Source organism: Idiomarina aquatica (genome assembly GCF_003987185.1).
Lineage (GTDB): Bacteria > Pseudomonadota > Gammaproteobacteria > Enterobacterales > Alteromonadaceae > Idiomarina > Idiomarina aquatica.
This window is the reverse complement of the sequence record NZ_PIPS01000005.1, coordinates 1-57,671: the sequence shown is the minus strand read 5'-3', so window position 1 is coordinate 57,671 and position 57,671 is coordinate 1. Positions and strand designations below refer to the sequence as shown.

Sequence of the window (57,671 nt, the reverse complement as noted above, 5' to 3'; positions counted from 1 at the left end):
CTTTATACGATCCTCGGTGAGTGCTTCTACTGCCAACACCAAAAACGTCGCTATAATCGCAAATAGCGCTAATAACAGCCCATTTTTTTGCATTGTTTTAGTTGCCATTATGATCTCCCCGCGCATGACCATAGACCGTTGGCCGAGTGTAACGATCGATCAGCGGCACACTCAGGTTCGCCAGCAGGACGGCAAAGGCAACGGCATCAGGATAGCCGCCCCAGCTTCGAATCACCCAGATAAGGAAACCAATCAACAGGCCAAACACCAGGCGTCCTTTCGGTGAGGTAGCCGCTGAGACCGGATCGGTCGCAATAAAAAACGCACCAAGCATGGTGGCGCCACTGAGCGCGTGAAACAGCACTCCGGGCATCACCGATGGGGCCAACAGGTGAGCAACGAAAGCCGGGATTAATAAGCCGGCCAGCAAGCCGACCGGAATATGCCAGCTGATGATCCGCCGTTGCAGCAGGATTGCCCCGCCAAGCAGAAAGGCCAAGTTCACCCATTGCCAGCCGACACCGGCGAGCACACCAAACTGCGGGCGTTGAAAGATTTCGTCCAACGTATAGCTTTGCGAGAGAGCGGTTTTGACGCTGTCGAGCGGGGTTGCCATGGTCACTCCGTCGATGTTGGTGCGCAGTTGCTCGACGCTGTAGCCCGCCGGCGTGTATTCAAACAAGATGGTGTGCAGTGTCTGCCATAAACTTAAGTCGTGGCTGCTGATGGTTGCAGGCGGCAGCCAATTGGTCATTTGTACGGGGAAGGATACCAACAGCAACACATAGCCGGCCATTGCCGGATTAAACAAGTTCTGTCCCATTCCTCCGTATAACTGTTTTACGACGATGATCGCAAAGGCGGTACCGATGACGATGATCCACCAGGGGGCGAGGGAAGGAATGGAGATGGCCAACAGTACGGCGGTGACCAGCGCGGTATTATCGCGCAGCGCTGAGCGTGCATCACGATTGCGTGCCATCATGCACAAGCTTTCAGCAAGATAAGCGGTGACGATGGCAAGGATCAACTGAAACCAAACACCGGCACCGAAAAAATAGCTTTGTACTAAAAGGCCCGGCAGCAGGGCATAGCATACCCAACGCATCATTCCGCTGGTGCTTTGCTGGCTATGCCCGTGCGGGGCGGCGGCAATGCGAAAACTCATGTTCAGGTGTCCTTATCACTGGATTCTTGCTGAGCGGCTTGCTGTGCCGCTTTTTTCGCTTTAGCGCGGGCAATGGCCGCGGCTACCGCGCTGGATTTATCCTGCGCTGGCTTGGTAGCGGCAGGTTGGTCTGCGGCTGGCGCAGATTGTTGTGCCTTTTCCTGTTGCATTTTTTTACGCGCTTCGGCGGCTTTACGGTGGCGTTCAAGACGCTCCTGTTTTTCCCGTTCAAGCCGTTGCTGACGGCGTTCAAAACGTTGCCGGGCCAGTTCTGCTTTGGCTTTTTCACGGGCAATGTTGCGTATCTCCGCTTTCGCTTTGCGGTAGTAATGCACCAGCGGAATTTCGCTGGGACAAACATAGGCACAGGCACCGCATTCGATACAGTCAAACAGATTATGCTGCTCAAGCGCATCGTAATCTTTGGCTTTGGCTAACCATTGCAACTGCTGCGGTTGCAGCGTAGCAGGGCAGACTTCAGCGCAGGCGCCACAGCGAATGCAGGCCATTTCCGCTTGCGCCGGCGGTAATTCCTCCAGCGTTGGTGTCAGAATGCAGTTGGTGGTTTTAATCACCGGAACAGCCGTCACCGGAAGCGTAAAGCCCATCATAGGCCCGCCCATGATAACGCGGGTTTCTTCCTCGGCCTGAAAATTACCCTGTTGCAACAGGTGGTCGATGGGGGTACCTAACAAAGCCCAGACATTACCTGGATTATGCATGCACTCACCGGTTAGGGTCACCACGCGTTCCAGCAAGGGTTCGCCGTCAATGATTGCGCGTTTTACGGCGTAGGCGGTACCGGTGTTCTGCATCAACAGACCGACATCGAGGGGCAGCTGATTGTGCGGCACTTGAGCACCGGTAAGCAGTTCGATCAATTGCTTCTCACCGCCTGAAGGGTATTTTGTCGGCACCACGCGCAAGCTAATATCGTCGATGCCGGTAATGGCATTACGCATGCTCTCGATCGCTTCCGGTTTGTTGTCTTCGATGGCTAACAAAACCTGTTCCGCATTACTGATGTATTGCAGAATCTGAATGCCGCTGACAATCTCGTCGGCCTGTTCACGCATCAGCCGGTCATCAGCGCAAATATAGGGTTCACACTCAACACCGTTAATGATGAGGTATTGGATAGGCTTTTGCGACGCCAGTTTTTGTGCCGTCGGAAAGCCGGCGCCACCGAGGCCGGCAATGCCTGCAGCCTGAATATGTTCTATGAGGGTGGCACGATCCTGTTGCCGAAAGTCCGGCAACGGCTGTTTGGGTCCCCAGCGGTCGTCACCGTCGGGCGTGATCACTATCGCCATTTCCGGTAACCCCGATGCATGGGCCGTCGGACGTTCTTCAATGGCGCTGACGGTGCCGGAGGTCGGTGCGTGCAATGGCAATCCCTGGCTGAGCTTTGCTTCGGTCAGTTGCTGTCCTTTTAAGACGTTGTCGCCCACCTTGACCAAACACTGACCGGAAGGACCGATGTGCTGACGCAGTGGTAACACCAGTTCGGCCGGTAATGGCAGGCGTCGCAGGGGTTGCTGGTTGGCCGGTGATTTGCGTTCCGGCGGGTGAATGCCGCCCGGGAATTGTCCGATCAAGCCGGCTTCGACAAATGACTTTATATCTCGCATACCGTTCCGTTACTCCACCATTTTGACCGGAATGTTATCTGCCATCGATACATTAGCTTTCACTGACTTGAGATCCCATTGCCAGGTTTCCGGCTTCGCTTTTACCGGTACCATGTCAATACAGTCAACCGGGCAGGGTTCAACACAAAGGTCGCAACCTGTGCATTCGTGTTCAATGACGGTGTGCATTTGCTTGGCCGCACCAAGAATGGCGTCGACCGGACAGGCTTGAATGCATTTGGTACAGCCAATGCATTCATCTTCCCGAATCACGGCTACTTTTTTCACGTCCTCGGTACCGTGTGCAGCGTCGAGGGGTTTTGCTTCCACGCCCATGAGATCGGCAAGTTGTTTAATGGTTGCCTCACCACCGGGTGGACACTTGTTGATGTCATCGCCATTGGCAATAGCTTCAGCGTAGGGACGGCAGCCGGGGTAGCCACATTGGCCACACTGTGTCTGCGGCAAAATCTCATCGATCTGATCGACGATGGGGTCGCTTTCGACCTTAAACTTAACCGCCGCAAAGCCTAAAATAATGCCAAAGATCAGTGCCAGAACACCGATCGCTATCAATCCCACGACAATACTCATGAACTAACCACCAAACCACTAAAGCCCATAAATGCCAGTGACATTAATCCCGCTGTTACCATGGCAATGGCAGACCCTTTAAACACCTGAGGCACATCCGCTGCTGCCAAGCGTTCGCGCAATGCAGAAAATAAAACAAGAACTAGTGAAAAACCCAACGCAGCCCCTAAACCGTAAACAATGGACTGGACAAAATTGTGTTGTTCGTTGATGTTCAGGAGAGCGACACCCAGTACCGCACAATTGGTGGTGATGAGTGGAAGAAAAATGCCCAACAGGCGATACAATGTAGGACTGGTTTTATGCACAACCATTTCGGTAAATTGCACCACAACGGCAATGACCAAGATAAAACTCAGTGTTTGCAGCGCCATCAGATCCAATGGCTCCAATAAATATTGGTTGACCAGATAACTGCAGACCGAAGCCAGGGTTAATACGAAGGTCGTGGCGGCCGACATCCCAATAGCGGTGTCGAGTTTATTAGAAACCCCCATAAACGGACACAATCCCAAAAACTTCACCAACACGAAGTTATTGACGAGTACGGTCCCAACCAATAGCAGTAGATAGTCGGTCATGGCTCCTTCCGAATGGTTAAAAAACAGTGCGTATTATCGGTGTTTTAACGCGGATAAACAACAGACAGAACGCCGCGCTACCGGGTTTTTTGTGGATTTGTCACGATTTTGTCAACAAAGTGTCGCCCTAATGCAATATCTGCCTCGCATAGTACCGTTACGAACGTGCAATTCGAGGAATCATCATGTTGATGTTATTGACGTTGCAACGTCGTGTTCATCAGTGGGATCAACGCCTGTTTTTTCGCGTCTCACGCTGGCGAACCCGCCGCTTTGGCGCCGGTGCGTTTCGACTGTTATCAGCAACCGGCGATGGCTACTGGTATGGGATATTGGCACTGGTCATTACGCTGTCGCTGCAATTGAGCTGGCAGTACTTTCTGACGCTGGCCTTAGCGTTCGCGATTGAGCGCCCGTTGTATTGGGTACTGAAAAACAGTTTTAAACGCGACCGTCCCTCAGCCCATGCACTACCGGTAAAGGCATTATTCAATGCCCACGACCGCTTTAGCTTTCCTTCCGGACACACCTGCGCCGCGTTTGTCTTTGTAACGGTCAGTGCGCTCCATTTTCCCGACGCTGCGCCATTGTTATGGATATGGGCGACCGCCATCGGCATTTCAAGGGTCGCTGTTGGCGTACATTACCCGACCGATGTTGTCGCCGGAGCCTGCCTCGGTACGGCAATTGCTGAATTCACCTTGTTCATTATCGCTACCTACCCATTGTTCTAACCAACCGACGGAGTTGCTATGCGCATCCTATTTGGCATCCAGGGAACAGGAAACGGCCATTTGAGCCGCTGCCATCGAATTGCAACCGAGCTACAAGATTTGCCGGTCGACGTTGATTATTTGATTTCCGGACGCAAGCCATCGCGGCTTTTCAGTACCGAAGTTTTTGGTCACTTCAGTCACCGTCGGGGGCTGACCTTTGCAACTGAGCGCGGACGTTTAAGGCCGATGAAAACGCTAATGAGTAATTCATTGCCACAATTCATGAGCGAAGTGCGCCAGTTGGACCTCTCGGCTTATGATCTGGTGGTTTCTGATTTTGAGCCGGTAACGGCTTGGGCAGCAAAGCTGCAGCATAAACGTTGTATTGGTTTGGGTCGGCAGTATGCGTTTCGCGAAGCGGCTCTGTATCGCCAGTTAAAACCCTGGCATCGCAGCATCATTGATTACTTTGCTCCGGCCTCAGAGTGGTTAGGTATGCATTGGCAACCTTTGGGCGATTGTTTACCGCCGGTGGTGCGTCGTCATGAGCAGGCGCCGGTATCAGAAAAGCAGATCTTGGTTTATTTACCGTTCGAGGATCTGTATCAGGTGATTGACGCCTTATTGCCCTATACCGATTACTCGTTTTCGGTATTTCATCCTGCCATTCATCGGGCAAAATATTTCGCCAGTGACCATATTATGGGGTTTCCGGGATCTCGCGAAACCTTCGCAGAGCAACTGGCGCTGGCGTCAGGAGTTATTGCCAATGCGGGCTTTGAAACCACCTGTGAGGCGTTAAATCAAGGGAAGCAATTAGCGGTTAAGCCATTAGCCGGACAATTTGAGCAAGCCTGGAATGCAAGGCTGTTAGCGCAGGATCATCGCGCACAGATTTTAACACGGATAGACGATACGGTGATTGGTGATTGGTTAGCACAAATAAATCATAAAGCTGCGCCTGCGGCATTACAGTGGAGTTATGTCGATAAAGCCGTCGCTGAGTGGCTTGCCGATGGTGCCAAGCAATCTAAACAGGATTTGTGTAATACACTTTGGAGTGGCTCCCCAGGTTGGATTCGAACCAACGACACATGGATTAACAGTCCACCGCTCTAACCAACTGAGCTACTGGGGAATCGCTATTGAGATGATGTCGGGAGTGATTGGCTCCCCAGGTTGGATTCGAACCAACGACACATGGATTAACAGTCCACCGCTCTAACCAACTGAGCTACTGGGGAACAACTCTCAACGGCTGCGAATATTAAAGAGGTTGGGCGGGGGTGTCAACTACTAGCAATGGATTTTTTGCTGCTTTTGGTTTGATTGGCGAATATTTCTCCGTTACTAAAGCCCAGACGTTGTTATGTCTACTTTAAGCTACAAAAAGATGGGTTTTGTATCGTAGCCTCTATTAATCCGATTAATAGACAATGTCAATGTTCTGTCACAAAGCTGACTATGATCATGATCATATAGGCTGTTGGATGTTTATTATCCACAGTTCGCTGAATCCTTTGTCAGCAATAGCCTACAGGATCTTATCCACGGATTCTGTGGATAACCCTGTGTTTAACTCTGTGAAAGAGTATGTTTGATGCGGGATGCAGCGATAATTTTGGTCTGGTTAGATTTTGGCTTAATTAAAATATATGCTTGTAAAACAATTAGTTAGATTATTTTTCTGGAATTCGCTATTGACAACTCGCGGACTCCGGCTAGATAGCATGAAGTTTCAGCAACTTGTGTATTTCTTATAAAAACTGTTGTTTTTCTAACCGCTGATTATGCCATTAGGAGCGTCGTATAAATGCGATGGGCGGGTGCTGAAGGAAGCGTTAACGAAAACGAAACGATGAAAATAAATTGTTAAATTGTAATAAAAATGTCGCAAGAAAACGGCGGATAAAATGCTTCTTTTCGTCTGCGAAGCTTAAATTAAACACAAAAAAATAGGCAGTTAATCGTCTTAACTGCCTATCATGAGTATTTTATCTTGTTTTCTCAGACTTAACCGGCCTGTGCAGCGGCAAACTGACTGATCCGCTTAACCGCTTCCTGTAGCACGCTCAGGCTGGTCGCAAACGATAAACGACAGTAGCCGTCGGCACCAAAAGCTGAACCCGGTACTAATGCCACTTTCGCTTCCGTTAATAGCTTTTCACAAAGAGCAACATCGGTACTGACACCGGCTTTTGCCATCAGTTCTTCAATGTGGGCAAAGGCATAAAACGTTCCGTCACCGGCGACACAGCGAATGCCGTCAATGTCATTGAGGGCATTGACCAGATAGTCATGGCGCTTTTTAAACTCAGTGATCATGGTGTCAATACAGGATTGGTCACCGTTGAGAGCTGCTGCCGCAGCGTATTGGCTGATGCTGGTTGGGTTTGAGGTGCTCTGCGACTGAATTTTTTTCATTGCCGCAATAATGGTTTTAGGACCTGCTGCGTAGCCAATTCGCCATCCGGTCATGGCATAAGCTTTGGAAACACCCGACAAAATAACGATACGGTCTTTTAAGTCGGGCGCAACCATGGCCAGATTCGCAAAGGTGTTTTCCGGCCATAAAATGTGTTCATACATGTCGTCAGTGGCGATAAGAACGTGCGGGAAATCACGCAAGACGTCAGCTAACGCGCTTAACTCTTCTGCCGTGTAAGCTGTACCGCTCGGGTTTGAAGGGCTATTGATGAACATTAACCGTGTTTTAGGGGTAATGGCGTCGCGCAACTGCTGTGGGCTAATTTTAAAACGTTGCTCAATACCGGCACTGACAATGATTGGGTTGGCACCGACCAGTTTGGTCATGTCCGGATAAGAAACCCAGTAAGGTGCCGGGATCACGACATCATCGCCCGGGTTAAGCCAGGCGCTGAGCAAATTAAAAATGCTGTGTTTGCCGCCGGCCGAAACAATGATTTCATCAGCCTGATAAGTCAGTTGGTTGTCACGCTTAAATTTATCAATGATGGCTTGTTTCAGTTCACTGATGCCATCAACAGCAGTGTACTTAGTGTGGCCATCCTGAATCGCTTTGATGGCGGCATCTTTGATAAACTGAGGGGTATCAAAGTCCGGTTCACCCACACCAAGCCCAATCACATCATGACCCTGTTGCTTCAGTTCATTGGCTTTTTGAGTGACAGCGAGGGTCGGCGAAGGTTGGATCGAATTGACGCGATCCGACAGTTGATAATCCACGGCACATCCTTTTATCAAAGTAGGTTCGTATGAGCTCTCTATAATACGTACGCGGTCAACGAAAGTCTATCGGCATAGCCAAGAGACGGGCAGATAAGGTAGACTATAACGCTCATTTTTAGAGGAGGTATTCATGTCATCAGCCGACGCTTCACGTAGCTTAATTCATGCGCCGGTTGGAAAAACCCTATGGGAAATGACATGGCCCGTCATTTTTGGCGTGGCAACATTAATCAGCTTTAATGTTGTCGATACCTTCTTCATCAGTTTACTCGGCACCGACCCACTGGCAGCGGTCAGTTTCACCTTTCCCGTCACCTTCACGGTGGTCAGTTTAACCATTGGTTTGGGCATTGGTACCTCAGCGGTTATCGCCCGTAAATATGGCAGTGACCGACCCGCGGAGGCTCACTTTGATGCCTTCGGGGCGTTGTCCGTGTCGGCATTATTGGTGCTGATACTGGCATTCATTGGCTACCTGTTAATGGAACCGATATTCAGTTTGTTACAGGCTCATGAGCGATTGATGCCGTTGATCCGTGACTACATGTCGTTGTGGTATGCCGGCTGCGTGATGCTGGTGACACCGATGGTAGGCAACGCGGTATTGCGAGCCTCAGGAGATACCCGTACGCCCTCGATCATTATGGCTACGGGAGGACTGGCCAACGCCATTTTTGACCCCATCTTGATTTTCGGCTGGGGGCCTATCCCGGCCATGGGGGTACAGGGAGCGGCGCTTGCCAGTGTGATTTCATGGGCGAGTGGACTGCTGCTGATTTTCTGGCTGCTGAAACGTAAACAGCTGGTCGCGTTTCGTCCCGCTAATGGCCTCAGCTTTGCTGCCGCCTGGCTAAAATCAGCCCGCGAAATTTTAAAAATCGGCATGCCGGCAGCGGGTGCGAATATGCTGACGCCGCTGGCAATGTCAGTGATGACGGCAATCATTGCCGCCTATGGTGCTCCGGCGGTCGCCGCATTCGGTGTGGGGACCCGGTTAGAGTCATTGGCCAGCATCATCATTTTGGCACTTTCGATGTCGCTGCCACCACTGATCAGTCAAAACTTTGGTGCCGATAAAATTACCCGGGTTCGTTACGCCTACAACACCGCGCTAAAAGCAGTGCTGTTAATTCAGGCGGGCATTTACCTGTTGCTGGTGTTAACGGCACCCTGGATCGCCGCGGCGTTTGCTGAGGAGCAGGAAGTTGCGGAAATCGTCGAGCTGTTTATTTACATCATGCCTCTGGGGTATGGTCTGCAGGGCTGGATTATTCTAACCAACTCCAGCTTCAATGCCATTCACAAACCGATGCGGGCATTATGGCTGAGTATCATCCGCTTGTTTGTGTTTTTCGTACCACTATCGTACTTGGGCAGTCTGTTGGCCGACTTAACAGGGTTGTTCATGGGCGGCGTGCTCGCCAACCTGATCACGGCCAGCATTGCGTACTTTTGGTTCTCGCGTGAATTGAGGAGGTTTGGTGAGTAAATCATTCGAACTGGTTTCTAAATACCAACCGGCGGGTGATCAGCCCGCGGCGATCGAAAAAATTCTCGATAATCTGGACGCCGGCCTGGCTCATCAAACCTTGCTTGGGGTTACCGGTTCCGGGAAAACCTTTACCATGGCCAATGTGATCGCAAAGTCACAGCGACCCACCTTAATTCTGGCGCATAATAAAACCCTGGCGGCGCAGTTGTACGGCGAGATGAAAGAGTACTTTCCGAATAATTCGGTGGAGTACTTTGTGTCTTACTACGATTACTATCAGCCAGAAGCCTATGTACCGACAACCGATACGTTCATCGAAAAAGATGCATCGATAAATGACCATATCGAGCAAATGCGATTATCCGCCACCAAAGCCCTTATGGAGCGACGAGACGTGGTGCTGGTGGCGTCGGTTTCCGCCATTTATGGTTTGGGTGACCCTGAGTCTTATATGAAAATGATGCTGCACCTGCGACGCGGTGACATCATTGATCAACGAGATATTCTGCGGCGTCTGGCGCAACTGCAATACAAACGAAACGATGCTGCGTTCGAGCGCGCTACTTATCGGGTGCGTGGGGAAGTGATTGATATTTTCCCGGCAGAATCAGAAGCCATGGCAGTGCGGGTTGAACTGTTTGACAACGAAATCGACCGTATCAGTTATTTTGAACCATTAACCGGCAAAGTCACCGATGCCGATGTTGCGCGAACCACGATTTATCCTAAGACGCACTATGTAACACCGCGCGAAGTATTGGTGGATGCCATTGAGCACATAAAGGAAGAGCTGAAGGGACGGCGCGAGTTTTTGATCAAACAAAATAAATTGATTGAGGAACAGCGAATTGCTCAGCGCACACAGTTTGATATCGAGATGATGCTCGAACTCGGCTACTGTTCGGGAATTGAGAACTACTCTCGCTATCTGTCACGGCGTGCGCCCGGTGAGCCGCCGCCGACGCTGATGGATTACCTACCCGATGATGCCTTGTTGATCATCGACGAGTCGCACGTCACCGTTTCCCAGGTGGGGGCCATGTATAAGGGCGACCGTTCGCGCAAGGAGAATTTGGTAGAATACGGTTTCCGGCTACCTTCGGCGCTGGACAACCGGCCGCTAAAGTTTGATGAATTTGAAGCCATTGCACCGCAAACGCTGTATGTCTCGGCAACACCGGGTAAATACGAGCTTGAACGCAGTAGCGGTGAGGTGGTTGAGCAGGTGGTGCGTCCGACCGGACTGGTCGATCCGATTATCGAAGTACGCCCGGTAGCGACTCAGGTCGATGATTTAATGTCCGAAGTACGGATTCGGGTCGAGAAAGGCGAGCGGGTGCTGGCCACCACGCTAACCAAGAAAATGGCGGAAGATTTGAGTGATTACCTCGATGAGCACGGCATTAAGGTACGCTACCTGCATTCCGACATCGATACCGTGGAACGGATGGAAATCATTCGTGACTTGCGGTTAGGGGAGTTTGATGTGCTGGTTGGTATTAACTTGCTACGGGAAGGTCTGGATATGCCGGAGGTATCACTGGTGGCAATCCTTGATGCCGATAAGGAAGGCTTCCTGCGTTCTGATCGTTCGTTAATTCAGACCATTGGCCGGGCGGCCCGTAACGTGAACGGCCGTGCCATTTTGTACGCAGATCGGATTACCGGCTCGATGCAACGGGCCATCGAAGAAACCGATCGGCGCCGTACTAAGCAAATCGAATTTAACCAACAACACGGCATTACGCCAAAAGGACTGAATAAATCCATTACTGACGTTATGGATCTCGGTCAGGGGCCGGCGCGCCAGAAGAAATCGAAATCCTCGAGCGCCATTGCGGAAGTGGCGGCGGGCTATGATCCGCGGGTGACGGTGGTTAAAGACACCAAGGCATTGATGAAAGAGCTCGAGGCGAAAGAGAAGGCGATGTACGAAGCGGCCCAAAACCTTGAGTTTGAGAAGGCCGCGCAGCTACGCGACGAGGTCGCCAAAATGCGTGAACAACTTAAACGTGCTGTGTAAGCGTGGTAAAGCGAATAGGTTAATCGATATTTACAATTAGATATCGCTGTAATAATCGATAATATTATCTCTTAGACAGGAAGCATTAAGGGATAAGGTTATGAAAAAGACATGTTCGTTCGCAGTAATGCACTTTACCATTGCCTTTGGCGTGGTTTGGATAATGACGGGTGATGTTGTGCTTGGAGGCGCAGTAGCGCTGATTGAACCCTTAGTAAATACGGTAGGTTATTACTTCCATGAAAAGATCTGGCAACGCGACAGCGTTCGTGGAGAAGGTGCGCTATCTGGATAAAGAAGGGCGGGCAAGTATACCGCTGGTGTTGATGCTGGTGATTTTGTACCAAATGCGCGGTTACGTTGCCGGTATCATTTCACTTACCTTCTCGGAAGACCGTACGCGGTTGTTAAACTTGTTTTACAGCAATGCCGAGCAGTTTGGCCTGATGCTACTGGTCGGTTTGCCGTCGCTACTGGTGTTGCTGGCCAGTGCTTTTGCCGCGGAAGACGACCGTAACTGGGGCAACCGGGTTATGGCAATCGCACAGCCTTTGCTGTTATTTTCGCTGTTCCTGGATGCCTTTTTGATCGCTTGGCTGTTCATTGAGCATCAAGGCCATTTCTCGTTTGGGCGCGCGGGTATCATCATGGGTTGGTTTATTTCGCTCTGGTATTTGCTCAAATCGAGACACTGGCGTTTCTACCGTAACCATTTGGCAACGCGTGAAAAAATGGTGTGATCATTTAACAAAATTGATCATTGTTTGAACACTCAAAACTGTCTATTATTCCGCCAGTTTTGTAAAGAGAGTCCCCCCTACGATGTCGATTAGAAGTAAACTGCTATTGGTCGGCGGCGCTACCAGCCTCGCCTTTATTGCTCTGTTGTTATTAATGATGTTATTTCAGTCCCGGGTTGGTGAATTGCATCAGGCTAATGCGTTACGGCAGGAAGTGAATACCAACCTGCTTGAGTTACGCAGTGCGGAAAAAAACTTTTTGATGCGCAAAGATCGCTCAGAACAAGAGCGCTTGAATAACGTCGCAGCGAAGGTTGAACAGCAGCTTGAGCAGTTGCAACTGCTGCTGGGTTCAGCCAGTGGGGCTACCCTTATTAATAGTCTGAAGCGTGATATTGACGGGTATCAGCGAGCCTTTAATCAGCTGATAACAGCCTTTGAACAGCGCGGCCTGGATGAAAACCAAGGTGCTTATGGCGCGTTACGCAAGGCAACTCATGAGTTGGAACGGGAAGTCGCCGCAAACGGTCAGGACAACGCGTTGATTACGCTGTTGCAAATCCGCCGTAGTGAGAAAGATTTTATGTTGCGGTTTGATAACAAGTACCCGCTCAAGGTGGAAGCGTTACTGCAACAGTTAAGCCAGCAATTGGGTTCTGACAGAAGCTTGCAGAAACGCGTTAACGATTATCGTACGGAATTTAATCGTTATGTGGATTTGAGTAAAAGCATCGGACTAACCGAGAACGAGGGTGCGAAAGCTAAGTTGCGTCAGGCCGCTGCAAATATTGAGCACGATCTGATTGAACTGGATAAAGAAGTCGATGACCGTCTGGCCAAGCGTCGGGCACAGATGAATTGGGTACCCGCAACCTTGTTTATTGTTGTTGGCTGTATGGTGATGGGCTTGTTGATCTGGGTTATCCGTTCGATTAACAAGCCACTTCAGCAACTGAGAACTGACATGAGAAAGGTAAGAAGTAAACACGACCTTACCTTGCGTTCAAGTAAATACCGGGACGATGAATTCGGTGAGCTGGTAGATAGCTTTAACGAGTTGTTGGGGTATTTTCAGGGAGTGATACAGCACATTAATCGTTCAGTGGATCGAGTGAATGAATTGACCGCGAGCGTAAATGATACCGTGGCACACACCTCTTCCAGTCTGGAAAACCAGTCGCTGGAAGTCGACCAGGTGGCGACGGCTATGAACGAAATGGGCACCACCGCGCATGGTATAGCAAATGATGCGGAAGAAACGGCCAATCAAGTCAATGAACTTTCGACTCGCGCGCAAAGTGGCCGGACATCCGTGCAAATTGGTGTCGAAAAAGTCCGCTCCTTATCAGAGCGGTTGAGAGGCAGTGTTAATGAAGCCAACATTTTGGCGGAGCGAAGTGGCGCAATCGGACAAATTGTTACGGTTATCAATGCCATCGCAGAGCAAACCAATCTGCTGGCGCTGAATGCTGCGATTGAAGCGGCTCGTGCCGGTGAACAAGGACGCGGTTTTGCGGTGGTCGCCGATGAAGTAAGAACGCTGGCATCGAAAACGCAGCAGTCGATTGCCGAGATTGAATCCATCACCAAACAGCTGGATCAACAGACGGATATCATTGTTTCGACCTTAAAAGACTGCAACGAGCTTGGCGAAGAAAGCGCACAGCACTCTGATGAATCCGATCAATTGTTCAAATTAATCCATCAGGAACTGATGAACATTAATGATCGATCGGCCTCGATTGCTACGGCGGTCGAAGAACAATCGGCCGTGGTCGATGAAACCGCAGAAAACGTCACCCGTGTTCGAGATGCGGGTATAGAGGCTGCTAATGATGCCAAGCTAAATGCCGAAGCCATGCAGCAAGTCACGGCACAAACGCAGAAGTTACACGAGGCGGTGATGAAATTCCGGATTTGAGTGATGGCGGCAAAGCGCCATCACTCTGGTAAACACACCACTAAAGATACTGCGCATGGAAGCGCAACTGCGCTTCAATAAAGCTCGAGATAAAATAGTAGCTGTGGTCATAGCCTTCGTGTAAATGAATTTCAGCGTCGCCATTGACCTCAGCGATAGCCGCCTGTAGCGCCTGTGGTTTTAGCTGTTCATCAAGAAAACCGTCCGCCAGCCCTTGGTCGACGCGGATAGGTAAGGGTTGGCCATGGGCTTTAATCAGTTCCACGGCATCGTATTGCGCCCATTCTTGGCGATCGTCACCCAAATAGTTGCTGAAGGCTTTCTCACCCCAGGGACAATCCGTCGGGTGGGTGATCGGAGAAAAGGCCGAAATACTGCGATACCGCTGTGGGTTTCGTAATCCAATCACCAATGCGCCGTGGCCGCCCATAGAGTGCCCGGCAATGGCACGGCGGTCAGTTATCGGCAGCTCCCGCTCGACCAGTTCAGGTAGCTCACTGACGATATAGTCATACATTTGATAATGTTGTGACCAGGGCGTTTGTGTTGCGTTGACATAAAAGCCGGCACCTTTGCCAAAGTCATAGGCGGCTTCCGGATCATCCGGGACGTCATCCCCACGGGGGCTGGTGTCCGGCATTATCAATGCGATGCCGAGCTCATTGGCGACGCGCTGAGCGCCGGCTTTGGTGGCAAAGTTTTCATCGGTGCAGGTTAGTCCCGACAGAAAATAAACGGCTGGTACGGGCTGCTGTGTTGCCGCTTCAGGCAGATAAACACTGAACTGCATAACGCAGTTCAGTGTTTTAGCATCGTGCTCAAAGCGGATCTGGCGACCGCCGAAGCAGCGCACATCACTCACTTTTTTCATGCTCGACTCCATTAGTAATGAATCACCGAACGAATGGATTTTCCTTCATGCATCAACTCGAACGCTTTGTTGATGTCTTCCAGCGGCATGGTATGGGTGATAAAAGTATCCAAGTCAAATTTACCGTCCATATACTGCTGTACATAATCAGGTAACTCGCTGCGGCCTTTCACGCCACCAAAGGCACTCCCACGCCAAACGCGTCCGGTAACCAGTTGGAAGGGGCGAGTGCTGATTTCTTCGCCGGCACCGGCCACACCAATAATGACCGATTCCCCCCAGCCTTTATGACAGCACTCCAGTGCCGCTCGCATCACGTCGACGTTGCCGATACATTCAAAGGAGAAGTCGACACCGCCATCGGTCATCTCGACAATCACTTCCTGGATCGGCTTATCGTATTGGCTTGGATTGACAAAGTCAGTCGCTCCGAGCTGTTTGGCAATCTCGAACTTATCTTCGTTAACATCAACGGCAATAATGCGAGAGGCACCAGCTTGTACGGCACCAATGATGACCGCCAGACCAATGCCGCCGAGACCAAATACCGCAACAGTATCGCCTTGTTGTACTTTAGCGGTGTTTTTGACGGCGCCTAGGCCGGTTGTTACCCCACAGCCGAGCAAGCAAACTTTTTCCAGCGGTGCTTGCTTAGGAATTTTCGCCAACGAAATTTCCGGTAACACGGTATACTCAGAAAACGTTGAGGTACCCATGTAGTGATAAATGGTTTCGCCGTCCTTAGAAAAACGTGACGTCCCATCGGGCATCAGGCCTTTACCCTGAGTCGCACGGACAGCCTGGCAAAGGTTGGTCTTACCGGACGTACAGAACTTACACTCACCGCACTCGGCGGTATAAAGAGGAATAACATGGTCACCTACCTGTAACGAGGTTACTCCCTCACCTACGGCTTCAACAATACCGCCACCTTCATGACCCAGCACCGCCGGAAAAATACCTTCTGGATCCTTCCCTGACAGAGTATAGGCATCGGTATGGCAAACGCCGGTGGCGACAATTCGAACCCGCACTTCACCTTTTTCGGGAGGCGCAACGTCAATAATTTCTTCTTTTAGCGGTTCGCCCGGTCCCCAGGCGACCATTGCTCTTGATTTGATGGTTTCCATAACTTACTCCCGTGTCAATGAGGCTTGTTAGCCTTGTGTCGTTTATACGCATAACAATAGCGAAAGTTTAACTTTTTCTGATTTAAAGGTAATCTTGGTTTTATACAAATAACTTTTGCATTAATGAAAAAGGATTGGCGCGTGAAAGAATGGCAAGGGATCAGTGAATTTGTGGCCACGGCCGAAACTAACAGCTTTTCCGCGGCGTCGCAGCGTCTGGGTCTGTCGGTGGCGCAAGTCAGTCGCAACATTGCCGCCCTCGAAAGTCGGCTCAAAATGCAGTTGTTGTATCGTTCCACCCGCAGTGTCAGTTTAACCGAAGAGGGCAAGTTGTACCTGCCGCACTGTCAGCACTTGGTTGCGGCTCTGCGCGAAGCAAACCAGTTAATTCAGCAACGCAATGAGCAACCGCAGGGGCTGATAAGAGTCACCGCACCGGTTTACTTTGGTGAACAAATTATTGCACCGTTGCTCAACGATTTTATGCAGCAATACGATGACTTGCGGCTGGATTTGAATTTAACCAATGACACGGTCGATTTGGTGGAAGGCAGTTATGACCTGGCGATTCGGCTGGGCCATTTAGGCAACCCCAGGTTACGCGCCCGGCGACTGGGTAGCCGGCGTCATTTTGTGGTCGGTGCTGACAGCTATTTTCAGCGCTTTGGGATGCCGTTACAACTGGAAGACTTGTCACAACACCGTTGTTTTACCGGTACGGTAAGACAGTGGCGTTTTATGGTTAATGGCAAAGCACAAGCGCTGACCCCGGTCAGTCATATTCATTGTAATAACGGTATTGCCTTGCGAGACGCGGCGCTCAAAGGATTAGGTCTGGCCATGTTACCCGATTACTATGTCCAGGATGCATTGGCAACTGGTCAGTTACAGGAAGTGCTGGCCGATTATCGACAGCCCGACGACGGCATTTGGGCGCTGTACCCGGAAAGCCGGCAACAGATACCTAAAGTTAGGGTGCTGATTGACTATCTCGTTGATAACTTGCAAAGGTAAAAAAGAAATGGTGGTTGCTACTGGGCTCGAACCAGTGACCCTCGCCTTGTAAGGGCGATGCTCTCCCAACTGAGCTAAGCAACCACTCTAAAGGGTTACAACGAATGGGGATGAAGTGAGTGGTGGTTGCTACTGGGCTCGAACCAGTGACCCTCGCCTTGTAAGGGCGATGCTCTCCCAACTGAGCTAAGCAACCATCTTCACTGTGACACTTCTGCGTCGTTGCGAGGTGGCATTATAGGGAGCTGAACAAAACTGTCAAACAAAATTTTGAAAGTTTTGTTTAAGTGCTGATAATTTAATCGTTTTTGCGATTGTCTGCTGTTCGGCAGATGCTTTAGCCGCCAGTTCTTGCTAAACTTCGCGGCAATTATTGTCTTTTCTGAACGAATCAATTCAAAGGAAGTTAGCATGAGTGTGGTAACGCGTTTCGCGCCCAGCCCGACTGGGTATTTACACGTTGGTGGTGCTCGTACCGCCTTGTATTCTTGGTTAGTCGCCAAGGCACAAGGAGGTGAATTTGTATTACGCATTGAAGACACCGACCGTGAGCGTTCAACGCAGCCGGCTATTGATGCCATTTTAGAAGGAATGCAGTGGCTGGGTCTGAATTGGGACAAAGGTCCTTACTATCAGACTCAACGTTTCGATCGTTATAAAGAATTGATCGATCAGTTGCTTGCCGAAGATAAAGCCTATAAATGTTATTGCTCCACAGAACGTCTGGAAAAAATGCGCGAAGAGCAAATGGCCGCCGGACAAAAACCGCGTTACGACGGCCATTGCCGTGATAATCCGAATGTCAGTGGTGACAAATACGTGGTGCGTTTTCGTAATCCGCAACAAGGCAGCGTAGTATTTGATGATCACATTCGCGGTCGCATCGAGTTTTCTAACCAAGAGCTGGATGACTTGATTATTGCCCGTTCTGACGGTACGCCAACCTACAACTTCTGCGTTGTTGTGGACGACTGGGATATGGGCATTACCCATGTTGTTCGCGGCGAAGATCACATTAACAACACACCGCGTCAGATTAATATCCTGAAAGCGCTCGGTGCACCGGTACCCGAATATGCACACGTGTCGATGATCTTAGGCGACGACGGCAAGAAATTGTCCAAACGCCACGGTGCCGTCAGCGTCATGCAGTATCGTGATGATGGCTATCTGCCGGAGGCGGTGATCAATTATCTGGCGCGCTTGGGTTGGTCACATGGCGACCAGGAAATTTTCAGTGTTGAAGAACTGATCCAATATTTTAAGTTGGACGACGTTAATAAAGCGGCGTCAGCGTTCAACACCGAAAAACTAAACTGGCTGAATCAGCATTACATGAAAACCCTGCCAGCAGAGCAGATTGCGCCGCAGTTGCAATGGCAGTTTGATCAACTCGGCATTGATACTCGCAATGGTCCAGCGCTGGAAAAAGTGATTGGCCTGCAGGCTGACCGTGTTAAGACGTTAAAAGAGATGGCGGATATCAGCCGTTATTTCTACCAGGCCGTGACCGAGTTTGAAGAAAAGGCCGCGAAAAAACATCTACGCCCGGTTGCTAAAGAGCCGTTGCAAAAAGCCAGAGAACTGCTGGCCGCTGTCAGCGACTGGAATGCCGCCAATATCCAGGCCGCGATTAACCAGACCGCAGAAGTGCTTGAAGTGGGTATGGGCAAAGTGGGTATGCCATTACGGGTAGCCGCAACCGGAGGAGGTAACTCTCCGTCGTTAGATGTGACCCTGGAACTTATACCCCAACAGAGTGTATTGCAGCGTATCGACCTTGCTTTACAATTTATCTCTGAACGTGAAGCAAACAGCTAAGCTGTAGCGGCTAACCGAGGTCACATGCCAACCATAAAACATTTAATTGACAACAACCGTGAATGGGCTCGACAGCAAGTCGAGCGCGATCCCGAGTTTTTCCAGCGACTGGTGGGTCAACAGTCGCCGGAATACCTTTGGATCGGATGTTCTGACAGCCGCGTGCCGGCGAATCAAATCGTTGGTATGGATCCCGGTGAGTTGTTTGTGCACCGTAATGTTGCGAATCAGGTGATACAAACCGACTTTAACTGCTTGTCGGTTATTCAGTTTGCGATCGAAGCGTTAAAAGTGAAGCACGTACTGGTCGTCGGTCATTACGGCTGCGGCGGGGTAAAAGCAGCAATCGAATCCAAACCTCACGGTTTAGTCGACCACTGGCTTTATCCTATCCGTGATATTTACCGTGAACATGCGGTGGAGCTCGAAGCGCTGGATGAACAGGCTCAGATTGATCGTCTGTGCGAATTGAACGTGATTGAACAGGTCAAAAACCTGGCCAAAACAAATATGGTGCAGGAAGCCTGGGACCGCGGTCAGGAACTGAATATCCACGGCTGGGTATATCGCCTTGATAATGGATTAGTGAATGACATGAACGTTTCTGTTGCAAGCCGCGAAGGTTTGGAACAGGTCTATCATGTTTACCATAAAAACCTGCCAAAGGGCGTTCGTTAAGCAATTTGAACGTTAATTGTGCAGATTGCGATATTTTTCATCAAACAGATGGTTTTTTTCAAAAAACAGTTGACACATTAACGCCCCTCGCAATAGAATGCGCCCCGCTGTCAGGGCAGTTTTGCTGCCAAGGTAGAGGGGCTATAGCTCAGCTGGGAGAGCGCTTGCATGGCATGCAAGAGGTCAGCGGTTCGATCCCGCTTAGCTCCACCAAACCTACTGCGACAGTATTGTGAATGAACTGCGTCCCCTTCGTCTAGAGGCCTAGGACACCGCCCTTTCACGGCGGTAACAGGGGTTCGAATCCCCTAGGGGACGCCACTTCATCCACAGCAGATGCAATACGAGATTGCGTCCCCTTCGTCTAGAGGCCTAGGACACCGCCCTTTCACGGCGGTAACAGGGGTTCGAATCCCCTAGGGGACGCCACTTCGTAACGCATCAAACCACAGTCCGGGTCCCCTTCGTCTAGAGGCCTAGGACACCGCCCTTTCACGGCGGTAACAGGGGTTCGAATCCCCTAGGGGACGCCACTAATTCTGCAAGTAAAAATCCTTACCCAAGCTCGCATGCCGTGAGGCGTTGTCCAAAGGACACCGCGCTCCTATTTGGCACGGCGGCAACAGGGGTTAGAATCCCCTAGGGGACGCCATACTGCACAAACCGCCATCCGGCGGTTTTTTTGTGCCCAAAATCCGTAGCTCGCGCCTTGGCGCGAGGGGGCCTGGCAGGGGATTAAATGGCTGCTCTCACAAAGTTGAGCTGAAGCAATGGTATGGGCTAATTGCTTTTGGCAGGCACCGAGGGGGCTTTAGCCAGAAACCGCTCCAAGCACATCCGTGTGGCTTGTTTCCGGCCATCCATGGCCTCCAACATTTCTGGCTAAAGCCCCCTCGATACCTACCACGCAATTAGCCCATACCATTGCATCGCTGCAATTTTTTTACCAACGCCATTTAATCCTCTGCCAAGCCTTTGTAATACGGAAACGCTCTGATAGCTTAACGAATAAAATCCATAATAGCGGTCCTTTGGTATGGGCTAGCGTCAGGATTTGCGTCCTCGTTTTCAAAGGGTGTTGGAGGCCATGGATGGCCGGAAACAAGCGTACATGGATGTACTTGCAGCGTCCCTTTGAAAACGAGGACGTAAAGCCTGATAAAGCTCGTCCGTTCCAAAGGGCCGCTATGCTGCTATGTTTGTTAAGCTATACCCAACCCTCGCGCCGAAGGCGCGAGCTACTTCGCGCGTTGCAGTAGCTCGAGTAGGTGGGGCTCGAGGAAGTCGGCTATTTTGGGTTGTGCTTCGGCGGTGGGGTGGATGCCATCGTTTTGTACGTAGTCGCTACTTTCTTCGATTAAGGGCTGCATGAAGAATGGGATCAGTGGTACGTTTTTTTCTTTTGCGATGTCCTCATACAAACCCGTGAACTGTTGTGCAAATCGTTGGCCATAGTTAGGTGGTACCATCACTTGGCTTAAGGCCACTTTAACGCCTTCTGCACGAGCTTGGTCGATAATTTGTTCCAGATTGGCGCGTACTGTGCTGAGGTTAAAGCCACGAAGTCCGTCATTGCCTCCGAGTTCGATAAATAATGCATCGGGCTTATGACGTTCGAGAATGCCTTCTAGCCGACGCAGGCCGCCGGTGGTGGTTTCGCCGCTGATGCTGGCGTTGATAATGGCATAGTCGGGGTGGCTTTGTTGCCAGCGACGTTGTAATTCAGCGACCCAGGTTTGTTGGCTGGAGAGGCCATAGCCGGCACTCAGGCTATCTCCTAATACAACCAGTGACACATTTGCTGAAACCGTACGTATAGACAGTAACAGAACGACTACAAGACTTAATTTAAAAAGGAAGTTTTTCATCATATGCTCATTCAAGCCCAACAACTGGAAAAAATCGTCGATACCTCAGAAGGTAAGCTACAGATTCTGCAGCCAATTAACGTATCAATCAACGCTGGCGAGACCGTTGCCATCGTTGGTGCGTCCGGCTCTGGTAAATCCACCTTATTGTCATTACTTGCAGGGTTGGACCTCGCAACGGCCGGAGACGTTCTCATAGAGAACGAAAAACTCAGCGAATTGGATGAAGAGCAGCGTGCAAAAGTGCGTGCGGATAAAATTGGCTTTATCTTTCAGCAGTTTTTGTTAGTCCCCAGCCTGACTGCTTTAGAAAATGTCATGTTGCCGGCGGAGCTGGCCGGGCATAAAGGTGCCGAGAAGGAGGCGCGGGAGCTGTTAGCAAAAGTGGGGCTGGCGGATCGTTGGCATCATTATCCGAATCAGCTTTCTGGTGGTGAACAGCAACGTGTGGCGATTGCCCGTGCGTTTGTTGGTCAGCCAAAAATTTTATTTGCCGATGAGCCGACCGGTAATTTGGATACCCACACGGGTGAAAAAGTCGAGCAATTGCTGTTTGACTTAAATAAAGATTATGGCACGACTCTGATCATGGTCACCCATGACAATCAACTGGCTGAGAAATGCCAGCGCGTGTTGCGTATGGACGCCGGTAAATTAACGGAGGCGACTCAGGATGTGGCATAAAATTTCGTTTCGGTTGTTAAAGCAGGAGCTGAAACGAGGTGAACTGACCATTATGGCGCTGGCCATTATTTTGTCAGTTACCGCGGTACTGTCGTTATCGTTGTTCAGTGAGCGCCTGCAGTCGGGGTTGCTTGAACGCAGCAGTGAGTTTTTGGCGGCGGATCGGGTGCTCAGTTCACGCCGTGACATTCCGCAGGAATGGTTGGATGAAGCGCAAGGTCGTGACATCCAAACGGCCTGGCGGGTGGTGTTTAATTCCATGGCGTTTGCCAATGACTCATTGCAACTGATTGATGTTAAAGCGGTTTCCGACGGTTATCCGTTGCGCGGAGAACTGCGCGTGGCGGAGCAACCGTTTGTTGAAGGGGAGGTTGCACGAGGCTTGCCTGAACCGGGTGAAGCTTGGGTCGCGTCGTCATTATTCCAGGCGCTACAGATTGAGTTGGGCGATTCCATCGAAGTGGGGAACAGCGAGTTTAAAGTTACCAAGGTGGTGACTTACGAACCCGATGTGGGCTTTTCGGTGTTTACCGACAGTCCTAATGTCATCATCCGTTACTCTCAACTGGAACAAACGGGTTTGATTCAGCCGGGTAGTCGTGTTCGTTATAACGTGCTGATGGCGGGATCGCAGCAGGCTTTGGCAGACTATGAACGTTGGCTGTTGCCGCGGCTGAATGATGATACCCACAGTTGGCGTAGTATTGAAGACGGCGATAGTCCACTGGCGCGCTCGTTAAACCGGGCGGAGCGTTTTATGATGCTGGCCAGTTTGCTCGGTGTGGTGCTGGCAGCAACGGCGGTTGCGGTTGCTGCACAGCGCTATTGTCAGCGCAATTATGATGTGGTGGCGATATTCAAAACCTTAGGTGCTAGCCGCCAGCAAATTCGCCGTATTTTTATTCTTCACTTACTGCTGCTGACCGCGCTCAGTGTCGGCATCGGAATGATCTTAGGCTGGTTGGTGCAGTCGTTTGTAATAGACTGGGTTGCCCAGCAGTTGGACGCTGAATTGCCCGGGGCAAGTTGGAAGCCTTATGCGTTAGCGGCGGCAACCGGTGTTATCAGTGCGGTGATGTTTACGCTCTATCCGTTGTTCCGGTTGGTGGAAATTCCTCCTTTACGGGTACTGCACCGGCAACTGGTGGGGGCGCAGGCGGTGCGCTGGCTGCAATGGTTGCTCAGCGGTGGCACCATCTATGCGTTATTGGTGCTCTATTCTCAACAGTGGTGGTTGTCCACTGCCTTATTTGCCGGTGGTGCTTTTGCGGCGCTGCTGCTGTTAGGGATTGGTCGTCTGTTAATCCGGGCCAGTCGTCAAGCCGGTATGCAGGCGGGCAGTGCGTGGCGTCTGGCGATGGCCGGACTGCAACGGCGCGCGGCCGCAAACAGTGTGCAGATGCTGGCGTTTTCCACGGCGATCATGTTGTTGTTGCTGGTCATTGTGCTGCGTAACGACTTGTTGGCTGACTGGCAGCGGCAATTGCCGGAGGATGCGCCGAATTACTTTGCGCTCAATATTGCCGAAGAAAAAGTGCCGGAATTGCAGGCGATGTTTGAACGGGAAAATATACGTTCAACCGACCAATACCCAATTGTGCCTGGACGAGTCACCTATCACAACGGTGAACGACTGCTGGCAGAAGTCACTAAAGAAGATCGTGAAGCGCAGCAGGAGCAAGAGCAGGGCAGGGAAGGTTTTGGCCGGGAATTGTCGATGACCTGGCGTGATACGCTGCCACCCAATAATGATATTGTGGCTGGATCCTGGTGGGGCGAGGACGCTGAACCGCAGGTGTCGGTCGAGTTGAACGCTGCTGAGCGTCTCGATATTCAGGTCGGTGACGAGCTGACGTTCAATATTGGTGGTGAGGAGTTTACGGTACCGGTTACCAGTCTCCGTGAAGCTGACTGGAGCACGTTACAGCCGAACTTTTACATGATATTCAACACAGCGACCCTGAAAGACTTTCCGGCCACTTATATCACCAGTTTCCATCTCGATGAAGAGCGCAAGGACGAGTTGTATCAGTTATTCCGGCCCTTTCCGGAAGCCTCGCTGATCGACCTGGATGCGATCATTGATCAAATCCGTGAGGTGATTGCACAGGTCAGTCTGGCGATTTTATTTGTGCTGGTGCTGGTGATTATTGCCGGCTCCTTGGTGTTGATTGCTCAAGTTCAGGCGAGTATGGATGAGCGCCAGAAAGAGTTGGTGATTCTGAGAACACTGGGAGCGCCGGGTAAATTACTGAGTCGCAGTATCACTTATGAGTTCCTGGTCTTAGGGGCCATCAGTGGCTTTATCGCCACCATTGCGATGGACATTGCGCTGTTGATTTTACAAACCCAGGCATTTGGAATGGACGCTACCTGGCACTGGCGGTTATGGCTTGTTGGACCGCTGAGCGGTGCTATTATTGTAGGTGTGTTGGGACGTTTGTCGTGCGCTCGGTTAATTCGCAGAAATACCGCGCAACTGATCCGCAAATTGGCCTAACCCGCAGTCCGCCGGCCTGGTTGTAAGGTTGGCGGCTGCAACAAGGAGATATTATGAACATCTTGATGACCGGTGGTACAGGCTTAATTGGTTCGTATTTCATTAAAAAATATGGCAACAAACATGAGCTTACCGTGACCTCGCGAACGCCTGCTAAAGCGCGACAGCAATTAGGTGACAAGGTTAAGGTCATTGCGTCGCTGGATGAGGTTGAGGATATCGGCCGCTACGATGCCGTCATTAATTTACAGGGTGCCGGTATTGCTGATAAGCGCTGGAGTGCTCACCGAAAACAGGTGTTGCAGAACAGCCGCTGGCAAATAACCGAACAGCTCGCCGAGAGGATTAACCGGGCGCAAACCAAGCCGACGGTGTTTATCAGTGGCTCTGCCATTGGTGTTTACGGTCCGCGTGATGCGGCTCCGGTGAATGAGGACGGCACCGCCAATAGCGTCGACTTTGCGGTCGAGTTGTGCCGGCAGTGGGAGCAGAAGGCATTAGCTGCCAAGGACAGTACTCGGGTGGTGTTACTACGAACCGGCGTAGTGCTGGCGCCGCACGGTGGAGCCTTGGCGAAAATGATGCTGCCTTATAAGCTGGGACTTGGTGGTCCGCTTGGCAGCGGCGAGCAGATGATGTCCTGGATTCATATTGACGATATGGTGCGGGGTATTGACTATTTGTTGGCCGAACCGGAATTGTCCGGACCGGTTAATATGACCGCACCAGGTCCTGTCAGCAATAAAGCCTTCAGTCGCACGCTGGCGTCGGTGCTGAAACGACCTCATGTGTTTAAAGTGCCAGCCTTTGTGTTGAATATGGCAATGGGCGAGATGGCGTCGATGCTATTGGAAGGTCAGGCGGTGGTGCCTGACAAACTGCGGCAGCATGGCTTTGAGTTTTATTATCCCACCCTTCGTGAGGCGTTGACGGACATCAGTGAGCGGCAGTGACCGCCGCTTACTGAGGTCACCCTTTACCAGCCCTGGATCCGTTGCCATTGACTGTGAGAACCGTCCGCCATAACGATATGATAGACGTTGTGCATGGCGGCGGTGGCGCAGGCGTGGTTCGGCAATATGCGCAATGTTGTACCGACCGGGAAGTCGCTGATTGAGTGATTCCCGCTCAGCTCGATGACGCCATGCTCCTGTGAGGTACTATTGACACAAAGCCCGTCGAGTACCTCGCCCTCGATGCTGCAAACTTGTCCGTAGCCATAGTCCTGAGCCTGACCAGCAGTGCCGCGATCGCGCGACAATGCCATCCAACCGCTGTCCGTTAGCAGCCAGTTCTTTTCTTTGTTATAGCCGATGACGCTGGTAACAACCGACATGGCAAGATCCTCAATGTTGCACACGCCAATGTTTTTCATCACCAAATCAAAGGTGGTATAAACACCGGCGCGGACTTCGGATATGTCGCTAAAGTCCTCTCCAAAATGAGCCGTTGGTGTTGAACCTACACTGCTTATGCGGCACTCAATACCCGCTTGCAATAGTCGCTCGCGGGCGCGTCGCACGGCATCGCATTCCTGTTTTGCAAAGTCTTTCAAAGCCTCAGGTGTTGAGCAACCGTAGGAGCCGCCAGCGTGTGTCATTAAACCGCTGAAATGACTGCCCAGTTGTGCAGCGATCGCCGTTAATTCAGGCGCGTCAGGTTTAATACCGCCCCGGTGATCGTCACTGTCAATTTCAATAAATACCGAAAACGACTGTTGTGTTTTACTGGCGTAATCGACCACGGCTGTTGCCTGTTCGGGCGTATCCAGCAGGATGTGTAAGTTAACGCCATGCTGGCGTATTGCGGCGACCCTTGGCAGTTTAGCCGGAGCCATTCCAACGGCATAGAGCAGATCGGTATAACCCGCTTGTGCATAGGCTTCTGCCTCCGCCAGGGTCGATACTGTGGCGGGTGCGTTTTTATCGGGCAACAAATAAGCGGCGGCTTCTAATGTGCGTAGCGTTTTCAGGTGCGGCCGTAACTGACAGCCCAAAGCGCTGATACGCTCCCTGAGACGATCAATGTTGCGCTGTAACTTAGCCTCATCGATGAGTAAATAGGGGGTATCCAGGTTTTTTACCCAAGCAGGATTAGCGGTCATTGAGTGAGCTCCTTGCTGAGTGGGATGAGAGCAGTTGGGCGTAGCGGTTGATGTCGACATTACCACCGCTGACGATAATACCCACGCGTTTTCCCTGCAGTTCTGACTGCATGGCACGGGCTGCGGCAAAGCTCAGGCAGCCGGTCGGTTCAACCACCATTTTCATGCGCTCTGCGAAAAAATGCATGGCGTCGATCAGTTGGTCGTCCGTGGCGGTTAAAATATCATCGACATTGTCACGTATGATCGGAAAGGTGTACTCCCCTAAAAACTGCGTCTGGGCGCCATCAGCGATGGTTTTTGGTGTTTCGATACGGACAATTTCACCGCGCCGGAACGACTGCTGACCATCATTACCTGCGGCGGGCTCAACCCCATAAACTTTGCAGGCAGGATCAAAATGCCGTGCTGCCAGCGCCGAACCAGAGAGTAAACCACCACCACCGAGGCAGACAAACAGAACATCCAGTGAACCGGCTTGTTCGAACAGCTCTTTTGCGGCGGTTCCCTGACCAGCCAGAATGTGAGGATGGTCGTAAGGTGGAATGAGGGTATAGCCGTGTTGCTCGGCCAGTTGACGACCAATTTGTTCACGGTCTTCGGTGTAGCGGTTGTAGCTGATAACCGTAGCACCGTAGCCCCGGGTGGCTGCAACTTTTGCTGTCGGTGCGTCCTCGGGCATAATAATGGTTGCTTTGATACTCAGTCGTTGTGCTGCCAGTGCAATAGCCTGGGCATGGTTGCCTGAGGAAAAGGCGATGACGCCGGCCGCTTTCTGCTCTTCGGTAAACTGCAAAAGCGCGTTCATGGCGCCACGAAACTTAAAAGCGCCCATGCGCTGAAAGTTCTCGCACTTGAAAAATAATTCAGCACCACACAGTTCATTTGCGGTGCGCGAGGTCATCACCGGTGTCCGGTGGGTATAACCCTCGATACGCGCGGCGGCAGCTTCAACGTCTTTATACGTAGGTAACTTCAGGCTCATCGGTTTCTCAACTACGGGATAACTTGTTGTTAATGGTATTGGGATTCTAACAGCCAATACCTGCGTCTAGCTACTGTTGGTCTGGCTTAACCGACACTGAGCAAATAACCCAGGGTTGGTTTTTCAAGACTTCTTACATTTTAGCAGTGGATCGAGTGCCGATTTGTTCTATGCTGGTTATGGGATAGACAGTATAAGGAAATAGCCATGTATTTTTTTAATATCGAGGCGCTAAAACAGCAATTGCGCGACAAACAATTGACTCAAGCTCATGCGCTCAGCTATCTGGTTGCGCTACTGGTGTTGTGGTATCTGCCCATCGGACAGTTGGGTGATGGTACTACCGCGTGGGATCAGGCCTCACTCTGGGCGTTACTGGTGATTATGGTTAGTGGTACTGTAATGGCTTATCGTGCTAACGGAGGTTCGCAGGGTGATCAGTTTCTGGAACGCTTTATCTCATTGTCATGGGTCGTTTTTTGGCGGATATTACCGATGTTGTTCCTGCTTGCTTGGCTCGCCGTCATTTTGCACACAATGACCTACGGCGATAGCCACTATCAATTGACGGTGTATGGGTTTGGCTTTTCGGTAGTCGCTGAGTTGCTTTATTACCAGCGTCTTTGTTCGCATTTACGGCAGCTTAATGGCACTGAAACGGAGGGACATTATGTCCACAGTTAAGCTTAAGCGGTGGCTACCATTAACGGTTTGTTTAATCGTCGCATTGCTCTTTTATGGTGCCGGGATGGCAAGCGGGGCGCTCAGTTTTGCGCTTGCGGGCGCGCTGTTTGAACTATTATTTTGGTTCGGGCTATTCAGAAGGTCTTCGCAAACCTAGGGCTGTGTTACCTTCATTTGTTGCGTAACTGTTAATTTTAGTTTAACGTTAGCTTAAGTGACGATGAGGTAGCCGACGCCATGAATAAACGTGCGAAAATTGCAGTGCTTAGCGTATCGTGCGTTTATGTTGTGGTGTGGTTTTTGGTCACCAATTATGCCGCCAATGCTTATGTCTCATCGCGATTTTCTGCGCAGCAGGAGCAGGCTCGACAACAGGTTTCGCTGGCGAAATCGACCCTTGAAGCCATCCTGTTCAAAGACGTTTATCTTGCAGACAGTCTTGCCACCGTCGTCAATATTGAGCCTCAGTTTGCCATCGATAACTGGCAGTCCATTTCCAAAAAGCTGATGGCCGATTCCTCACATGTTCGCAATGTAGCCATGGCGCCTGACAATACCATTCAATACATTTATCCGTTAGCCGGGAATGAGCAAACACTCGGCTTTCGTTATCAGGATCGTCCCGACCAGTTTGAATATGTGCAGCGCGCGCAGCGCAGCGGTAAAGTGGTTATTGATGGCCCTCGCGAATTGATTCAGGGCGGTATTGGTTTGATCGTCCGCTTTCCGATTTTCAGTGACTATCCGATTTCGCTGGAATACTGGGGCGTCGTCAGTGTGGTGATTGATTATGATGCCATCATGAAAGAAGCCGGCTTTAACGATTTTGAGCGCGTTGAAGTGGCACTGCGACATGATCAAGACCAACAACAGCAGAGTGTCTTTTTTGGTCGTCCTGAAACCTTTGAGACGGCAGACTTTACGCTGCCCGTCACGCTTCCCTCGGGTCGTTGGCAAATGGCGGCAAAATATAACCTGGCGCTCGATAGCAACGAACAAACACTGCTCTATGGTTTGTGGGTAGCCAGCGCGGCGTTAGCGCTGTTAATTTACCTCGCTATCCTAACCCTGTTTCGGTCTTTCCATGCGGCTCGCCAACATGCGCTTCATGATGAACTGACTAAGCTTCCCAATCGTCGGTTCCTCATGAATTACATCGAGGGCTTAATTTCGCGCCGGGGAGCACCACCACAGTTTGCCATCATTAATGTCGATTTAAACCACTTCAAAAAAGTGAACGATGAGTTAGGACATGATGCCGGTGATGCGTTACTCAGACACATCGCAAAACTCATGCTGATGCAGGTTCGGGCGACGGATCTGGTGGCACGTATTGGTGGTGATGAGTTCATTATTGTGTTGAATCGAATAACCGAAGAAGCCTCGGTTAGGCAGTTTGTAGACACATTAAAAGCGAATATCGAGCGCAGTCCGTTGCCGTATAAAGACCAGCTTATTTACCCCTCCTTGAGTGTTGGCTTCGCGCTTTCCGATGGTAAAAAATCGCGTGAGGCATTACTGTCGGAAGCGGATGCCGCCATGTATAAGATGAAGATCGCGCACCGAACAGGGCACTAGGCTTTGACGGTAATTAATGCGTTAGCGTAATATACGCCAATGCAATGCACTCTTTGTTCATCAACGGCCGTGGAATACTGCCGGGATCGCAAGCGCCGTTATTTTCGCTGTGGCAGCTGCGACCTGGTGTTTGCTGATCCTCAATCGCGCTTAACCGCCGCCGATGAAAAAGTTATCTATGACTTTCATGAGAACGACCCCAACGATCCCGGCTATCGTCGCTTTTTAGCGCAGCTATCGACACCATTAATCGAGCGTTTATCGCCGGGTATGCGAGGGTTGGATTTTGGTTGCGGCCCTGGACCTACGCTGAATCTGCTGTTGGAAGAGCAGGGCATGTCGATGGATTTATACGATCTGTACTATTTTCCGGACAAGTCAACACTTCAGCCGCAATATGATTTTGTGACGGCGACTGAAGTGGTTGAGCATTTTCGCCAGCCTGCTGAAAGTTGGCGCGAACTCGTTGAGCTGGTCAAGCCGGATGGTTGGCTGGGGGTGATGACCGCCTTGATGAACAAGGCTAGCATCGCAGAATTTAAGAATTGGCATTATAAAAATGACCTAACACACGTCAGTTTTTACTCCCCCCAAACCATCGCGTGGTTAGCGCATGCATTTAAGTTAGACTGCCATGTTCTCAGTGAACGCGTGGTTTTGTTTAAACGCAGGCGTTTCGAGTAAAAACGCAAAGCTCACGCCAGAGGCGCGAGCCATTCGTCGATTAGCGTAGAATCAGCAACGGCGTTTTACTGGCTTCAATCATTGCCGTGGTGGTACTGCCTACCAAAAACTGACGGATTTTTGAGTGGCCGTAGGCGCCCATCACCATCATGCCGATTTGGTGTTGGTCCTGATACTGATGCAATGCTGGTTCAACGTCGCCGGCAACAATAGCGGTCTCGACCTGATGACCACCTTGCTGCAACGCTTCACGCGCCCAGTCAAGGGCTGCGTTGTTGCTATCGGAATCGGCACCGACCATCACGACATGCACCGGCATGCCGGCAAATAACGGACTTTTAGCGAGCAGTTCGATGGCTTTTTTGGTTGATGCGCTGCCATCATAGGCGAGCATGACCGAATTCGGTGCGGTAAACTTATCCGGCGTCAATAAGATGGGTTTATGTACCCGCCGCAACACGGTTTCCAACTGACTGCCGATGTGTGAGCCAGCGCCATGATCTTCGCCATGAACGCCCATCACCAACAGCCGTGTTTCAGCTGCTAATGCCAGTAATGATTCGACCAACGCACCATGACGCTGGCGCATGGCAACATCAGTGACCTTACTGTTAGCGAGCACCTGACGTTTGGCTTCATCCAACAGTTGGTGACCGTGCTCAAGCAGGAGTTTACCTTTTTGCGCATCCAGCTCCGCCAGTTCTTCGAGCAACCGTTCACGGCTACCGAGGCCAATATGGCCGGTCATATCCTGACGTGCTGCGGCATGACCTTCTTCGATAACATGCAACAGTGTTAACGGCGCGGTTAACTGTGCTGACGCCCAGGCGGCCGATTCAACGACCGCTGACATCGCACTCGAGCCGTCGATACAAGCGATTACGTTACTCATGTTGTTCTCCTTATGACTGAGTGCTTAATGGCCGCTTAAAATGTCTTCGGCGTCAGCTTTATCATGCACGCCAAAACGGTCGACGATGGTTGCGCTGGCTTCGTTAAGACCAATGACTTCGACCTCGGCGCCTTCGCGACGAAACTTAATGACCACCCGATCTAGCGCATTAACCGCGGTAATGTCCCAGAAATGCGCATGAGACAGGTCGATAATGACCTTATCAACGGCTTCTTTCAAATCAAATGAGGCAATGAACTTTTCAGAAGAACTGAAAAAGACCTGACCAATGACGTCGTAACGACGAGTCTTGCCGTCGTTATCAATGCTTGAACGCACGTGCATGTAATGACCGACTTTGTTGGCGAAAAACAGTGCGGCCAGTAACACACCAACTGCAACACCAATCGCCAGGTTATGGGTGGCGACAACGATGGCAACGGTGGTCACCATGACGATGTTGGTGGAAAGCGGATGCTTTTTCAGATCGCGAATGGAGCCCCAGCTAAAGGTTCCAATCGAAACCATGATCATCACGGCAACCAGCGCTGCCATTGGAATGATCTTGAGCCATTCGTCTAAAACCAAAATCATGATCAGCAAAAACACACCTGCGGTGAGTGTTGATAAGCGACCTCGGCCACCGGATTTGACGTTGATAATGGATTGACCAATCATCGCACAACCGGCCATGCCGCCGAATAAGCCGGCACCAATGTTGGCGATGCCTTGACCGCGACACTCTTTGTTGCGGTCGCTGGAGGTATCGGTCAGGTCGTCAACAATGGTTGCGGTCATCATCGATTCCAGCAAACCAACCACGGTCAGACCAATTGAGTACGGCAAAATGATCCACAGTGTTTCCAAGGTTAATGGAACGTCCGGCCACAAAAATACCGGTAGCGTATCCGGAAGTTGACCCATATCACCCACGGTACGGATATCGAGTCCCAGCGCTACGGCGACGATGGTCAGGGTAACGATGCAAACTAAGGGGGATGGGATGGCTTTCCCAATCACCGGCAGATACGGGAAACCATAAATGATCGCCAGTCCGGCAGCGGTCATTGCGTAAACGTGCCAGGTCACGTCGGTTAATTCCGGTAACTGCGCCATAAAAATCAAAATGGCGAGAGCGTTCACGAAACCAGTCACAACTGAGCGTGACACAAAGCGCATCAATTCACCCAGTTTCAAATAACCGGCGACGATTTGTAGTACGCCGGTTAACAGTGTTGCTGCCAGCAGGTATTCGAGCCCGTGTTCCTTGACCAGGGTAACCATGAGCAGCGCCATAGCGCCAGTCGCGGCACTGATCATGCCCGGTCGGCCACCGACAAAGGCAATAATTACTGCGATACAGAACGAAGCGTACAAACCCACTTTCGGGTCAACGCCGGCAATGATAGAAAAGGCGATGGCCTCAGGAATAAGGGCAAGTGCGACAACAATACCCGAGAGCAGATCATTTTTGGTGTTAAAGAACCAGTGTTCTTTTAAATACTTAAACATAGACAGACGTGTTCCAGCTAACGTTAAAAGTTACTTTGAGAAGTCGTGAATACAGCGAAATTTTTTACAGACAGGCGCACAGGGGCGCCGAGCGCTACAGGGGGTCAGCAGCTAGGGTGGCGTAAGCAAATTGTTATTAGCAATTCGGGCGCTCATAAAAAATGGGAAAGTGACTAAAATCAAAATTTGCGCGGATAATACACGGATAAGCCCTGAAAGTAAAACTTTGTATGATAATTACTCACCGGTAAGTGATCGGTAAAATGATCTTGCTGGTGTTAAATATATGGAATACCATATATATGGTAATTCGAATGTATTGGAGTCTGAGGTGTCTCGCTCAAACTGTCGTGTGTTATTTTTGTGCACTGCTAATTCGGCGCGTTCGTTGATGGCAGAGGCCATATTTCGCCACCTGGCGGATGACCGTTTTCAGGTGGCGTCCGCCGGAACTCATCCTTCACAGCCGGAACCACGCGCGCTAAAAGCCCTGGAGGCGATCGGAATAGACTGTACTGGATTGCACTCGACAGCGTTGGCTGATGTTGACGTCAATGACTTTGATTACGTCATCAGTTTGTGTGATCGAGCCCGCACCGAGTGTCAGACGTTAGCCGGTGAGCACCGCTTTATTGCCTGGGATTTTGCCGACCCGGTTGCCAGTAAAAAGCAGGATGCATTCCGGAAAACGGCGCACGAACTGACCGAGCGCATCAAAATGTTTTTACTGATCATGCGTAAGCAAAGCACTCGTCCGCAACTGTTCGATGAGCCGCATGAGTTTTTTAAAGTGCTGGCCGATCCGTTACGTTTGCAAATGATTTTGATGTTGCACCACTACGGTGAACTCTGTGTCTGTCAGTTTGTCGAGGCGACCGCTATGTCACAGCCAAAAGTCTCACGGCATCTGGCCCAGCTACGTGAATACGGCCTGCTGACCGATAGGAAAGATCAGCGTTGGGTCTACTATCGAATCAATCCGGCGTTACCGGACTGGATGGCCAAAGTGATTGCCACCAGTGCTGCGTATCATGTGCAAAAAATACCACAACAGATCAAGGACGTAACAAATGGGTGTATTTGAACGCTGGCTGTCGTTATGGGTCGCCATTGCGATTCTCGCCGGTACCGTATTAGGAAATATTATCCCCGGCGTGTTTGAATGGTTATCGGGGCTCGAGTTTGCGCAGGTTAACTTTGTCATTGCCGTATTGATCTGGTTGATGATTTATCCGGTGATGGTGCAGGTCAACTTTGAATCCATCAGCCAAATCGCTAAGGAACCCAAAGGCTTGATACTGACTGTGATCATTAACTGGTTGGTTAAGCCGTTCACGATGGCATTGGTTGGTTGGCTATTTTTTAACGGTGTTTTCGCCGATTACATTCAACCGTCAACCGCTAACGAATACTTGGCCGGGGTCATTCTGCTCGGTGTGGCGCCTTGTACCGCAATGGTGTTTATCTGGAGCCAACTGACCCGAGGTGATGCCAACTATACGCTGGTGCAAGTGTCAGTAAATGATTTGATCATGATTTTTGCTTTCGCACCGATTGCCGCACTGTTGTTGGGGGTAACCGATATTGTGGTGCCATGGCAAACGCTGTTGTTAAGTGTGGTTTTGTATGTGGTGGCGCCACTGCTGGCCGGTTTAATGACCCGGCGTAGGTTATTACAACGCGGTGAAACGGCACTGGAAGGTTTTGAACGAGGCATGAAGCCCTGGTCTATCGTCGGGTTGTTGATGACAGTGGTGTTGCTGTTTGGTTTTCAGGCGGAGATCCTGCTGACGCGACCTCTGGATATTGCCATGATTGCGACCCCATTGCTGGTACAAACCTATGGCATTTTTGCATTGGCATTTGTCATTGCTCTGTTGATTAAACTGCCGTATCGGATTGCCGCACCAGCTTGTCTTATTGGTACCTCAAACTTCTTTGAATTAGCCGTAGCGGTCGCCGTTTCGCTGTTTGGGTTGCAGTCCGGCGCAGCGTTAGCGACGGTTGTAGGGGTGTTGGTTGAAGTTCCGGTGATGTTGTCGTTGGTGTGGTTTGCTAACCGCACTCAGCATTGGTTTAGCACAAAATAAAGAGGCTATTATGGCGATAAAAGTAGGTATTAACGGATTAGGGCGTATCGGGCGTTTGGCACTGCGCGCGGCATGGGACAATCCCGAATTGCAAATTGTGCAGGTGAACGATCCCGGTGCCGATGCGGAAACCTTCGCGCATCTGCTTAATTTCGACTCGGTGCACGGGCGTTGGAGCTATGAGGCTCGGGGCGAAGACGGAACACTCATGATCGGATCCGAGCGTATTCGTTTCAGTCAGCATAAGTGCATTGCTGATAACGACTGGAGCGGTTGCGATGTCGTGTTAGAGGCCTCGGGTAAAATGAAACAAGTTAAGGTACTGAATGACTACCTCAGCCAGGGAGTTAAGCGAGTGGTGGTCTCGGCGCCGGTGAAAGAGCCGGGCGCGTTAAACATTGTGGTGGGTGTGAATGATCACTTGTTCGACCCGCAACAGCACCGGATCGTAACCGCGGCGTCCTGCACCACCAACTGCTTAGCGCCGGTGGTTAAAGTGTTGCAGCAAAACATTGGTATCAAACACGCATCGATAACCACCATCCATGATCTGACCAATACGCAGAGTATTCTGGATGCACCGCATAAGGATCTGCGCCGTGCCCGTGCTTGTGGCATGAGTTTGATTCCGACCTCAACCGGTTCAGCCACCGCGATTGTAGAGATTTTCCCAGAGCTGAAGGACAAGATCGACGGCCATGCCGTGCGAGTGCCGTTGGCCAACGCATCACTGACCGACTGTGTGTTTGAGGTGGAAAAGCCAACCTCTGCTGAACAAATCAATGGCTGGCTGAAAGAAGCCGCTGAAGGCGAGCTAAAAGGGATTCTGGGCTATGAAGAGCGGCCGCTGGTCTCTATCGACTATAAAACCGATCCTCGCTCCAGCATTGTTGATGCACTATCAACGAAAGTCATTAATGGCACTCACGTGAAGATTTATGCCTGGTATGACAATGAGTGGGGCTATGCCAATCGTGCTGTTGAACTGGTCGAAAAGGTGGGCTGATGCTGGCTAAACTGTCTCCGGCAATCCGCCAATACTTAATGGTTACCGGTAATTACTGGGCGTTTACTCTGACCGATGGCGCACTGCGCATGCTGGTGGTGCTGCACTTTCACCAGCTTGGCTACAGTGCGCTGGAAGTGGCCATGCTGTTCCTGTTTTACGAGTTTTTTGGGGTGGTTACTAACTTGTTCGGCGGTTGGTTGGGCGCGCGCTGGGGACTTAACCGTACCATGAACATCGGTTTGGGGTTGCAGATCGTGGCGTTAGCGATGTTGCTGGTGCCGGCTGCCTGGTTAACGGTGGTCTGGGTGATGGCGGCTCAGGCGCTGTCCGGTATTGCCAAAGATCTGAATAAAATGAGTGCGAAAAGCACCATTAAATTGTTGGTGCCGGATGACCAGCAAAGCCAGCTCTATAAGTGGGTAGCCATTCTGACTGGTTCGAAGAACACGCTCAAAGGCGTTGGCTTCTTCCTCGGCGGGTTGTTGTTAACTGTGATTGGCTTTCAGGGCGCGGTGCTGGCCATGGCGATCATGTTGAGCCTGGTCTGGATCGGCAGTTTAGTGTTTTTACGCAAAGAGTCCGGTAAGGCGAAGTTTAAGCCCAAGTTTAAGGACTTACTGTCAAAAAGCCGTCCCATCAACATTTTATCGGGCGCACGCTTTTTACTGTTTGGTGCACGTGACGTCTGGTTTGTGGTGGCGTTACCGGTGTTTCTTGCCAGCCAGCTAAACTGGACGCACTGGCAGGTTGGCAGCTTTCTGGCGCTGTGGGTAATTGGTTACGGTGTTGTCCAAAGTGTCGCACCAAGGTTTACTCAGTCACAGCGTGTCGCGCCCCATCGTCAAGCGGTTGTCTGGGGGGCTTTGCTGACACTCAGCCCATTGTTGCTGTCGATAGCGTTGTGGCAGTCGGCACCGGTTGCCGCCAGCATCATTATTGGACTGGGTCTGTTTGGAGCACTGTTTGCGGTTAACTCATCGTTGCACAGTTATCTGATCGTATCCTACTCACGCAGCGACGGTGTTTCGTTGGACGTTGGTTTCTATTACATGGCCAACGCCGCCGGGCGGTTGCTGGGCACGATACTGTCCGGCTGGATTTATCAACAGTGGGGGCTGGTTGCCTGCCTCGGGGTATCGGTTCTATTACTCTTGGGCTCCACCATTGCCGTGAGCGCATTACCCGCGCGCAAATCGCTTGCTGAGGCAGCAAGCGATTAGTTGTCGAGGGTTTGCAACCAGTCGGGGATCGGGCTGGGCTTGTGAAAGTGGAAGCCTTGTAACAAGTCGACGCCGCTGTCACGTAGATAATCGGCCTGTAACTGCGTTTCGACGCCCTCAGCAACGATCGACAGACGCATGTGGCGGGCCATCAAAATCATTGAATCGAGGAGGTTGCGGTCGCGGTGACTTTCAAAGGCGTTTTGTACGAATTCGCGATCAATCTTCAGCTCACTGACGGGTAACAACTGTAACCGGCGAAGGTTCGAATAACCGGTGCCAAAATCATCCAGAGAAAAATTCACACCTTTACTGTTAAGCTGGTGCATGATGGCGCGCACTTTGTCATGATCGTGGAGTAATAAATTTTCAGTAATTTCGATAAATAACAATGACAGCGGTGCATTGTATTCACGCATCACCGTTAACACGGTGTCGGCAAACTGTTCATGCAAGAACTGTTTGGGACTGACGTTCCATGCAATCGGTAATCCGGTCGCCTTGATCACCGGGGCTACCTGCCGCAGCATCCACTCACCGATAGGAATAATAAGTCCGAGCCGCTCCGCCACCGGAATGAAGTGATCGGGTCTGATCAACTCATTGTCATGCCGCCAGCGGATCAGGGCCTCGGCTCCGGCGATGCGATACCTGTCGTCGACTTTGGACTGTAGCCAGCACTCAAAACCGCTGGCTTTACCGGTTTTTATGTTTGCCAGTTCCCGTCGCAGGGCGTTCTCCAGGCGATAATCCTGCTGGATCGAAGAAATCATTTTATCCCGGTACTGCTGCACCTGGTCACGCCCTGATTGGCGCGCGTTTTCCAGCGCCGACTCCGCATTCAGCAAAGCGTCATTAGCTTTGGTGTAACGACTGACGAAGGCAACACCGACACTGATGGTTAAATGGATATCGGTACCACAACTCAGGGTAATGGGTTCGCGTATTGTCGCTAACAGCTCATGAATCCGTGCCACAGTACTTTCAGGCTCGCAGTAGGGGGCGCGGCAGGCAACGATAAAACGGTCACCGAGATCTTTGGCAACGATAGCTTCTTTTAGGGCGATTTCGCGGATAGTACGGGCAACATATTGTAGCGCTTCATCGCCGGCGCGTTCGCCCAATACGGTATTGATGCGGCGGAAGTAGTCGATGTTAATGCAACCAACGGCTACATCCGCCTCGGCCAGCCATTGTTCAAGTTGTTCCAACAGCCGCACGCGATTGGGTAAGCCGGTCAGGCGATCGAAATAAGAAAGAAATTCGATTCGCTCGGCGGTGTTTTTTTGTTGGGTGATATCGCGGACGGTACCGATAAAGCGTTTACCCTCATGAGTTTCGGTTTCTGAGACCGCCAAATCAATAGGGAATATGGTACCGTCTTTATGCCGAGCATTGACTTCACGACCGGTGCCGATGATCTTTCGTTTACCGGTTGAGAGGTAGTTGGCCAGATACTGGTCATGCTCGCGGGCGTAAGGGTTTGGCATCAACAGCTTAATATTTTTTCCCAGCACCTCATCGGCCCGGTAACCAAAAATGCGTTCGGCCGGACGGCTGAAGCCTTGAATAATGCCATAACTGTCGATGGTGATGACGCCATCGAGAATATTATCAAGAACGGTGTTCAGTGATGCTGAGCTTTGTTTAAGCTGGTTAAGGGTATCGTTGGTGACCGAAATATCCTGCACGGAACCGAATAAATAGGGACTTCCCGCTTCTGTTCGATACAGAGCGCCGTTATTTTTTACCCACTTAACCTGGCCCTTGGCGGTTATGATTTTACTCTCAAACTGCCATGACTCTTTACCGGTTAACGCTTCATCGATTGCCTGCAGTACCTGTGCGCGAAAGGGGTCGGGGTAATAGCCGAGTGCGTCATCGAGGTTGATGGGATTATCAAGCGGGCGCTCGAATAATTGATAAGTCTGTTCGCTCCAAAGCAATTGATTCGTCGCGAGGTTTAAACACCACGAGCCACTGCCGGTAAGGACTTCGGTCTGTTGTAACAGCTGTTCAGCCGATACCGGCCAGCTACTGCGTTTCATCATGGTTTAGTGTTTACTGCTAAATCGTTGAATCAATTGGTGTAATTCATCCGTTGTTTGCTGCAGACGTTCACTTGAGCGTGACGTTTCGTTCGCGTTATCGCGCGCTGTACGAGAGCTGTCGGCAATATCCGTTACTTGTTGGTTAATGTGTTCGGCCACGTTACTTTGTTGCTCAACGGCTGATGACATCTGGATGGTCATTTCATTGATTGATTGTACCGCGCGGCGAATTTCTTCCAGTGCGGTTTCCGTTTTGCCAACCATTTCGACGCCTTCTTTGGCTGCGTCCTCGCCCTGCTGCGAAACGCGTACCGCATTTTGAGCTTTTTGCATCAGGTTTTCAATAATCTTATGAATGCTTTCGGTTGAATTGCGGGTTTTTGTGGCCAGTGTACGTACCTCATCGGCTACCACACTAAAACCGCGGCCATGTTCACCGGCCCGAGCCGCTTCAATGGCAGCGTTTAGGGCAAGCAGATTGGTCTGTTCGGCAATGGTGGTGATGAGATCCGCTGCTTTACCGATTTCGTTGGTGGAACCCGACAGTTCTTCTACGGTCTTGGCGATGGTAGCGACCGAGTCGCTTAAGCGGTTAATGGCTTGCAACGCCTGTCCCGCAACGGCGACGCCCGTGTCAACGTTACGGGCTGCGGTTTCTGATTTTTCCGCATTATTCTCGACACTGTCGGCCACTTCCTGGATGGACGTGGACATCTGGTTAATCGCCGATGCAACGTCCTGGGTTTTACTGGTCTGTTCTTCAATTAGTGCATTACTGGCAGCGGCTTGCTCGCGGGTGGCGCGGACAATGCTGCCCAGTTTCTCAACCGAGTCTTCAACGCGGGTAATGGCGGTGCGTGAGCGCGCGGCCTCGCTGCGTATCATCATTTCCAGCTGTGCCTTGGCGCCACCGTCTTTCGAGTAGGTGTATGCCACAATTCTGTTGGTGAAGGCGTCAGGGCGCAACGCTATGAGTTGTTTGAAGGCGCTTTCGTGATGCCAGCAGGTGGTTATGCAGGTTACAATCGCCGTCACCAATAGGATGGCCGCCGCACTCCAGCCAATCAGCAACAGGCTGATTATGATAGCGACTAGGGCGGGTAACCAAACCGGTGCTAATTGACGGGTGTAGTAACGGATAAAGTCAAACAACGAGAACGGCTTTTTGCCCTGGCGCATGCGCGCGTAAACCCGTGCCGCCCGCTGCTTTTGCTCCTCGCTCGGTAACACGCGTACCGATTCATAGCCGGTGATGGTGTTGCCTTCGAAAATGGGGGTGACATAAGCACTGACCCAATAATAATCACCATTCTTGCGGCGATTTTTAACCAGCCCCATCCAGGGTTTGCCCTGACTGATGGTCTGCCACATATTTTCATAAACCGCCGGTGGCATATCGGGATGACGGACAATATTGTGAGGCGCGCCAATCAGTTCTTTGTGACTAAAACCACTGACTTCCAAAAAGGCATCATTCACGTATTCGATATTGCCGCGTCGGTCGGTGGAAGAGATTAAGCGTTGGTTTTCAGGGAAGCGATATTCCGTTTGGGTAACCGGTTGATTGTTGCGCATATGTTACAAGTCGCCTTTGATGTATGTCATATCACTGTTGCACTATAGTATTCATTTCGGCTGAATCAATCTTTTATTGAGCTTTTATTGAAATAATTTTTAATAAATTTTGAAGTAGCTGTCGATTAGGACAATCTGTTTTTCCAATGAATTTTGCACTCTCATTTTTCCACCGGTCGTCTATAGTATTTGCGTGGCTGTAACGTTGTTGTAATTAAACCAATAACCGAAAGGACTTCAATCATGAACGCAAAAAAAATACCGGTACTGTCGGCGGTCGCGCTGGCGGTGACAATGGCGATGTCAGCAGGTTCTGCGCACGCTCAGGACAAACCCTCATACCATCACAATGGCGCGATGCAGGAAGCGAAAGAAAACAGCTTCTGGTGGCCGAACCGATTAAACCTCGAACCCTTGCGTCAGCATAGCCCGGAATCGAACCCCATGGGGGAAGACTTCGACTACGCGGAAGCCTTCTCGCAGGTGGATTTGGAGCAACTGAAGAAGGATATTGAAACGCTGATGACCACCGAACAGGATTGGTGGCCGGCGGACTGGGGTCACTATGGCCCGTTCTTCATTCGTATGGCGTGGCACGGTGTTGGTACCTACCGGGTACAGGACGGCCGTGGTGGCGGCTCCGGTGGTCAACAGCGTTTCGAACCGCTGAACAGTTGGCCGGATAACGTCAGCCTGGATAAAGCCCGTCGCTTGTTATGGCCAATCAAGCAAAAATATGGCCGTTCGATTTCCTGGGGTGACTTGATGACCCTGACCGGTAACGTTGCGTTGGAAAGCATGGGCTTTAAAACCCTTGGCTTCGCCGGTGGCCGCGTTGATGCGTGGGAGCCGGATATTGTTTACTGGGGACCAGAGTCAGAGTGGTTAGGCGATAAACGCTATAAAGGCGATCGCGAGCTCGAAAACCCACTGGCAGCGGTGCAGATGGGCTTGATTTATGTGAATCCGGAAGGTCCTAATGGTAACCCGGATCCGCTGTTGGCAGCGAAAGACATTCGTGACACCTTCGCGCGCATGGCAATGAATGATGAAGAGACGGTTGCCTTGATTGCCGGCGGCCATACTTTTGGTAAAGCACACGGCGCTCACAGTCCTGAGGAATGTCTGGAAGCAGAACCCGCGGCGGCACCGGTCGAGCAACAAGGTCTTGGCTGGAAAAACAACTGTGGTAAAGGAAATGCGGAAGACACCATCACCAGTGGCCTGGAAGGGGCATGGTCGGCCGCACCGACCCAGTGGACGATGCAATACCTGAATAACTTGTTTAATTTTGAGTGGGAACAGACTCGTAGCCCGGCCGGAGCGATTCAGTGGATTCCGAAAGATGGTCAGGCATCCAACTTAGTGCCTGACGCTCATGTCGAAGGTAAACGCTCAGCGCCGATCATGTTTACCACCGATTTGTCGCTAAAATTCGATCCTGAATACCGCAAGATTGCAAAACGCTTCCAGGAAAACCCGGAAGAGTTCGAGCAGGCCTTTGCCCGCGCATGGTTTAAACTGACTCACCGTGACTTGGGTCCAAAAGCGGTTTACTTAGGTGATGATGCGCCGCAGCAGGACTTCCTGTGGCAGGATCCGATTCCTGAAATCGACTATACCCTCATCGATGACAATGACGTAGCCGAATTGAAGGCGCGTATTCTGGACTCTGGTTTAACGGTTTCAGAATTGGTGCGTACTGCCTGGGCAGCGGCGTCAAGCTTCCGTGCTACGGATTTGCGCGGTGGTGCCAACGGTGCTCGCATTGCGCTGGAGCCACAACTTAACTGGGAAGCCAATAACCCGGAAGAGTTAAAGCGGGTACTGGCCACACTGAAAGAGGTGCGCGCCGACTTCAATGATGATTTGTCCGGTGATAAACAAGTTTCACTGGCCGACACCATTGTGCTGGCTGGTGCCGCAGCGATTGAAAAGGCCGCTGCAGATGGCGGTTATGAGGTGAGTGTGCCCTTCGTTCCGGGTCGCAATGACACCACTCAAGAGCTCACCGACGTGCATTCGTTCTCATTCCTGGAGCCAACTGCGGATGCCTTCCGTAACTACTACAGTGATGAGAGCCGCCTGAACCCCGCACAGATGATGGTCGATAAAGCGGATACCCTTGATCTGACGGTGCCTGAAATGACCGTTTTGATTGGTGGTTTACGCGCTCTGGACGCCAACTATAAAGGGTTGGATCATGGTGTGTTCACCGATCAACCGGGTACGCTGAGCAACGACTTCTTCGTCAACCTGCTGAGCATGGACACCGAATGGTCGAAATCAGCGAATGACGAGTCGATTTTTGTCGGCCGCGATCGCAACACCGGTGAGCAAAAATACACCGCAACCACCGTTGATCTGATCTTTGGTTCGAACTCGGAGCTTCGTGCTGTGGCTGAAGTTTACGCGTTAGACGACAGTAAAGAGAAGTTTGTTAATGACTTCGTGCAAGCTTGGACCAAAGTGATGCAATTGGACCGTTTCGATTTGAACAAATCGTAGCAAAGCAACGGGTAAAACATAACGGCGGCCTGCTTTCGCAGGCCGCTTTTTTATACCACGCGCGCCAGTAAGACTTCTTGGTTAGCGCGGCTGCGCAACCAGCTTTGGGCGCACAGCAACTCGAACTCACCATTACAGTGTTCAACCACGGCAGAGCAGGAATCCTGCCAGTCGCCGGTATTCAAATAATGAGTGTCGTTAAGCTGTTTATCGGCCGGAACGTGAATGTGGCCGCAGATGATGCCATCGTAACCTTTGCGTTTGGCAAATTCGCTGGCTGCGAGTTCGTAGTCGTTAATATAGTTTAATGCACGCGCCGAGCGTGACTTAACCGCGGATGCCAGGCTCCAGTAGCCATGCCCTTTATGGGTACGGGCTTTATTCCACCAACGATTAATTCGTAATAAGGCGCTGTAAATTGAGTCTCCCAGCCAACTGAGCCAAGGGTGACAGTGCACGTCCTTGTCAAACTGATCACCATGAATAACCAGGTAACGCGCGCCGCAACGGCTGACGTAGTCGTGACGATTGCACAGCTTAATATTGGTTAAGCCGTAATCAAATGGGTAGGCCTTAAGAACATGGCGAAAGCCTTCGTCATGATTACCGGTAATGTAGATAACTTCAGTGCCGTCACGGGCTAGCGATAAAATCTTTTTTATTACCTGCAGGTGAGCTTCGGGCAGTCCAAGGCTGCGGCGTTTGATCACCCAAAGGTCGAGTATATCGCCAACCAAGTACAGTTGCCGGCAATCGATGCTATTCAGTAATTCCATCGCCGATTCGGCGTGACAGGATGAAGTACCAAGGTGCAAATCGGATAAAAACAGTGCGTTGACGCGGTATTTTGGCGCTGAATAAGGCATGCTCATTCCTCGTTGCTGTGCTCGCTGTATTACTTTCACTGACTAAGGTGACAGTCGCATGACAGTTAAATGATGCTGTGATGAAATCCGCGCGGAAATAAAAAAGCCCCTTACAAAAAGGTAAGGGGCGAAAAGGTCTAATCCAGGGAGTGGATTGTCTTTAACGAGCAACAGTCTGCCAGAGTTATGTGACAGAAATACGACAATCCATTCACTAAATTATTACTGTTTACAGGGTAAGTTGGATCAATGCTGTGATCACTCCCGGTGTGATGCCCAGTAACATCAACAAGGCGTAGCGAAGGTGTTGTCGGAAGCCAGCAATGGCCGCGAAGACAAAGCCTTTCAACAGTGTATTGCTGGCGCAGGCCAGGACAATGGCCAGCGCTGCCACTCGATCAGCCAGATCGTTCTGTGCTGATTTTGACAGCGACAACGTGATCGCATCGACGTCCATGAGTCCGGACACAACCGCCAGCGTGTAAACACCGGCATCGCCAAACCAGGTTTTCATGGCTTCGGCCAATAACATGATGAGTGCCAGGAATATGCCAAACTTTAATGCCGTCGATAGCTGCAGAGGGTTGTTCAGCTCCAGCTCCGGCGACTCAGGTTGACCGTTGCGTTGGTGTAAACGATATAACCAGAGTAATACCAGAATCAGTCCGGCCAGCATCAGGGCAATCGGTAACCACAGTGATGCAAGCAGTTGACGGTTGACCACAAACACTTCAATCAGGACACGTGGAAACATAATACTGGACGCCAGTAGCATGGCGATAACATAAAGCACGTTGCCCTGTTGCTTTTGCGCAAAGCGAGCCATGGTCAGCGTAACCGCGGTGGACGAGGCTAAGCCGCCGGCAATAGCGGTTAACAGTGTGCCGCGTCGTTGCCCCAGCAACTGTGTCAGCAAATAACCGACAAACGACAGACCCGAGATAAGCACCACCATCCACCAGGTCCAGTAGGGATTGAGCGTCTGCCAGGGACCGTAGCCTTTATCGGGAAGGAGTGGCAGCAACACCACCGAAATCAGTAACAGAGTAATACCGGAATAAAATGCCTGAGGGGTGATTTTTTTTAACAATAAATGCAAACGTTGCTTATGGCCGAGCAACGCCACGACGACCGCGCTGACACTCAGCGCCGGTAACGGATTTCCCGACGCAGCCCAAACTGCCAGGGCAAAGGTGATGAGCATCGAGAATTCGGTGGTGATACCAGAGTCATCGGACTGTCGTGTGTGACCAATGTAAGAGGCAGCGATCAGCAGGCTGGTGACGATAAAACCGGTGACAATCAGTGCGTTGCCGAACAGTTGACCCAGTATTGCGAAAATACCCCCCGAAAGACCAATCAGGCTAAAGGTACGAACCCCGGCGAGACGTTCACCGTCACCACTGTCACGCCCACTCCAGCCCCGCTCGATACCGATCATCAAGCCAATCGCCAGTGCCGCCAGAAGGGATAGTGCAAGTTCGAGCTGGTAGTGCATACTCACTCTTCACATTGTAAAAATCATCGTCAGAATGATGACTTTAGTCGAGGCGCAAGGCCGGAAGCAAGTGATTTTGCCAAAGACTGTGCTTAAATTCGGAGCGAAACAGATTAAAGTGTCCGATCCCTTCGTGCGGGGTCATCGACGGCGTTAAGTCATTGAGTGTTGAGGGTGCATTGGGGTAATGCGCCAGTAAGTTCTCGATGTTATCACGCTTTAACAGCTCATCGTCACTGATATGAAAGGCGGTTATGGGACGGTCAAAAGCCGCATAACGTTGCTGTTGTTGTGCATCGAGGTGGTCAAATAAATAGTCTTTACTGCGGCACCAACGGCTCCATTGACGCATGGCATTGGCCGGCATATCACCCACCATGCGAAGTTTTTTGCCGGGAAAGTAGCCGGCTATCGGGGTGGAGATAGGTACCGCAAAATACCAGAGTAACCAAGAGGTTCGGCGCACTTGTTGGCTGGCGTTACGCCAATAACCGGTGCCGCTGGCGACGGTGACCATTTTATCGATGGCGGCGGCATTATCTGCCAACGCCACGATTTGACCGCCGAGGCTGTGAGCCAGATAAAGCAACGGTTCATCGTCCTGACAGTCGATGGCGTACGCAAGTACGCGGTTAATATCCTGTTCTGCCCACTGGATGATGTCGGTATCGATGCGCTGAATGGGTTTGTCGAGCGACTGACCAATGCCGTAATAGTCAAATGTGATGACCCGGTAGCCTTGTTCACACAACCATTTTGCCAGCGGCTGGTAAAAGCGCTGCTTAACCCCGAGCGCTGCGGCAATCACCAGCGTTGCACACGGCGGCTGTTGCGGCTCAAAGCGAACGCAATGTAGATAGCGTTGATCAGCCGTTAGCTCAATGCTTTGCATAGAAGATGCTGGTCAGTCGGGTAACACGGCGTTAAAGGGTTTTACGGTTGCTTTTTTGTAGACACCAGCCGCCCAGTAAGGGTCATCATTGGCCCATTGTTGGGCTTGCTCAAGCGAATCAAACTCGGCAATGACGACGGAGCCGGTAAAGCCCAGCGCGCCGGGATCTTTTTCAGCGATGGCAGGGCATGGCCCCGCGACCAACAGACGTCCGTCGGCTTGCAATGCTTTTAAACGTTCCAAATGAGCCGGCCGCGCCTGTTTTCTGGCGGCCAGTGAATCTTCATGGTCTTCCGCAAAAATGACAAACCACATCATTGCCGTGCTTCCTCTTGTTCTGCATGGCGGTACATATACACACCAGTGCCAATGGTAAACACCAGTGTGATACCGAGAATGCCGAACACTTTAAAGTTGACCCAGGCTTCCTGGCTCCAGAATTCGGCAATGTAGAGATTGAGTGCCGCCAGTGCGGCACAAAAGATAACCCAGGCGTAAGTAAGGCGCTTCCATGCTTGCGCCGGCAGTTGAATGTCTTTACCGAGCATGGCCTGCAGCGGGCTGCGTTTTTTCCACAGTAAGCCGCCCAATAACATCACTGCGATAGCCAGATAAACGATAGAGACTTTCAGCTTGATGAACCAGTCATCACGGAGCAGCAGAGTAACACCACCAAACACCATCACCACCGCCAAAATGATCCAGTGTCGGGTTGTCAGCGGGTGTTTTAGCAGTTTTAGCCCGACCAACTGTAGCACCGTACCTGCCATAAGCACTCCGGTTGCGACATAAATATCTGCCAGTTTGTAAAACACGAAAAACGCAATAATTGGCAAATACTCTAAGATCAGGGCCATCGACTTCTCCTACTACGTGAATAACGAATCTAGGTTGCCGCTTTCATCTCGGCAACAAATTGTTGCAACTGCTGCAACTGTGCGGGCTCATTGTCGAGGTTTTTCTCGATGATCGCAACTACCGCAGAGCCACTGATAGCGCCCTGTGCGCCGGCGCTGATGGTTTTGCTGACATGGGCGGGCTGAGAAATGCCAAAGCCGAGCAACACCGGAGGAGCGCCATAGGTCTTTAATTTCTCGACCAGTTCAGCGGCCGGTGCCTGCATTTGCGTTTCCGCTCCGGTTACACCGGCACGGCTGAGCAGATAGACATAACCGGAGCAATGCTGCGCAACCTTTTGCAACAAGGCGTCACTGGCGTCCGGCGGGCAGATAAACACGGCATCGATGTCGTGCTGCTTGGCCAAATCGGCAAAACGAGCGGCTTCTTTGGTGGGAACGTCAGCGATTAGCACCGAATCGACACCAACTTCGCTCATTTTTGCATAAAAGTTGTCAGCGCCCTTAGCATAAATAAGGTTTGCATAGACCAGCAAGCCAATTGGGATATTAGGCGCATAAGCCCGTACTTCACGCAAAATGTCGACAATATCCTGAAATTTAGTGTTGGCCGTTAATGCCCGTAAGTTGGCGCGTTGAATAACTGGACCATCAGCCACCGGATCAGAAAAGGGCAAGCCCAACTCCAGTGCGTCTGCACCGCCATCGATCAAAGCTTTGATGATCTTCAGACTTTGCTGAGGGTTGGGGTCACCGATGGTAACGAACGGCACAAAGGCACCTTGCTGACGTTCCTTTAAAGCTGAGAACATAGCGTCATAACGGCTCATTACGGGGTCTCCTGTTGTGCTTGTTGTTCTGCAAATATGCGACGTACGTGGTCAATGTCTTTATCGCCTCGGCCGGACAAGTTGATCAGCAGGATCTCCGGCGCATCCGCTTCGGCTGCTCGTTTTAACGCATAGGCCAGGGCATGGGCCGATTCTAACGCTGGGATGATGCCTTCGTGACGGGATAACAACTGAAAGGCCTCTAATGCTTCGTCATCCGTCACGGATTCATAACGGGCGCGACCAATGGCCTTTAAATGCGCATGTTGCGGCCCGACACCCGGATAATCAAGACCGGCCGAAACGGAATACGACTCTTCGATCTGGCCCTCGTCCGTTTGCATCAGGTACGAGATGCAACCGTGCAGAATGCCTGGTTTGCCGGCGGTCAGGGTGGCGCCGTGATGTGGCGTATCGACGCCTTTGCCGGCTGGTTCCACGCCCACCAGTGCAACGTCTTCGTCATCGATGAAATCGGCAAACATACCAATCGCATTGGAACCGCCGCCCACACAGGCGATAACTTCATCCGGCAGACGGCCGGCCTGCTCAATGATTTGCGCTTTGGCTTCTTCGCCGATCATGCGGTGAAATTCGCGCACAATGGTTGGAAACGGGTGAGCGCCGGCGGCAGTACCTAACAGGTAGTGGGTATTAGGATAACTGGCCGTCCAGTCGCGTAAGGCTTCGTTAACGGCGTCCTTTAAGGTACCGCTACCGGTATCAACAGGCACCACTTTAGCGCCCATGAGTTCCATCCGGAACACGTTCGGCTGTTGCCGTTCAGCGTCCTTTTTACCCATATAAATAATGCATTCTAAATCCAGCAGGGCACAGGCCAACGCGGTGGCTGTGCCATGTTGGCCAGCGCCGGTTTCGGCGATAATCCGAGTTTTTCCCATACGTTTGGCCAGTAACGCCTGACCCAGAACCTGATTGGTTTTGTGGGCACCACCGTGCAGCAGATCTTCACGTTTAAGGTAAATTTTCGTGTTATTCGGTGATGTTAACGGCAAATTACGACATAAACTCAAGGGTGTCGGGCGCCCGAGATAGTTTTTTAGTAGACCACGGAATTCGGCCTGGAAGTCTTCATCCTGCTGAGCGTCGATAAAGGCCTGTTCTAGCTGGTCCAATGCCGGTAACAAAATTTCAGGTACGAACTGTCCGCCAAAATCGCCAAAATAGGCTGAGAGAGAGCGACTCATACTGCCTCCTGATAACTGTCTGAAGATGATTGTGCAGAGGTCTGTCCGGCAAAGCGACCATAACCCCGAATCGTAGTAAATAGCTGTTGTATTCTGGCGGCATCCTTGATGCCTGGTGCGGCTTCCAATCTGGAGCTACTGTCGACGCCGGCGATGCCGTGTTGAACCGCTTCGGCAACATTTTCCGGACTGATACCGCCGGCCAGCAGGCAGCGTTGACGTGCGCTCACCGGCAACCTATCCAACGCGTTCCAGTCAAAGGTTTTGCCGGTGCCGCCGGCACCATTGTCGAGCACCAGTCGATCAATACGGTCAGCGCCGGGTAAATGTTCAAGATCCATCGCATCATCGACGCGAATAGCCTGCCATAACTGAATGTGCTCGGCGCCCGCCAATTTCAGTTTGTGCCGCAATTGACTGAGGTAGTCGAGATCCTCATGTCCGTGTAATTGAATGGCGTGCAGTTGCAGTTCTAATGCGGTTTGTGCCACTTCATTGAGCGGCTGATCGGCGAATACGCCGACAAACCGAAGGGTGTCCGTTGCACGGATGATGTCACGTGCTTGGGACAGTGACACACAACGCGGTGAACGTTTGGCAAAAATCAGCCCACCGTAGCGTGCACCGGCCGCTGCTGCATTCAGAGCGTCTTCGGCGCGGGTGAGGCCACAGACTTTATTGTCGCCAAAAATGAGCGTGCGGCAGGCCGCATCAACATCATTGTGGGCGCTTAATGCGCTGCCAACCAAAAAGCCATTAACATAAGGTGCAACCCGACGAATATCCTGATGTGTGGAAAAACCGGACTCGGCAATCAGCAAAGCGTCGGCAGGCGCCAGCGGAGCCAATTCGGCGCTGCGGTCAGGGTTGATGGTTAAATTGGTCAGATCACGGTGATTAATACCGATAATACGCGCGCCCAGCGCGCTGGCGCGCTGCATTTCGTCAGCGTTGGCCACTTCTGTCAGGACATCCATCCGCAGTGATTCGGCGACGGCAGCCAACTGTTGGTACTGGTCGTCGTCCAGCACCGACAACATCAGCAAAACGGCATCAGCACCAAAGTAGCGCGCCCGGTACACTTGTTCTTCATCGATAAAGAAGTCTTTACACAGTACCGGCTGATGAACACTGGCGCGGACGGCGGATAAATAATCCAGGCTACCCTGAAAATGGGCTGGTTCGGTTAACACGGAAATGGCCGCCGCGTATGGCTGATAAGCTCGTGCCAAGGTCACTGGGTTGAAATCCGGACGAATCAGGCCTTTTGACGGAGACGCTTTTTTGCACTCGAGAATAAAGCCGGCCTGAGGTTGTGATAATGCCGCGTAAAGACTGCGATCACTCGGTTGTAACCGCTCGCGGTAGCTCGCCAACGGATAACGCTGTGCCTGCTGTTGGTTTTGCTCAACTTTGTCGGCGACAATGCCTGCCAGGATGTTCTCAGACATGATAGGTCTCCTGCGCTTGTTGGATTTGTTCTAAGTGGGTTAATGCCTGACCGCTTTGAATGTGTTCAAGAGTGGCGGCGGCCGCTTGTTTCCGATCGTCAAACTGTTCGGTCAGACACAATAACGCGGCCACGTTCATAGCCACCGACTGTTGCTGGGCAACACTGCCGGCGCCGGCCAATACCTGCTTTAAGATGCGCGCATTACAGTCAGCGTCGCCTCCTTTTAGCTCACTCAGGTCGGCCTGCTGTAAACCAAAATCAGCAGGGCTCAACGGGTACTCGTGCAATTCGCCATCCTTTAATTCAACCACCTGGCTGGGGCCATGCAATGCCAGTTCGTCAAGGCCGCTGCCGTGCACCACCATGGCTCGTTTAACACCAAGCCGTTGCAAGGTTTCAGCCATTGGCCGCACCCACTCGGGGCTGTAGACCCCCAGCAACTGAGCGTCCGGACGCGCCGGATTGACCAATGGTCCTATCAGGTTGAACAGTGTACGTGTTTTTAGTGTCTGGCGCACCGGCATGGCGTATTTAATACCGGGATGATAGTGCGGAGCGAACAGAAAGCAGAAACGGTTATCGTCGAGTTGACGTGCGGCATCACGCGGATCCAGGTTGGTACGCAGTTGCAGAGTTTCCAGCACGTCGGCAGAGCCGGAGCGGGAGGAAACGCTGCGATTACCGTGTTTGGCCACACAAACGCCCATTGAGGCTGCCACCAACGCGGCAGTGGTGGAGATGTTCATGGTATTGCTGCCGTCACCACCGGTACCGCAACTGTCGACAACGGTTTGTTGCGGACGTTGGAACGGTTTGCACACTTCCAGCACCGCCTCCGCAGCGCCGGCTAGTTCGGCCGGTGTTTCACCGCGCATTTTCATGGCGACCAGCGCGGCACTGATCTGCGTGTCATTCAGTTCGCCTTTTACCAGGCGCTGGAAAAACGCTTTGCTGTCCTGTTGCGACAAGGTTTGTCCATTAAGAAGTTGATCTAAACTTTTCATACTGTCTTTCCTACACCTGTTGTGACAATAAATAGGTCATGCTGTTGGCCAGTAACTGCTTGCCTTTGGGCGTTAACAGAGATTCCGGATGAAACTGAAAACCAAGCGCCTGACAGGCGCTGAATTCGGCCGCCATCGGGATGCCATTAACATCGCCGATAACGTTAACGGTGGCCGGCAGGTCATAGCCGCTGAGGGAGTGATAGCGCGCGACAACACAGCGGTTATTGCTGCTGACACCGGTAAAGATCGGATGTTCGCGGGTGGTCATGTCGGCGGTTTTGCCGTGTACCACTTCACCGCAGCGGGCGACCCGACCGCCGCTGAACTCAATCAGTGCCTGAAAGCCCAGACAAATGCCCAGTAGCGGGTAACGCCCGGCGCAAAATTCAAGCAGCGTCATCAGGTTGCCGGCACTGCGCGGGTGGCCCGGGCCGGGTGACAGGCAGACCACTTGTGGACCGTTGAATTGTTGCAGGTCAGCGATGACAGTTTCAGCCGGTACGGTATTTCGATACACCACCAGTTGATAATTCAGCTGCGACAGCTCATCGACTAAGTTGTATGAAAACGAGTCAATATTGTCGATAAGTACGATGCGCGCGTTAACGGTGGCGGATGAGTTAACGTTATTCATAAGGCTCCCTCCTCAGCGTATGTTTGCTGAATCGCCATCAGCACCGCTTTGGCTTTGTTTTCAGTTTCTGCGACCTCGGCATCGGCATCAGAGTCATAGACCACACCGGCGCCGGCCTGCACGATGGCCTGCTGATCCTTGACAAACGCTGACCGAATAACGATGCAGGTATCCATGTCACCGTTTCCGGCCAGATAACCTACCGCTCCGCCGTAGCTACCGCGTCCCTGTTGTTCAACCTCACGGATCAGGCGTGCAGCACTGACTTTCGGTGCTCCGGTCAGGGTTCCCATGTTCATACAGGCGCGGTAAGCGTGTAACGCATCGCAATCCTGTCGCAATTGGCCGACCACGCGTGATACCAGGTGCATCACTTGTGAATAACGGTCGACTTTCAATAGATCGGCGACATAACGACTGCCGGGTTGGCAAATTCGCGCCAGGTCATTACGGGCTAAATCAACCAGCATCAGGTGTTCGGAGAGCTCTTTCTCATCGAGCCGTAATTCCAGCTCCATTCTGCCGTCAATATCCAGGTTAATTGAGCCATCCGCATTGCGTCCGCGAGGACGAGTACCGGCAATAGGGTAGAGCTCAACCTGATTACTCTGCTGTTGATATTTAAGCGCGGATTCGGGCGAGGCGCCGAACAAACAGAAATCCGGGTGGCTAAGAAAAAACATATAGGGAGACGGGTTGTTCTGCTTCAGTCGCTGATAGGCCGCTAATGGATTATTGCAGGGCAGTTTAAAACGACGCGATGGCACCACCTGAAAGATGTCACCGTCAAGAATGTTTTCCTTAAGCTGCATCACTATCTGCCGGAAACGGTCAGCCGATGGACTCACTTCAGTGATCGCCGGTGTGGCTGGCGGTTGTGCCGTCGTAGACATTGGCGGCGACGGTAACTGGCATTGAGCAGCCAGTTGACCGATCCGCTGTGTCAGTTGATGGTAGCGCTGTTGGTCGCTGTCGTTGCGAGCACCACCCTGGCTGAAGAAGCTGGCAATTAACTCGCTGCGTTGTTGCTCATGATCAACGACTAAGAGGGTTTCCGCCAGATAAAAAACATAGTCGGGACAGTTGTTTTCGCCCTCGGCTACCGGCGGCAGTTGCTCATAGCTGGCAACGTAGTCGTAGCCAAACACACCTCCCAGGAAGATAGAAAAAGGGTTGTTGCGAGCTTCGTCATTAGCTTTTGTCAGGCGTTGCTGTAATAGCCGCAGCGGTTCCATATTGGATAACGCTTTTAAACGTTGTTCTTCGGTTTGATCGAAGGTCGGCTGCGGAAACTCAAGTTCCAGCGTGGTGGCTGTTTGTTCACGCTGTATCGACGGTGTCAGTGTGGCGGCCAGAAACGGCAGGAGTTGTGCACCATTATCACTGTTGGCCTCGATCATGACCCGTTGGCCGCGGCACGTTAAGGTCAGCGCGGTATCAATAAGCAACAGGCTTTTGAGTGCACGTTTAGTGCCAATATCGGCGGAGTCGAGCAATAAGTGGCGGCCTGTGCCGGCGCCATCATCATTGCTGCACAGTGCCTGATAGACCCTGTCGGTATCGGCCTGATAGGGGAGATCAACCCGTAAGCTGTCAACCTGTCCTTCGATTTGTTCGTTATTCACCCTACATACTCCAAGCTGAAATTTTTGTCGGTTGCTCCATCGAAGGACATAAAAAAACCCGCTCGATGGAGCGGGTTTTTGTTGACTACGATGAGTAAATTATACGCACGACGTCACGACCCGCTCTTGCGAGAAGTGCCACCACCAATGTTGTACAGTCGTTTGGATTTGCGTATTCAGCATTGCTCTCATCTAACTTGTATAGTTACTTATTGACTGACAAACTAACCAGTTGTGGTCAGCTTGTCAACCCCCAGTTCGGGCTATTTATATTCCGCTGGTACACCCGCAGCCGGTAACGACTGCTGGATGAACTCGCGCAAATCATCGTTGGATTTTTCCAGATCAGCACGGCGCAAGTACATCATATGACCGCTGCGATAGCCTTTAAAGCCAATGCGGTCTTTCATCAGACCACTGCGATCCAGTTGCCACATCGTGTATTTGGCGTCAAAGTAGTTCGTTGCACCGTCAAAATAACCTGCCTGAATCAGCACGTTCAAATACGGGTTAGCGGCCATTGCCTGGCGCAGTTGTTCACCGGTATTGTTGTTGCTGCGATCCCATGGGTGCACCGGACCAAACATGTTGTATTTTACGTCGGTAATGAAGTTAAGTTCTTCCCGCAGATAATAGTTTATCGCTGGGGTGAACGAGTGCAGCCAGGAACTTAACTCCGCGTTATAGTCAGGGCGGTCACCGGCACGGCGGCCGTCGATGCCAAGGTAGCGCGAGTCGAGACGACCAATGGTACGGTCGCGGTCACGCAATAACTCTTTCCAGAAGTAAGACGTGCTGGGTGCCAGGTTATTGGATAACACCGCTTCTTTTGACAAGCCAGAATAGCGGGCAACGGCGGTGGCGACTTGATCCTGTTGCTGTTCGGATAGACGGGTTCCCTGCGCCAATGCCGGCAGGTAGGTGTCAAAGGTATAATCTTCAACTTCGGCAAGAACGTCGAGTAAATCTTTGCTCTGTAGGTCTTCCGGCAGGGCATCGTGATACCAGGCCGCTGCGGCAAAGTAAGGCAGCTGATTGGCGTCTTTTACTGGACCGTCACGGTCTATGCCGATGTCCGTTGGTGAGACCAGAATAACGCCATTAATGTACATCCATTGGCGGTTTTGCAGCGCATTGGCCAAACCTGACACTCGCGTCGTACCGTAACTTTCACCAATCAGGAATTTAGGCGATTGCCAGCGGTTGTAACGGCTGGTGAAGGTTGTCATCCACTCGGCCAAATACTGGACATCCGCGTTGACACCAAAAAACATGTCCTGTTGCTGTTGTTTTGACGGCATTTCACCATTTTTATTGGGTAAAACCCGCGAATAGCCGGTGTTAACCGGGTTAATGAAAACAATGTCGGCAACGTCCAGGATAGAGTGCGGGTTATCCTGCACGCCATAAGGCTGAACTGGGTAGCCTTCGTCACTTAAGTTAAGGACTTTAGGGCCGGTATAGGCCAGATGCATCCACACCGAGGCTGAACCCGGGCCGCCGTTAAAGGAGTAAACAATTGGACGCTCGGCTCGGTTATCAACGTCCTCGCGTTGATAATAGGTGTAAAATAACGTTGCGGTCGGATGCCCTTCGTCATTCCAAACCGGCAGGGTGCCTGCGGTTGCCGTGTAATCGACCGTTTCGCCATTGATTTCAACGCTGTGTTCCGTAACAGAGGTGGTTTCGATGGCGATTTGGCGCAAGTGTTCTGCGGGATTTTGTTGTGCGTATGCGACCGGCGCTGCTGCTACTGAACCCAGCAGTGACAACCCGGCAACTAACGCGAGAGATGTTTTCATTGAGCTTCTCCTTTGTTTTTGTTGTCTCAGATTAACAAACTTTTACGCGCAGGCGTCAAAGATTATGCGATTATTACCCGGGCTTTTACGATACGTGGCAACTAACAGGTAAATCAGACCATGCGATACGCGACTTCCTTATTTTTTCTGTTCGTCAGTTTGCTGAGCTTTGCCGGACATGCCCAGCAAAGTATTTCGCAGCGGCTGTCTCAACAACTGACCGAGTCAGCGGCAACGCAATTAAATGCCGATCTGCACCTCGGCGAGCTGACGGTTAATGGACTGACCGATGAACTGAGCGCACGCCAGGTGCGGCTGGCAACCCGAGTGGCACAATTGTCCGAGCCCTTGAATCAATTGATCATTGCCGACCAGATCGAACTGGCCGGAGACTGGCAGTCACTCGGGCAACAGCGGGTTGCGATCAAACAGTTGCGTTTATCGGGAGCGCAGTTAACGCTGGCCTACTATGGCACTGGGCAGTCTAATCTTCACCAACTGTTGGATAAGCTGCAGCAATTACAGAAACCTCGCTATCAGCCGGCACAGGCGAGCGACGAGGCCGTCAGTTGGCAGTTAGAGCAACTGCAGTTTACCGATGTCACCATTAATCTGTTCGATCGCGGTGAACCAATCGCCAGTGTGCATGTACCCGAGCTTATTATTGAGGAACTTGATCGCAGCAACAGCACGGACGCCGAAATTAAAGCACTGATTTTTCCGATCATTGAACAGCTATTGCGGCAATGGCGGCAAGGTTCAGATACTATTCAGGTTAACGGACCGGCACTGACGCGGTTTTTAATGCGTGAAGCATTAGCAATTTCGCCGTAAACCCTCGCCCAATTGGGCGGGGGTATAAAGCGATTGAGGTGAAGCCTCAACTTCCTTGACAAGCAAAGTTATATCAGGAGAATACTGGTTATCTATACAGTTTCATGATTTAAATGTTAAGAGCGACAAAAGTACGCATTTACCCAACTCAAGAGCAGGCTGAGTTTTTAATAGCTCAGTTTGGCGCTGTGCGTTTCGCGTACAACAAGGCTCTGCATTTAAAGTCTCATATGTATCGCAAGCGCAGGATTACGCTGAACCCCAAAAAAGACATAAAACCGCTGCTTGCCGTTGCTAAGACATCACGAAAATACCACTGGTTGAAACAATATGATTCAATCGCCTTACAGCAGGCGGTCATCAACCTTCACCAAGCCTTTGACAACTTCTTCAACCCGAAGTTAAAAGCCAAATTCCCGCAATTTAAACGCAAGCACGGCAAACAGTCGAGTTACCACTGTGTGGGTGTTAAAGTGCTGGATGGGGCTGTTAAGTTGCCCAAGGTGCAGCCTGTAAAGGCAAATATTCATCGTGAAATTACGGGTGCAGTAAAAAGCATTACTGTCAGTTTGAGTAAAACAGGTAAGTTTTACGCATCAATTCTTGTGGATGATGGAGTCGAAGCGCCTGC

General features: G+C 51.3%; 49 protein-coding genes, 8 tRNA genes and 1 pseudogene (1 of these 58 running past the window's edge). 27 read left to right on the top strand and 31 right to left on the bottom strand.

Features of this window, described 5'->3' with window-relative positions; all coding sequences use genetic code 11:
* The 5 genes in view from rsxG to rsxA are tightly spaced (at most 9 nt apart) and all read right to left on the bottom strand, a layout consistent with a single transcriptional unit that may run on beyond the window.
* Nucleotides 1-108: the 5' end (the start) of an electron transport complex subunit RsxG gene (gene rsxG / locus CWE23_RS12750; RefSeq protein WP_105306866.1), read on the bottom strand. Its footprint begins 552 nt before the window's first position; the window shows 108 of its 660 coding nt (coding positions 1-108); it begins with the start codon at nucleotides 106-108; its stop codon lies beyond the left edge, outside the window.
* Nucleotides 98-1,168, bottom strand: a complete 1,071-nt coding sequence (rsxD, locus tag CWE23_RS12745) for an electron transport complex subunit RsxD (RefSeq protein ID WP_105306865.1) — start codon at nucleotides 1,166-1,168, stop codon at nucleotides 98-100. Before rsxD ends, rsxG begins: the two co-directional genes overlap by 11 nt.
* A gap of 2 nt (nucleotides 1,169-1,170) precedes the next feature.
* Complete coding sequence (rsxC, locus tag CWE23_RS12740) at nucleotides 1,171-2,799, bottom strand: electron transport complex subunit RsxC (protein WP_126820448.1); 1,629 nt, start codon at nucleotides 2,797-2,799, stop codon at nucleotides 1,171-1,173.
* A gap of 9 nt (nucleotides 2,800-2,808) precedes the next feature.
* Nucleotides 2,809-3,393, bottom strand: coding sequence for an electron transport complex subunit RsxB (rsxB, locus tag CWE23_RS12735; protein ID WP_105306863.1), 585 nt, complete (start codon nucleotides 3,391-3,393; stop codon nucleotides 2,809-2,811).
* Nucleotides 3,390-3,974, bottom strand: a complete 585-nt coding sequence (gene rsxA / locus CWE23_RS12730; protein WP_126820447.1) for an electron transport complex subunit RsxA — start codon at nucleotides 3,972-3,974, stop codon at nucleotides 3,390-3,392. The genes rsxB and rsxA overlap by 4 nt, the downstream gene beginning before the upstream one ends.
* 185 nt (nucleotides 3,975-4,159) lie before the next feature.
* On the opposite strand from rsxA, the gene CWE23_RS12725 reads away from it, so the two are divergent.
* Nucleotides 4,160-4,708, top strand: coding sequence for a phosphatase PAP2 family protein (locus CWE23_RS12725; RefSeq protein ID WP_126820446.1), 549 nt, complete (start codon nucleotides 4,160-4,162; stop codon nucleotides 4,706-4,708).
* Nucleotides 4,709-4,726: 18 nt separating this feature from the next.
* Nucleotides 4,727-5,623: pseudogene (locus CWE23_RS12720) on the top strand (glycosyltransferase family protein); the annotation flags it as partial.
* Between the two features lie 128 nt (nucleotides 5,624-5,751).
* Here CWE23_RS12720 and CWE23_RS12715 read toward each other — a convergent pair.
* From CWE23_RS12715 to CWE23_RS12705, 3 genes are all read right to left on the bottom strand, one after another.
* A tRNA-Asn gene (locus tag CWE23_RS12715) sits at nucleotides 5,752-5,828 on the bottom strand.
* A gap of 29 nt (nucleotides 5,829-5,857) precedes the next feature.
* A tRNA-Asn gene (locus tag CWE23_RS12710) sits at nucleotides 5,858-5,934 on the bottom strand.
* Nucleotides 5,935-6,703: 769 nt separating this feature from the next.
* Nucleotides 6,704-7,897 carry a pyridoxal phosphate-dependent aminotransferase gene (locus CWE23_RS12705; protein ID WP_126820445.1) on the bottom strand — a complete coding sequence of 398 codons (1,194 nt, stop codon included), beginning with the start codon at nucleotides 7,895-7,897 and terminating at the stop codon, nucleotides 6,704-6,706.
* Between the two features lie 133 nt (nucleotides 7,898-8,030).
* Here CWE23_RS12705 and CWE23_RS12700 point away from each other — a divergent pair, with 133 nt between their 5' ends.
* The 5 genes from CWE23_RS12700 to CWE23_RS12680 all read left to right on the top strand — a co-directional run bounded on the left by CWE23_RS12700 (nucleotide 8,031) and on the right by CWE23_RS12680 (nucleotide 14,076).
* On the top strand, nucleotides 8,031-9,389 hold the full coding sequence (locus CWE23_RS12700; RefSeq protein WP_126820444.1) for an MATE family efflux transporter: 1,359 nt from the start codon (nucleotides 8,031-8,033) through the stop codon (nucleotides 9,387-9,389).
* Nucleotides 9,382-11,415, top strand: coding sequence for an excinuclease ABC subunit UvrB (gene uvrB / locus CWE23_RS12695; protein WP_105306859.1), 2,034 nt, complete (start codon nucleotides 9,382-9,384; stop codon nucleotides 11,413-11,415). The genes CWE23_RS12700 and uvrB overlap by 8 nt, the downstream gene beginning before the upstream one ends.
* A gap of 100 nt (nucleotides 11,416-11,515) precedes the next feature.
* The gene (locus tag CWE23_RS12690) at nucleotides 11,516-11,710 is read left to right on the top strand and encodes a DUF2061 domain-containing protein (RefSeq protein WP_105306858.1); all 195 of its coding nucleotides are present in this window, start codon (nucleotides 11,516-11,518) and stop codon (nucleotides 11,708-11,710) included.
* Nucleotides 11,655-12,155 (top strand): DUF2919 family protein, encoded by a 501-nt coding sequence (locus tag CWE23_RS12685; RefSeq protein ID WP_105306857.1) that lies wholly within the window; start codon nucleotides 11,655-11,657, stop codon nucleotides 12,153-12,155. The genes CWE23_RS12690 and CWE23_RS12685 overlap by 56 nt, the downstream gene beginning before the upstream one ends.
* An 82-nt stretch (nucleotides 12,156-12,237) precedes the next feature.
* Nucleotides 12,238-14,076 (top strand): methyl-accepting chemotaxis protein, encoded by a 1,839-nt coding sequence (locus tag CWE23_RS12680; RefSeq protein ID WP_126820443.1) that lies wholly within the window; start codon nucleotides 12,238-12,240, stop codon nucleotides 14,074-14,076.
* Nucleotides 14,077-14,116: 40 nt separating this feature from the next.
* Here the strand turns inward: CWE23_RS12680 and fghA are convergent, their stop codons facing one another.
* Together fghA and CWE23_RS12670 are read right to left on the bottom strand one after the other, a co-directional pair.
* A complete protein-coding gene (gene fghA, locus CWE23_RS12675; protein ID WP_126820442.1) occupies nucleotides 14,117-14,947 on the bottom strand; it encodes an S-formylglutathione hydrolase in 831 nt (276 codons plus the stop codon).
* An 11-nt stretch (nucleotides 14,948-14,958) separates the two neighbouring features.
* On the bottom strand, nucleotides 14,959-16,077 hold the full coding sequence (locus CWE23_RS12670; protein ID WP_105306855.1) for an S-(hydroxymethyl)glutathione dehydrogenase/class III alcohol dehydrogenase: 1,119 nt from the start codon (nucleotides 16,075-16,077) through the stop codon (nucleotides 14,959-14,961).
* 141 nt (nucleotides 16,078-16,218) lie between these two features.
* On the opposite strand from CWE23_RS12670, the gene CWE23_RS12665 reads away from it, so the two are divergent.
* Nucleotides 16,219-17,091 (top strand): LysR family transcriptional regulator, encoded by an 873-nt coding sequence (locus CWE23_RS12665; RefSeq protein WP_126820441.1) that lies wholly within the window; start codon nucleotides 16,219-16,221, stop codon nucleotides 17,089-17,091.
* 8 nt (nucleotides 17,092-17,099) lie between these two features.
* Here CWE23_RS12665 and CWE23_RS12660 read toward each other — a convergent pair.
* Nucleotides 17,100-17,175 (bottom strand) — tRNA-Val (locus CWE23_RS12660).
* 36 nt (nucleotides 17,176-17,211) lie between these two features.
* Nucleotides 17,212-17,287 (bottom strand) — tRNA-Val (locus tag CWE23_RS12655).
* Nucleotides 17,288-17,502: 215 nt separating this feature from the next.
* Between CWE23_RS12655 and gltX the strand changes: the two genes are divergently transcribed.
* The 6 genes from gltX (at nucleotide 17,503) to CWE23_RS12625 (ending at nucleotide 20,123) form a co-directional block, all read left to right on the top strand.
* A complete protein-coding gene (gltX, locus tag CWE23_RS12650) occupies nucleotides 17,503-18,912 on the top strand; it encodes a glutamate--tRNA ligase (protein ID WP_105306854.1) in 1,410 nt (469 codons plus the stop codon).
* A gap of 24 nt (nucleotides 18,913-18,936) precedes the next feature.
* A complete protein-coding gene (gene can, locus CWE23_RS12645; RefSeq protein ID WP_105306853.1) occupies nucleotides 18,937-19,590 on the top strand; it encodes a carbonate dehydratase in 654 nt (217 codons plus the stop codon).
* A 137-nt stretch (nucleotides 19,591-19,727) separates the two neighbouring features.
* Nucleotides 19,728-19,803: transfer RNA gene (locus tag CWE23_RS12640), tRNA-Ala, on the top strand.
* 32 nt (nucleotides 19,804-19,835) lie between these two features.
* Nucleotides 19,836-19,911, top strand: a tRNA-Glu gene (locus CWE23_RS12635).
* A gap of 32 nt (nucleotides 19,912-19,943) precedes the next feature.
* A tRNA-Glu gene (locus tag CWE23_RS12630) sits at nucleotides 19,944-20,019 on the top strand.
* Between the two features lie 28 nt (nucleotides 20,020-20,047).
* Nucleotides 20,048-20,123, top strand: a tRNA-Glu gene (locus CWE23_RS12625).
* A gap of 705 nt (nucleotides 20,124-20,828) precedes the next feature.
* On the opposite strand, the gene CWE23_RS12620 is transcribed toward CWE23_RS12625, so the two are convergent.
* Complete coding sequence (locus CWE23_RS12620; RefSeq protein ID WP_241970644.1) at nucleotides 20,829-21,386, bottom strand: arylesterase; 558 nt, start codon at nucleotides 21,384-21,386, stop codon at nucleotides 20,829-20,831.
* Between the two features lie 75 nt (nucleotides 21,387-21,461).
* Here CWE23_RS12620 and CWE23_RS12615 point away from each other — a divergent pair, with 75 nt between their 5' ends.
* Genes CWE23_RS12615 through CWE23_RS12605 form a run of 3 tightly spaced genes read left to right on the top strand, consistent with a single transcriptional unit; the run spans nucleotide 21,462 to nucleotide 25,595 of the window.
* Entirely contained in the window at nucleotides 21,462-22,142 is a 681-nt protein-coding gene (locus tag CWE23_RS12615) for an ABC transporter ATP-binding protein (protein WP_105306852.1), read from the top strand.
* The gene (locus CWE23_RS12610; RefSeq protein WP_105306851.1) at nucleotides 22,132-24,642 is read left to right on the top strand and encodes an ABC transporter permease; all 2,511 of its coding nucleotides are present in this window, start codon (nucleotides 22,132-22,134) and stop codon (nucleotides 24,640-24,642) included. The genes CWE23_RS12615 and CWE23_RS12610 overlap by 11 nt, the downstream gene beginning before the upstream one ends.
* 53 nt (nucleotides 24,643-24,695) lie before the next feature.
* Nucleotides 24,696-25,595, top strand: a complete 900-nt coding sequence (locus CWE23_RS12605; RefSeq protein ID WP_105306850.1) for a TIGR01777 family oxidoreductase — start codon at nucleotides 24,696-24,698, stop codon at nucleotides 25,593-25,595.
* Nucleotides 25,596-25,618: 23 nt separating this feature from the next.
* Here CWE23_RS12605 and CWE23_RS12600 read toward each other — a convergent pair whose 3' ends face one another.
* Both CWE23_RS12600 and CWE23_RS12595 read right to left on the bottom strand, forming a co-directional pair.
* Entirely contained in the window at nucleotides 25,619-26,746 is a 1,128-nt protein-coding gene (locus CWE23_RS12600) for a DSD1 family PLP-dependent enzyme (protein ID WP_105306849.1), read from the bottom strand.
* Complete coding sequence (locus tag CWE23_RS12595; protein ID WP_126820440.1) at nucleotides 26,736-27,731, bottom strand: threo-3-hydroxy-L-aspartate ammonia-lyase; 996 nt, start codon at nucleotides 27,729-27,731, stop codon at nucleotides 26,736-26,738. The genes CWE23_RS12600 and CWE23_RS12595 overlap by 11 nt, the downstream gene beginning before the upstream one ends.
* 207 nt (nucleotides 27,732-27,938) lie before the next feature.
* On the opposite strand from CWE23_RS12595, the gene CWE23_RS12590 reads away from it, so the two are divergent.
* From CWE23_RS12590 to CWE23_RS12580, 3 genes are all read left to right on the top strand, one after another.
* Nucleotides 27,939-28,415: a hypothetical protein gene (locus tag CWE23_RS12590; RefSeq protein ID WP_105306847.1), complete on the top strand. Its 477-nt coding sequence runs from the start codon at nucleotides 27,939-27,941 to the stop codon at nucleotides 28,413-28,415.
* Between the two features lie 237 nt (nucleotides 28,416-28,652).
* On the top strand, nucleotides 28,653-29,993 hold the full coding sequence (locus tag CWE23_RS12585) for a diguanylate cyclase domain-containing protein (protein ID WP_105306846.1): 1,341 nt from the start codon (nucleotides 28,653-28,655) through the stop codon (nucleotides 29,991-29,993).
* 39 nt (nucleotides 29,994-30,032) lie between these two features.
* A complete protein-coding gene (locus CWE23_RS12580; protein ID WP_126820439.1) occupies nucleotides 30,033-30,677 on the top strand; it encodes a class I SAM-dependent methyltransferase in 645 nt (214 codons plus the stop codon).
* 40 nt (nucleotides 30,678-30,717) lie between these two features.
* On the opposite strand, the gene CWE23_RS12575 is transcribed toward CWE23_RS12580, so the two are convergent.
* Together CWE23_RS12575 and CWE23_RS12570 are read right to left on the bottom strand one after the other, a co-directional pair.
* Nucleotides 30,718-31,569 carry a universal stress protein gene (locus tag CWE23_RS12575; RefSeq protein ID WP_126820438.1) on the bottom strand — a complete coding sequence of 284 codons (852 nt, stop codon included), beginning with the start codon at nucleotides 31,567-31,569 and terminating at the stop codon, nucleotides 30,718-30,720.
* A 24-nt stretch (nucleotides 31,570-31,593) separates the two neighbouring features.
* Entirely contained in the window at nucleotides 31,594-33,081 is a 1,488-nt protein-coding gene (locus tag CWE23_RS12570) for a SulP family inorganic anion transporter (RefSeq protein ID WP_105306843.1), read from the bottom strand.
* A 331-nt stretch (nucleotides 33,082-33,412) separates the two neighbouring features.
* Here CWE23_RS12570 and CWE23_RS12565 point away from each other — a divergent pair, with 331 nt between their 5' ends.
* The 4 genes from CWE23_RS12565 to arsJ are packed head-to-tail and all read left to right on the top strand — an operon-like array spanning nucleotide 33,413 to nucleotide 37,400.
* Nucleotides 33,413-34,165, top strand: coding sequence for a metalloregulator ArsR/SmtB family transcription factor (locus CWE23_RS12565; RefSeq protein ID WP_275046270.1), 753 nt, complete (start codon nucleotides 33,413-33,415; stop codon nucleotides 34,163-34,165).
* A complete protein-coding gene (gene arsB, locus CWE23_RS12560; RefSeq protein ID WP_105306841.1) occupies nucleotides 34,152-35,171 on the top strand; it encodes an ACR3 family arsenite efflux transporter in 1,020 nt (339 codons plus the stop codon). Before CWE23_RS12565 ends, arsB begins: the two co-directional genes overlap by 14 nt.
* Nucleotides 35,172-35,181: 10 nt before the next feature.
* Nucleotides 35,182-36,177 carry an ArsJ-associated glyceraldehyde-3-phosphate dehydrogenase gene (locus CWE23_RS12555; protein WP_126820437.1) on the top strand — a complete coding sequence of 332 codons (996 nt, stop codon included), beginning with the start codon at nucleotides 35,182-35,184 and terminating at the stop codon, nucleotides 36,175-36,177.
* Nucleotides 36,177-37,400 carry an organoarsenical effux MFS transporter ArsJ gene (gene arsJ, locus CWE23_RS12550; RefSeq protein ID WP_126820436.1) on the top strand — a complete coding sequence of 408 codons (1,224 nt, stop codon included), beginning with the start codon at nucleotides 36,177-36,179 and terminating at the stop codon, nucleotides 37,398-37,400. Before CWE23_RS12555 ends, arsJ begins: the two co-directional genes overlap by 1 nt.
* On the opposite strand, the gene CWE23_RS12545 is transcribed toward arsJ, so the two are convergent.
* Nucleotides 37,397-39,451 carry a putative bifunctional diguanylate cyclase/phosphodiesterase gene (locus CWE23_RS12545; RefSeq protein WP_105306838.1) on the bottom strand — a complete coding sequence of 685 codons (2,055 nt, stop codon included), beginning with the start codon at nucleotides 39,449-39,451 and terminating at the stop codon, nucleotides 37,397-37,399. The genes arsJ and CWE23_RS12545 overlap by 4 nt on opposite strands.
* A gap of 3 nt (nucleotides 39,452-39,454) precedes the next feature.
* Nucleotides 39,455-41,026, bottom strand: a complete 1,572-nt coding sequence (locus CWE23_RS12540; protein ID WP_105306837.1) for a methyl-accepting chemotaxis protein — start codon at nucleotides 41,024-41,026, stop codon at nucleotides 39,455-39,457.
* 243 nt (nucleotides 41,027-41,269) lie between these two features.
* Between CWE23_RS12540 and katG the strand changes: the two genes are divergently transcribed.
* Nucleotides 41,270-43,534, top strand: coding sequence for a catalase/peroxidase HPI (gene katG / locus CWE23_RS12535; RefSeq protein ID WP_126820435.1), 2,265 nt, complete (start codon nucleotides 41,270-41,272; stop codon nucleotides 43,532-43,534).
* Between the two features lie 50 nt (nucleotides 43,535-43,584).
* On the opposite strand, the gene CWE23_RS12530 is transcribed toward katG, so the two are convergent.
* The 12 genes from CWE23_RS12530 to CWE23_RS12475 all read right to left on the bottom strand — a co-directional run bounded on the left by CWE23_RS12530 (nucleotide 43,585) and on the right by CWE23_RS12475 (nucleotide 56,206).
* On the bottom strand, nucleotides 43,585-44,400 hold the full coding sequence (locus CWE23_RS12530) for a UDP-2,3-diacylglucosamine diphosphatase (protein WP_126820434.1): 816 nt from the start codon (nucleotides 44,398-44,400) through the stop codon (nucleotides 43,585-43,587).
* 229 nt (nucleotides 44,401-44,629) lie between these two features.
* Nucleotides 44,630-45,898: an MgtC/SapB family protein gene (locus CWE23_RS12525; RefSeq protein WP_126820433.1), complete on the bottom strand. Its 1,269-nt coding sequence runs from the start codon at nucleotides 45,896-45,898 to the stop codon at nucleotides 44,630-44,632.
* Between the two features lie 43 nt (nucleotides 45,899-45,941).
* A complete protein-coding gene (locus CWE23_RS12520; protein WP_105306833.1) occupies nucleotides 45,942-46,790 on the bottom strand; it encodes an alpha/beta hydrolase family protein in 849 nt (282 codons plus the stop codon).
* A 12-nt stretch (nucleotides 46,791-46,802) separates the two neighbouring features.
* A complete protein-coding gene (locus CWE23_RS12515) occupies nucleotides 46,803-47,105 on the bottom strand; it encodes a YciI family protein (RefSeq protein WP_105306832.1) in 303 nt (100 codons plus the stop codon).
* Nucleotides 47,105-47,647: a septation protein IspZ gene (gene ispZ, locus CWE23_RS12510; RefSeq protein ID WP_105306831.1), complete on the bottom strand. Its 543-nt coding sequence runs from the start codon at nucleotides 47,645-47,647 to the stop codon at nucleotides 47,105-47,107. Before ispZ ends, CWE23_RS12515 begins: the two co-directional genes overlap by 1 nt.
* A 29-nt stretch (nucleotides 47,648-47,676) precedes the next feature.
* Nucleotides 47,677-48,477 carry a tryptophan synthase subunit alpha gene (trpA, locus tag CWE23_RS12505; RefSeq protein WP_126820432.1) on the bottom strand — a complete coding sequence of 267 codons (801 nt, stop codon included), beginning with the start codon at nucleotides 48,475-48,477 and terminating at the stop codon, nucleotides 47,677-47,679.
* Entirely contained in the window at nucleotides 48,477-49,685 is a 1,209-nt protein-coding gene (gene trpB, locus CWE23_RS12500) for a tryptophan synthase subunit beta (RefSeq protein ID WP_105306829.1), read from the bottom strand. Before trpB ends, trpA begins: the two co-directional genes overlap by 1 nt.
* The gene (trpCF, locus tag CWE23_RS12495) at nucleotides 49,682-51,136 is read right to left on the bottom strand and encodes a bifunctional indole-3-glycerol-phosphate synthase TrpC/phosphoribosylanthranilate isomerase TrpF (protein ID WP_105306828.1); all 1,455 of its coding nucleotides are present in this window, start codon (nucleotides 51,134-51,136) and stop codon (nucleotides 49,682-49,684) included. The genes trpB and trpCF overlap by 4 nt, the downstream gene beginning before the upstream one ends.
* Nucleotides 51,129-52,142, bottom strand: a complete 1,014-nt coding sequence (gene trpD / locus CWE23_RS12490) for an anthranilate phosphoribosyltransferase (protein WP_105306827.1) — start codon at nucleotides 52,140-52,142, stop codon at nucleotides 51,129-51,131. Before trpD ends, trpCF begins: the two co-directional genes overlap by 8 nt.
* Before the next feature lie 10 nt (nucleotides 52,143-52,152).
* Entirely contained in the window at nucleotides 52,153-52,779 is a 627-nt protein-coding gene (locus tag CWE23_RS12485) for a glutamine amidotransferase-related protein (RefSeq protein WP_105306826.1), read from the bottom strand.
* On the bottom strand, nucleotides 52,776-54,404 hold the full coding sequence (locus CWE23_RS12480; RefSeq protein WP_126820431.1) for an anthranilate synthase component 1: 1,629 nt from the start codon (nucleotides 54,402-54,404) through the stop codon (nucleotides 52,776-52,778). Before CWE23_RS12480 ends, CWE23_RS12485 begins: the two co-directional genes overlap by 4 nt.
* A gap of 263 nt (nucleotides 54,405-54,667) precedes the next feature.
* Entirely contained in the window at nucleotides 54,668-56,206 is a 1,539-nt protein-coding gene (locus CWE23_RS12475; RefSeq protein WP_126820430.1) for a S10 family peptidase, read from the bottom strand.
* Nucleotides 56,207-56,326: 120 nt separating this feature from the next.
* Between CWE23_RS12475 and CWE23_RS12470 the strand changes: the two genes are divergently transcribed.
* Both CWE23_RS12470 and CWE23_RS12465 read left to right on the top strand, forming a co-directional pair.
* On the top strand, nucleotides 56,327-57,040 hold the full coding sequence (locus tag CWE23_RS12470) for a DUF748 domain-containing protein (protein ID WP_241970642.1): 714 nt from the start codon (nucleotides 56,327-56,329) through the stop codon (nucleotides 57,038-57,040).
* 113 nt (nucleotides 57,041-57,153) lie between these two features.
* A partial coding sequence (locus CWE23_RS12465; RefSeq protein ID WP_157982931.1) for an RNA-guided endonuclease InsQ/TnpB family protein occupies nucleotides 57,154-57,671 on the top strand: 518 nt, incomplete at its 3' end.

Coding starts and splice junctions, on each gene's coding strand:
- rsxD (WP_105306865.1), bottom strand. CDS start 1,168: ATGAGTTTTCGCATTGCCGCCGCCCCGCACGGGCATAGCCAGCAAAGC.
- rsxC (WP_126820448.1), bottom strand. CDS start 2,799: ATGCGAGATATAAAGTCATTTGTCGAAGCCGGCTTGATCGGACAATTC.
- rsxB (WP_105306863.1), bottom strand. CDS start 3,393: ATGAGTATTGTCGTGGGATTGATAGCGATCGGTGTTCTGGCACTGATC.
- rsxA (WP_126820447.1), bottom strand. CDS start 3,974: ATGACCGACTATCTACTGCTATTGGTTGGGACCGTACTCGTCAATAAC.
- CWE23_RS12725 (WP_126820446.1), top strand. CDS start 4,160: ATGTTGATGTTATTGACGTTGCAACGTCGTGTTCATCAGTGGGATCAA.
- CWE23_RS12700 (WP_126820444.1), top strand. CDS start 8,031: ATGTCATCAGCCGACGCTTCACGTAGCTTAATTCATGCGCCGGTTGGA.
- CWE23_RS12690 (WP_105306858.1), top strand. CDS start 11,516: ATGAAAAAGACATGTTCGTTCGCAGTAATGCACTTTACCATTGCCTTT.
- CWE23_RS12685 (WP_105306857.1), top strand. CDS start 11,655: ATGAAAAGATCTGGCAACGCGACAGCGTTCGTGGAGAAGGTGCGCTAT.
- CWE23_RS12680 (WP_126820443.1), top strand. CDS start 12,238: ATGTCGATTAGAAGTAAACTGCTATTGGTCGGCGGCGCTACCAGCCTC.
- fghA (WP_126820442.1), bottom strand. CDS start 14,947: ATGAAAAAAGTGAGTGATGTGCGCTGCTTCGGCGGTCGCCAGATCCGC.
- CWE23_RS12670 (WP_105306855.1), bottom strand. CDS start 16,077: ATGGAAACCATCAAATCAAGAGCAATGGTCGCCTGGGGACCGGGCGAA.
- gltX (WP_105306854.1), top strand. CDS start 17,503: ATGAGTGTGGTAACGCGTTTCGCGCCCAGCCCGACTGGGTATTTACAC.
- can (WP_105306853.1), top strand. CDS start 18,937: ATGCCAACCATAAAACATTTAATTGACAACAACCGTGAATGGGCTCGA.
- CWE23_RS12615 (WP_105306852.1), top strand. CDS start 21,462: ATGCTCATTCAAGCCCAACAACTGGAAAAAATCGTCGATACCTCAGAA.
- CWE23_RS12610 (WP_105306851.1), top strand. CDS start 22,132: ATGTGGCATAAAATTTCGTTTCGGTTGTTAAAGCAGGAGCTGAAACGA.
- CWE23_RS12605 (WP_105306850.1), top strand. CDS start 24,696: ATGAACATCTTGATGACCGGTGGTACAGGCTTAATTGGTTCGTATTTC.
- CWE23_RS12600 (WP_105306849.1), bottom strand. CDS start 26,746: ATGACCGCTAATCCTGCTTGGGTAAAAAACCTGGATACCCCCTATTTA.
- CWE23_RS12595 (WP_126820440.1), bottom strand. CDS start 27,731: ATGAGCCTGAAGTTACCTACGTATAAAGACGTTGAAGCTGCCGCCGCG.
- CWE23_RS12590 (WP_105306847.1), top strand. CDS start 27,939: ATGTATTTTTTTAATATCGAGGCGCTAAAACAGCAATTGCGCGACAAA.
- CWE23_RS12585 (WP_105306846.1), top strand. CDS start 28,653: ATGAATAAACGTGCGAAAATTGCAGTGCTTAGCGTATCGTGCGTTTAT.
- CWE23_RS12580 (WP_126820439.1), top strand. CDS start 30,033: ATGCAATGCACTCTTTGTTCATCAACGGCCGTGGAATACTGCCGGGAT.
- CWE23_RS12575 (WP_126820438.1), bottom strand. CDS start 31,569: ATGAGTAACGTAATCGCTTGTATCGACGGCTCGAGTGCGATGTCAGCG.
- CWE23_RS12570 (WP_105306843.1), bottom strand. CDS start 33,081: ATGTTTAAGTATTTAAAAGAACACTGGTTCTTTAACACCAAAAATGAT.
- arsB (WP_105306841.1), top strand. CDS start 34,152: ATGGGTGTATTTGAACGCTGGCTGTCGTTATGGGTCGCCATTGCGATT.
- CWE23_RS12555 (WP_126820437.1), top strand. CDS start 35,182: ATGGCGATAAAAGTAGGTATTAACGGATTAGGGCGTATCGGGCGTTTG.
- arsJ (WP_126820436.1), top strand. CDS start 36,177: ATGCTGGCTAAACTGTCTCCGGCAATCCGCCAATACTTAATGGTTACC.
- CWE23_RS12545 (WP_105306838.1), bottom strand. CDS start 39,451: ATGATGAAACGCAGTAGCTGGCCGGTATCGGCTGAACAGCTGTTACAA.
- CWE23_RS12540 (WP_105306837.1), bottom strand. CDS start 41,026: ATGCGCAACAATCAACCGGTTACCCAAACGGAATATCGCTTCCCTGAA.
- katG (WP_126820435.1), top strand. CDS start 41,270: ATGAACGCAAAAAAAATACCGGTACTGTCGGCGGTCGCGCTGGCGGTG.
- CWE23_RS12530 (WP_126820434.1), bottom strand. CDS start 44,400: ATGCCTTATTCAGCGCCAAAATACCGCGTCAACGCACTGTTTTTATCC.
- CWE23_RS12525 (WP_126820433.1), bottom strand. CDS start 45,898: ATGCACTACCAGCTCGAACTTGCACTATCCCTTCTGGCGGCACTGGCG.
- CWE23_RS12520 (WP_105306833.1), bottom strand. CDS start 46,790: ATGCAAAGCATTGAGCTAACGGCTGATCAACGCTATCTACATTGCGTT.
- CWE23_RS12515 (WP_105306832.1), bottom strand. CDS start 47,105: ATGTGGTTTGTCATTTTTGCGGAAGACCATGAAGATTCACTGGCCGCC.
- ispZ (WP_105306831.1), bottom strand. CDS start 47,647: ATGGCCCTGATCTTAGAGTATTTGCCAATTATTGCGTTTTTCGTGTTT.
- trpA (WP_126820432.1), bottom strand. CDS start 48,477: ATGAGCCGTTATGACGCTATGTTCTCAGCTTTAAAGGAACGTCAGCAA.
- trpB (WP_105306829.1), bottom strand. CDS start 49,685: ATGAGTCGCTCTCTCTCAGCCTATTTTGGCGATTTTGGCGGACAGTTC.
- trpCF (WP_105306828.1), bottom strand. CDS start 51,136: ATGTCTGAGAACATCCTGGCAGGCATTGTCGCCGACAAAGTTGAGCAA.
- trpD (WP_105306827.1), bottom strand. CDS start 52,142: ATGAAAAGTTTAGATCAACTTCTTAATGGACAAACCTTGTCGCAACAG.
- CWE23_RS12485 (WP_105306826.1), bottom strand. CDS start 52,779: ATGAATAACGTTAACTCATCCGCCACCGTTAACGCGCGCATCGTACTT.
- CWE23_RS12475 (WP_126820430.1), bottom strand. CDS start 56,206: ATGAAAACATCTCTCGCGTTAGTTGCCGGGTTGTCACTGCTGGGTTCA.
- CWE23_RS12470 (WP_241970642.1), top strand. CDS start 56,327: ATGCGATACGCGACTTCCTTATTTTTTCTGTTCGTCAGTTTGCTGAGC.